The following is a 57,671-nucleotide window of genomic DNA, read 5'->3' on the forward strand; positions in this document are numbered from 1 at the left end:
AGCATTGGATAAAGCTGATGTTTGCGGGGGCTTCCGGTACTGGTGTGGCATTACGGGATTGGATTGTTTCTCAAAACTGCCATCATGTAGCTATGGAAAGCACTGGTATCTATTGGATGCCGATTTATGAAATATTGGAAGAGGCTTTCTCTGGAGATATTACCCTGTTCGTTGTAATGCGCGCCATATGAAAAATGTTCCTGAAAAAAAGACCGATATGCGGGCTTCTGAATGGATTTCTACCTTGCTTCGCGCCGGACTTCTGAACGGAAGTTTTATTCCCGAAAAAAGAATTCGGGAATTCCGCGATTTTTTAGGAAATGATAAGGCGATTCTAGAGGTGGCTAAACGATATATGGGGGAAAAAACTGCATTGCTCCAAATGAAAGTTGATAGAGAATTAGGAAGGTTATAGAAAAAACTGGCAAAAGGACGAAAGAGTGGGAAAAAATGAATATGTTGGTTATTCTGACTTTTAAATTATTAGGTTGAACTAGAAGATTAGAACAAGCTACTTTGCAATCTTTGATATATAACCCCAAATGGTAACAACGCATCTACTTATTCCTCATATCATACCCTCAAATTGGGCAGTATAATAGACACAGATGGGTAGGTGTTAGGGTGGATATACAAGGTAGAATACGTGAATTAATGGAAGAGCGCAGTTGGACGGAATACCGCTTAGCCAAAGAAGCAAATTTGTCGCATTCCACAGTGGCAAATATGTTTAACCGGAACAATGCGCCGACTTTTCCAACATTAGAAGCAATATGTAGCGCATTCCAAATGACGTTATCTCAATTTTTCTGCGAAGATGGAAATCTAATTGAATTAACAGACGAAGAGAAAGAACTGATTTCAAGGTGGAAACAGTTGAGCGCAGAACAGAGGAAAGTGTTATTGGAATTGATGGGTGTAATATAAAGCCTGCACGGTGTGAGTGTTAGGCTTTTTTTGTTGTATCAAAGATTAAAGTGGTGAGGAAATATGTTGAGGATAGGTATTTGTGATGACATAAGAGAAGAGGTTGAAAAACAGGAAAAACAGGTACGGCAAATTACATATCAGATAGGAATCCGGGCAGACATCAGAAAATGTTATTCAGGTATGAATCTTTTGATGGAAATAGAACTGAGCGGACAATTCGATATTATCCTGCTGGATATTGAACTTGGTGGGATGAATGGCATTGAGACGGCACGCCAGATCAGGGAGAGCGATGTAAATTGTAATATTATTTTCATCACGTCCTTTGAACAATACAGTAAGGAAGCAATCAGCGTACACCCCTTTGCATTTGTTGATAAACCTATTACATATGCACAAATGGAAAAGCTTATCAGTGATGTTTACGAAAAATTACAGATTGATGATAAATTTGCCTTTAAATCTAACAAAACATACTACAATATTAGTCTGAATAAAATTATGTATTTTATGAGTGAAAAAAGAATTACAAATGTATATTTTATAGATAAAATTTGTACATTTTATGGTAAAATGAATGATGTAGAAATAAATTTGAGGAAGAAGCAGGTGGACTTCTGGAGGATACATCATTCGTTTTGGTTAATCCGAGGTATATAGAAGAGTACCATTATGACAAAGTTGTTCTGCAGAATGGCATATCATTGGAAATCAGCAGGGCAAAGAGGGAGAATACACGTTTGATGTACATGAGGAAACTTGGAAAATAGGGAGAGAGAGGAAGGAAAATGACAATCGCATTAATATTGGTAGAAATATTTACAGTGATTATGCAGAGAAATGTATGTGAAAAAGCATTTGACCGAAAACCGGCAGGAACAGCGGTACAGTTCATGGTATGGGCAGCTTTTTATATCATTTCAAATGTGACTACATATTTTTTTGAATTGCCGTCATGGCTAAATATGGTAATTTTTTCAGTGTCCTTTTTTGGCGTTTTAACCTGGTTATATGAAGGTTCTATTAGAATCAAACTTGTGCTGGTTCTGTTTTTGTGTCTGATAGGAATGCTGTCAGAGGTGATGGTTTGCTTCATCGGAATTTTGTGCGGCATAGATATTATACATATGATGGGAAATACAGATGTCGCAATCATGTATACGATTTTATCAAAATTAGTCTGGTTTGTTGAAATCAAGATTGCGCTGCTGTTTTTGAAAAAGAATAAAAATATAGTAATCAGAAATATGGACTGGCTAGAGGTGTTTATTGTGCCGGTGAGCAGTATTTTTATTGTTATGGCGATGTTTGTACCATTGACAGATGAGTATGTATGGGCGAAATTGCTTGCATCCATATTGATATTGATTGTAAATCTTTTTACATTTTATAATTATAATGAATTACAGGAAAAAGCATTGTATCAGGCGGAAAGGCAGTTCTTGACGCAGCAGGTGGAAAATTATGCGGTTCAGCTTCAGGAAATGAGTAAAACATGGCAGCAGGCACGGGAGTACCGTCATGATATGAAGCAAAGGTATCTTTTGATTGAATCCTATTTAAATCGAAATGAATATGAAAAGATACGGGAACTATATCAGCAAAGTGTAGAGACTTTAACAGAAGAGGACAATCTTTCAAAGACAGGAAATGTAACTTTTGACACAATAGTCAATTACAAGGCGGCAGTTGCGCAGAAGAACCATATAAACGTAAAATTGGATACCATGATTCCGTATGATATGAAATTAGAGGACGTCGATTTATACAGTCTGTTGGGAAATCTGTTTGATAATGCGATTGAAGCAGCTAGTAAAGTAGACATAGAAGAGAGAGAGATAAAACTGCTGGCAAAAATGTCTGGAAATAATTTGTATTTGGAAATGGATAATCCCTATACTGGCAATCTGAGAAAACAGGGGCGGAATTATCTTACAACAAAAGGGGATAAGAATGAACATGGATTAGGGCTTAGAATTGTAGAAAATATTATCAACCGTCATAGCGGTCAAATGATTATAGATGATAAAGAGAATTATTTTAGAATAAAAGTGCTTCTTTATAATATTGGAAAATAGTATTAGAAATAAGAGCGACTGTCGTAATATGTGTGTTGCGGAACCCAGGTGTTGAAATCAAGCAGATTTTGGCACCTGTTTTTTTGCCTGAAAACAAAAAGTTACAAGTAACAATGAAGTTTTTTACAAAAATAGGGAGAAAAAAAGAAAGCCATATACTTTGGGATATACGCGGTAACCTACAGAAGAAAAATGGAGGAAAATGCAGCATATCCCAGTAAACATGAGAAGACTGATAAAAAGTACTGCTCAAAAAGCGGTGTATGAGATATGGAAGAAACAAGTAAAAAGGCAAATGTCAAAATGCTTGTTAATTTCATCATACACTGATTTTTTTGTTTGACATAAGAGTGGCTCGCGAAGCGTGTCACTCGTTGTTTTTCATGAAGTTCATGAGGTGTAATATCCGGGCGCCGCCCTTTTCGATTTTGAAAATTTACAAAATCGGAAAGGAGCAAGTCAAAGATGGCAGAAAGAGAAAAATATTATATCGGATTGAACGGACAAATCTTTGAAGTCAGTAAGGAACTTTACGAGACATATTACAAAGGGCAGCGCAAGGAGAAATACTTTACCCATGATCTGAAGCAGGAACATACAAAGGTGGATAAGGAAACCGGAGAGATGATTGTCATTCCCAGCAGGGAAGATTCTTATGAGCGGCTTCTGGAAGCAGAGAAGCAGTTTGCAGAGGAAACGGAGAAAGTAGAGGATGTGGCAGTTCGGGCGGTCATGCTGGAGTAATTGAACGATGCCTTACGTACACTTACAGACGAGGAGACAGCTATCATTCATGCCCTGTTCTACCAGGAGATCAGTGAGGTGGAACTGGCGAAAAAATTAGGAATAGCCAGAACTATTGCCTCTTCATTTATTGGCTAAGTAGATGAAGGGGCAATAATCAGTTATATAATAAATCAGCAGATTCTTGATGGTAATTCAATTATAAAGACAATTACCATGCTGAAAATATAAAGAATATGGCAACTAAAAATGTATGATTGCAGATATATATGCTAAATATTATTATATGTCTTATCTACAAAATAAAACAGGAGGTTTTTGCAATGCTTTTAAAAGAAGAAATCAATAAATATTTGAATTATTGTAAATTTCAAAAGGAACTTGATGATAAGACAATAAAGGCATATAAGGCGGATTTGGAACAGTTTATTACAGTAATAGGAGAAAATAATCCAGATAAAGAAATGCTGAATGCATATCTTGTATACCTTCACCGTATGTATAAGCAAAAAACAGTCAAGAGAAAAATTGCCAGCGTGAAGGCACTGTTTCATTATTTAGAGGAAGAAGAACTGATAGAGATAAATCCATTCCATAAAGTAAAGACAAAGTTTCGGGAGGAAGTGATTTTACCCAAAATTATTCCGAGAGATATTATAGAGCAGTTGCTGAATCATCTTTATAAGGAAAGAAGTATTAAAGAATATTCAGAGTGGCGTAAAAAAATCATTTTAAGAGATATCGCAGTAGTGGAGACGCTTTTTTCTACAGGGCTGCGCATCTCGGAATTGTGCAATTTGCAAAATAAATATGTAGACTTAAAAAACGGTGTGTTATGTATTCAGGGCAAGGGAGGAAAGGAGCGATATCTTCAAATAGGAAATAATGACGTACTGTCTATACTGAATGCCTACAAAAAGTCCTTTGAAGATGAGATAAAGAAGCAGGGATATTTTTTTGTCAATCGTTATGGAAATGCGCTGTCTGAGCAATCAGCCAGGAGCATGATACATAAATATGCCGGTGAAATTCAGGCAGATATAAATATTACACCGCATATGTTCCGGCATTCCTTTGCGACCTATCTGATGGAGGAGGACGTAAATATCAGATACATACAAAAAATGCTGGGACATGCTTCGATTACCACAACGCAGATATATACATATGTAACGACTGAGAAGGAAAAAGAGATACTGCAGACAAGACATCCGAGAAATAAGATAAATATAGGAGAAAAATTCGATAATTTGGTATATTAAGATTGCTAAATATTGGGAAAGTTTGTATAATTAATATAGTAACGATAATTAGGAATTATCGGGTGGATTTCAGCAATGAAGTAGATGGGATGAAAGACAATCTATCGTTATCTGTTGGAAATACAATAGAATTTGGATATAAGATAATACACAATTATTCGAAGTATGAAAGGCTTTAATTTTATGAATATAGATGATGCTATATTAAATAGATTCAGCTGTCGAGAATTCTCATCAAAACAACTAACAGACTCACAAATAACAGAAATTTTAAATGTTGCTCGTTATGCTCCATCTCCCAAAAATCGTCAGCCCTGGCGTTTTTTCATTGTTAGGAACGCGGAGAGAAAGACGTTTGTGAAAATTTTCGAGAAAAATGGAGATATATTTTGCTGCGCAGATAAGCTTAATGAATTTAACAGTGAAAATCAAACGTATAAAATTTTGAATGAAGCAGATACCATCATTTTAGTTTTCAACCTGTATTACAGCCGTACTATACTGGGAAAAGACGATCCGCTCTTTGATGTGACTAATATTCAGGCAATCGGTGCAGCCATTCAAAACATGCTCCTAAAGGCAACGTCCATGGGTATTGGAAGCCTGTGGGTATGTGATGTGTTTTCCCACAATCAACAACTTTGCAGTCAATATTGCCCCGATGGACAGTTAATTGCCGCTATCGCATTAGGATATCCGAAAAAAAACGGTTTAAAATCATTTCGAAAGCCTCTCGAAGACTTAATTATCACTAAACAGGAGTAGAACTATGGATAAATTCATTTGGATAGGACCAAGAGAATCAGATATATGGGATTGCCAAGAGCTATTTGATGGTTCTGTAACAATATTTGGTTCAAATAAAAATAATAATATTTCATATTGTGCGCAAAATAATGTCCGTATAGATCATAATGTTCCTGGCTGTGTTGAAAATGCTTTTTGGAATGAAAATATTCAAAAAGCGATGGATGCACATCCTAATTGTAAAATAATGTATTATAACAACGAATATAGTATTGAACTTCCTAAAGAACTTCGAGATAAAGTAGTCTGTTGTAACCAACTCAGCCTGCTGAAGACGCTTGCAGATAAGTCTGCTATGAGAATTTCCATTTCAAACTATATCCCGACAGTTCCATTTCAGCAAATATTATATAGCAAAAATATGGATATCGCGACAGTATTTCCTATGGCAAACAAACTTATATTTCAAGAAAATAATTCTTCAGGCGGATATGGTACGCATCTCATAGATATCCATAATTTAAACGAGCTGGATAAATTCGAGGGAAGGTCATTAATGCTGTCACCATATTTTCAAAACTCGATTTCGGTAAATGTACATATGGTTATTGGAAACGATGATATTTTATATTTCCCAGGTTCTGTCCAAATTATACAAGCTTTAAATAACAAACTTCTTTATTTAGGAGCTGATTATATTGTCTTTCAGACAATTTCTTTGGAAAATAAAATGCTATTGAAAGAATATTCTCATATTATAGGAGAGCATCTTCAAACTTTGGGTTATAGAGGTGTGATTGGCTTTGATTTTTTGATTACCGAAAAAGAAATTATGTTTTTAGAAATAAATGCACGTTTTCAAGCTTCGACTCCGTTACTCAACAAAGCGCTTAAGCATCAAAATTTACCTACAATACAGCAGATGCATCTTTATGCCTTTACAAATCAGCAATTGCCAAAACAATCGGAAATTGATAGCTTGGTAATTCCTTACAGCATGATTTCCTATATAGAAGGGACTTGGAAAAAATCATATTCTGTATTGAAGGAAAACTGCCCACCTGAAATAGACTCGATCTGTTGGGATGGATTTGATGTTAAAAATAGTATCAAAAAAAATGGATATCTGTTTAAATTAGTCTTTAACACTAATTGCACATCTATAAACGCTAACTATAAATTAGATATTTATGAAAACCTTTTGGATATCGAAGATGATTTTTTTCATTCGATTGCAGTTGAAAAAAATCCCCTCGAGACTAAAATTTCTCTTTTAAATCAAGGGGTACTGTTATCGGCAGAGGCAAAATTACATATTGAAAATATGGGGAAAATCCGTAAAGCTGTATTCAGTGCGGTTGACTTGAAAATTTTTGACTTTTTATATGTCAATTGTCCACGAAACCTCAAGTTTAGCAGCTTTACACCGTGGCGAGTTGACATCAGTGATCAAAAAGATCTGCTCTTATATTTTTATGATTATGAAATAAGTCCGGTAACTTTTGACTTAGAAGACAGGTATTGCAATTGTACTACGCCGTCCAATATTCCCTTTTCACGGATATGCTTTTGGGCAACTGACCGATTGCGTATTCATCACAATCTATCATGTTGCTTAAAGCAATGCGGAGAAGGGTGCAAATTTTGTGAAATTCAGCCGGAGCAAAATAAATTGGAACTTGATGAAGTGTTTCAGGTTATTGACTTTTATCTGGATAAAGCAAATACATTTAATCATTTTCTTATTGGTGGGGGGTCTGAGCCACGTTCTATAGAGCCCGAAAATATTTTGAAGATAGTAAAACATATCAGAGAAAAAAGTGAAAAAAATATTTATGTTATGAGCCTTCCTCCTCAAAATTTACAAGTGTTGAAAGATTATTATGAAGCAGGTGTAACAGAAATCGGCTTTAACATTGAAATATTTGATCCGCAAATGGCTACATTGTACATGCCTGGAAAAAGTAAGCTCTCTCGTCAGGAATATATCCAGGCATTAAAAGAAGCCACCCGATTTTGGAAAACCAAGGGAAAGGTTCGCAGTCTTATCATTGTAGGTTTAGAACCAGAAGCCAGCCTATTAAATGGTATTCAAACGTTATGTGAAATAGGAGTTATGCCCATTCTTTCTGTTTACCGTCCGATTCCAGGAACCGCTACAGAAAACATTGTACCGCCCTCAAATCGTTATCTTAGAGAATTATATAAAAAAGCCACAGATATATGTCATAGATATTCGTTGCATTTGGGACCAGATTGTCCAGCATGCCAAAATAATACGCTTAGTCTTCCGTTTTAACCGCTTGAAAACTCCGTTGATAGAGGCTGTCTAATACATCATCTTCGCCATTTAAAAATTGTATTTCCAATCCGGCAATTTCAATGCCGGATTGTTTTAAATTTTTACGAACATTTATTAACTCTTCCATAAATTCGTTTTCAACATTTGTACCAATATGCAATACCTTTTGGTTTTCCTGTCCATTTCCCATGTATAGACGTTTGAGTTCTTTGCGTAATTTGGTAATATATGAATAACTATTTTCTTTCTTTTTCTTTGCTTTTTTGTTTGGTGAATCCTTTCTTTCCTTCATATAGTTTCCAAACGTTACAGCTCCGGTTCCAATAGTAATAATGGTAGCAAAGTCCGTAAGGAATGGTTGAAGCAAATGGTATATGCTGGCAGCATTTGACAACAAACATTGAAATTCACCAGATGAGACATAATCTATGATGTTGGGAGAATTATGACGTATCTCAACATGCTTACTATCCAGCGAAACCCCACATAAAGCAGCGGCTTCATCTAGCGCTTTAAGTAATATTCCCAGATTCTTATAATCTTCTGGTTCAATATTGGTTTTGATCACCATTGTTAAAACCGGATTGTTATTAGGTACATCAAACAGTAATTTTTTAATCATTGGAAAATAGAGGCAAAATTGATGATACTCACCCCCTGTTAAATAAGTAACTGAAAGTTGCTTACTAATTTCAGAATATAAAAGCATTCTTTTTTTGCGCTCCATATTCAAGATTTGTGCCGCTTGAATACAGTAAAAGTATAGTGAACGGAAATCATGTTTTTCTATACTTGTTTTAATTCCGGTTTCATTACTTAGAAGAGCCAAATCCCATTTGTTTTGCACAATATAGCAATTAACCAATGGAAAATATTGTTTTTGATCGTTGAAAAAAACAACAAAATCATTGATCATTTCTCTATATTCTTTTACTGTCAATTCTGACCGCTCGCTGCTGTGAGAAGATACAGTAATATTATCTGAAGTGTTAAATACATATTGAAGCCCATTAAATGTATATGGAATCTGTAAAAAAGGAAGACAAACGTTATTCATAGTAACTTTATCAAAAAAAGTATAATTCAAAGTCACCTGACGTAAATCTAAATCTTCTAAAATTGTTTTGTGAAAACGGCAAAGTTCAAAAGTTGACGAATCAATTCTTGTATTTCTTATAATTCCAGAGTAAAATTCTGTACCTACATAAGAGCAACCATGGATGATACTATCTTGAATAGCACAATACACCAAGGTACTATTAGCAAAATTACTGCCCCTAAAGGAACAGGCATGAAAAACATCTTCTGCAAAACTGCAATATTGTAAAGAAACATTGTCCAATTTTGCTTTCAAAAAGTCATTGTCTCTAAAAATGGTACCATTTCCACTTGCATTTGTTAGATCTGTTTCTTCCCAAATACCAGACTGAAAAATCTCTTGATAAAAAACGGCACCACGCATATCTTTAGGCATCTCTGTGTTATCCGAGCTTCCAATTTGTCCCCGAATATTATAGTCGCTTTTTATATGCTTAAAGATATTATCTGTTGCTTTTTTTACAATTTCATCATTAAATTCTTCAATCATAATGTTTTTCTCCGATATTGATAATTGTGTATTATCTTATATCCAAATTCTATTGTATTTCCAACAGATAACGATAGATTATCTTCCATCTCATCTACTTGAATGCTGAAATCCACCCCATAATTCCTAATTATCGTTACCATATTAAAATAAAATGAAAATTTTTTCGGCAGCCCACTTTACCTAGCGGCGAATTAGGTGAAGGGGTTTTCTTTTGTCTAAAATATTCCCCTTTTACTGCACTTTGACAACTTCATATCTGTGCATCAGGCACACATCCGACCGGCCGGAGAGCCGGAAAGCACAAGTCAGGGTACGCCATGACGGATCAGTGTGAAAAGAACCGCACTATCCTGAGCGGGAACTACCTGTGGCTTTACTGCCCGTGGTGGGGTAGGATGCGATGATACCGGTCGGAGATAATGATACTTCCACGCCAGTGGCCCGCATAAGTGACGGGAAAATGCACACCCACGTTTGAGAAAGAATGTGGGCGGTTTTTATGATGCCTGCTTACTGGCAGGATGGCTGATGCACCTTTTTATAAAGCAGTAGAAATCATGGGCTGGATGGAAGCTCATTTTTGTTAGTAAAAAGCCAAACCGATACCTTCCAGCCTATTCCTGTGCTGCTTTATGGCACTAAGAAATTTTAGGAGGCGTAACGATGGCAAAGAGTGCAGAAGAATTATTAATTTATTTATTTGATGAGATTTTACCGAAACATGGAATGAATCTGAGGGTAAAACAGAAAGAACTTTCTCTTGAAATGCTCCGGGCATTGCAGGAAAACAAACTGGCTTTATGTGAGGCGGAAGTGGGGACAGGAAAAACTCACGCATATATCCTTGCACTGACAGTACATAACATTTATTCAGATAAGAAGATTCCGGCAGTCATATCAACATCCACCATAGCCCTGCAGAAAGCATTGACAGAGGAATACATACCGCAGATATCCGGCATCCTTTTAGAGCACCATGTAATTGACAAACCATTATCTTTTGTGGTGCGGAAAGGAAAACGGCATTATGTCTGTGACTCCAGATTGAAGATATATGAGACATCCATAAAAAATTTGCAGAGAGAAGCGGATGCCAATCTGATACTGGAACTGGCAAGGCTTGGGGAGCAGGAATTTGACAGGATTGATTTGGATGATGCCGTGCTGACACCCTATGTAAAAGGCAGAATCAACGTGTTTCACTGCAATAAGTCATGTCTTTATTCGCTTTTATGCAGATTTATGAATTTTAAGAAAAAGTGCATGACGGATAATTTTGATTTTCAGATTACGAACCATAATTATATCCTTGCCGATCTGATTGGACAGAAGCAGGGCAGAAAACCTCTTTTTCCGGGATATGGGGCAATGGTGTTTGATGAGTCCCACAAGCTGATAGATGCCGCAAGACAGATGTACAGCACAGTCTGGGACGAGCAGGATGCGGAATTTATCGTGGGTTTGAGTGAAGTGAACAGAAGAACCACAGGCATGGATGAACTTACTGTATTGCGGAGTCAGCTTGTGGAATATAACAGACAGATATTTGACAGACTGGCGGGAGATTTAGCAGGAAACCACACCAGAGAGGGAAGCAGGATTGAAATAGTGATAGGTTCCATGGAAAAAATTTACATAAGGCACATGGCAAAGGCTTTAGAGCAGCTTCCCTTATCCTATCAGGAAAACAGCGGACAAAAAATGCGGATGCAGGGCCTGAAAAAGCGTTGTCAGGAGCTGACGGACAAGCTGACCGTATTTCTAAACAGCGGAAATGCAATCTGCTGGATGGAAAAGAGGGAGAACGGCAGGCTTGCCCTGTGTGCGGTTCCAATGGAACTGGAACAGGTTTTATTCCGTGACATCTGGAGCAGACCGATACCGGTTATTATTACGTCCGGCACAATGTCAGTCCGGGGGGATTTTGGGCACTTTAAGAGAATGACAGGGCTTTCCTTTGCAGCTTTATCAAGAATCATGGAAACCAGCAAGCCCTCACCCTTTGATTTTCAGAGTAACGGTCTGCTCTATATACCGGAGCGTATGCCGTTTCCGAATATCCGGGATGACAGATACATACAGGCGGTCATGGCGGAAATATTGCAGATAGTGTCTGCCACTCATGGGCATACCCTGATCCTTTTTACATCCTATTGGCTCATGGAGAGGGTGTTTTATGGTCTGAAGGAGCAGCTTTCTGATTATCCGCTGTTTCTCATGGGCAGAGGTAGACTGGATGTAATAAGTAGCTTTAGAAGAAGCGGAAACGGAGTGCTGTTTGCCAGTGACAGCGCCGGAGAGGGAATTGACCTTGCAGGGGATATCCTTTCCAGTCTGATCGTGGTAAAACTGCCGTTTCCCGTGCCGGATCCGGTCATGGAATACCAGAGAAACCAGTATGAGGGCTTTGATTTATACCGCAGGGACATCATTATCCCGGAAATGCTGATTAAACTCAGACAGTGGTTCGGGCATGGCATCCGCAGGGAACAGGACACGGCGGTATTTTCTATCTTAGACAGCAGAGCATCCTTGCGTGGCAGATACCGGGCAGAAATTCTGAATACCCTGCCAACCATGCCGGTCACGGACAGGCTCATGGATGTGGCAGACTTTATTATAAGGAAGAAAACAGACAGTTATTTTATGGATAAAGACCGGGAAGAAGAATGAAAATCATAGGAATCGTAGTGAGTACTGTAACAGGTGCTCTGCTTCTTATGGCCTTGGCAGCTTGCATTGCAGTTGTCAGGGCTGGGGAATGTATGAGAGCGTTGGAAGAAATGAAAGAAATGAAAAGATTATAGAGGAATATCGAACAAGCTGGCTGTCATATAGTGAGATAAGCCAGCTTGCTGCTTCGTGGAGAGAAAAAATGGAAGAATGGGAAAAACTGAAGTCGGTTGATATACGAACAGTTAATCGAGATGGACTCATAGATGTAACAAGAATCCCGGAAGATGATTCAGACGATGTGGATAAAGAAATGCAGATGAAAACTTTTTTAAGAAATGTTAAAAATCCGTATTGCTTTATGGTAGGAGATGTAATAGTAAAATCTTCTTTTACAGAAGGAGTCAGCCTGAAACAAAGATTACGGGAGTTGGCAGATGGAATATAGAATGAAAATTGCTATAAAGGTCTGGAAAAAAGGAAAGTTCTGTGCTAATATATGCATAGGACTAAATGAATAGAAACCACTTCTTATTTTTATAGCAGATTGTTCTGGCTAATATGAATAAGGAGTGTTTTTTTATGCTATCAAACAACTTATCTAAAACATATCTATGCGGAGGTTATCTGCGTTTATCCAAAGAGGATGGGGATTTTGCCGGGAGTGAAACGCTGCAAAGCAACAGTATTGAAAATCAAAAAGAATATATTGAAGATTATATACATAGTAAACCGGAAATAGAGATTGTTGACTTCTATATTGATGACGGTTATAGTGGCGTGAATTTTGACAGACCTGATTTTCAAAGAATGCTACAGGATATCAAAAACAAGAAGATAGATTGCGTCATTGTAAAAGACCTGTCACGACTAGGAAGAAACTATATTGAAGTTGGAAAGTATATTGAGAGACTTTTTCCTTTACTGGGTGTACGTTTTATCGCAATTAATGATAATTTTGACAGTGCTGATGATACAGCGGTATCCAATAATATCATTATTCCTTTTAAGAATTTAATCAATGATGCGTATTGCAGGGATATTTCAATTAAAATCAGAAGCCATTTAGAAGTAAAGAGGAAACGTGGAGAATTTATTGGTGCCTTTGCGGTCTACGGATATATGCGAGGGAAAGATAAAAATAAACTGATTGTTGATCCTTATGCAGCAGAAATTGTAAAAGAGATATTTGGTATGAAGATGGACGGAATGAGCCAGCAGGCGATTGCGGATGAATTGAATAGTCTAGGGATTCTTTCTCCGGCAGAATACAAGAAGGAGCAGGGGAGCGGGTATAAGACGGTGTTCCAGACACACAGTAAGGCGAAGTGGACCGCAATGGCAGTTATGCGTGTTTTGACAAATGAGATCTATGTGGGAACTCTGATACAGGGAAAGGAGAGTACCCCTAATTATAAAGTCAAAGTGCGGGAAAAGAAGCCACGGGAAGAATGGATCCGGATTGAAAATGCACATGAGGCAATCATAAGCAGAGCTGATTTTGAAATTATTTCAGATATTATACAGAAAGATACAAGGGTAACAGCAGGAAAAAGAGCGGTCTCCATATATTCCGGTTATCTGGTTTGTGCGGATTGTGGATGCAGTATGGTAAGAAAGAAGGCATATAGTGGTTCTTTTGAATATGTATATTATGTCTGCTCTGGAAATAAGAAGAACAAAGATACATGTAGCAGTCATAGAATCAGTGAAAATGCCTTAAATCTTGCCGTAACAAAAACATTGCAGCTTCATTTGAAGCATTTGGCTGATTTACAGGAGAGTATCCTGTACATACGGAAAACATCTTGTAATTCAGACAAGATAAAAATGATGGTACTGCAATCCGAAAAAATAAAGGGAGATATTGAAAAGTATAATCGCTTAAAATTGGAATGTTATGAGGACTATAAAAATGAACTAATTACTCAGGACGAGTATCTGCTGTTTAAGAAGGAATTAGATAACAGAATAGAAGATACTAAGAAGGCTGCTACGGAATTGAGCAAGAAAAAAAGAATGCTATTAGATGGCAGATATGAAAAAGAAAGTTTCATGGAGAAATTTTTGACAAGCAAAGATATAGAGTTAAAGCGTTCCTTATTCGTTCGGTTTATCAGTCAGATATATGTGTATGAAGATCGTCGGATAGAGATTATCTTTCGCTATCAGGATGAAATCGAGCAATTAGCTGGACTGGTAGGTGAGATCAAGCAGGAAACGGCTGTTCGGGAGGTGATTTGATGGCACGAAAAGTCAGAAATCATCCGGTTCCGAGAGATAAGATGAGTGAGAACAAATTATCGGAACAGACCCCAAAAGTTAAAACACATGATTTTTCCGTTGCACTTTACATTCGGCTGTCTAAAGAAGATAGCGGAAAAAACAATCAAAATACAGTGGAAAATCAAAAGGCGCTTTTGGAAGATTTTGTAAAAGATAAGCCGGATATGAAAGTGGTTGATATTTATATCGACAATGGATTTAGTGGAACAAATTTTGAACGCCCTGCTTTTCAGAAAATGATGGAAGATGCGAAACAAGGTAAGATTAACTGCATTATCGTAAAAGATCTTTCTCGTTTTGGACGTAGTTACTTAGAAGCAGGAAATTATTTGGAAAAAATATTCCCTTTCTTAAACATTCGGTTCATTTCTGTTACAGACCACTTTGATACTTTTGCCGTAATTTCTTCTGAAGATGGCAGGGGAGTAGCGAATGGGATAGAAATTCCGCTGAAAAATATTATCAATGAGGTGTATGCAAAGGACATTTCCAGAAAAGTAGGCTCTGCTATAGAAATTCAGAAAAGAGAAGGAAGATATGGCGGTGGAGTTGCTCCATACGGTTATAAGAAATCAAGTACAGTTAAGGGTAAATATGAAGTGGATGAGGAAGCCGCCGAGGTGGTGCGTTATATCTTTAGATTGAGATCTGAGGGCTATGGATATTGCAGTATTGTAAAGATTTTGAACGAAAAAGGAATAAAGTCACCCAGTGCATACCGCTATGAAAAAGGGATTGTAAGGAACGAGAAGGGGAGTAATGTTCTTTGGAAAATCTATGCCATAGAGGATATGCTTCGTGATGAAGTGTACTTGGGAAACATGGTAAGAGGCAAGACACATTCAGCTATGCACAAGGGAGAAAAGAGACATTATGTTCCAAGGTCGGAATGGGTGATTGTTCCGGGAACCCATGAGCCTATTGTATCCAAAGAACTCTTTGAAGCAGTACAAGCGGTTAATGAAAAGAAAGCGCAGGAGTATAAAGATAATCTGGAAAAAGCAAAAGAAAATCCGAAACGTGACAATTTGTTTAAAGGCAAAATATTTTGTGGGGATTGTGGCATCACGATGGGAGGTGCTGTTGGTAATTACAATTCTATGAGCTACTATTGCCCCAATTACAGAGAAAATGGAGCAATGGGATGTGTTAAAAAGCATATCAGTGCAAGAAAACTGGAAAAAGCAGTATTAGAAGCGGTTCAGATACATCTGAAAATATTCTTAGAAGGCAGAGAAGAAATTCGGTCAAGAAATGGCAGTGCTGAAATCGGAAAGAGGCGAATGGTGCTTGAAAGTGAGACAAGAGACTTAAGACAAAAAGAGGCACAGTATCAGCAGAAATTAAGCAGCACCTATCTTGACTATAAAGATAAATTACTTACGGTTCAGGAATATTTCATGTTGAAAAATAAATATCAAGCTGCACTTGCAGAACTTGAGGTGGCTCGTAAAGAGAAAGAACTGCTTTTGAATAAAATGCGGGAGACTTATGGAGAGGATCTGGAACTATCTCACGCCGCAGAACAGTATTTCGGGCAGATGGTGGTTACAAAAGATATGGTGGATGCCCTAATAGAACGAATAGAAGTATTTGAAAAAGGGCGTATTCATATTATATTTCGATTCGAGGATGAATATCGGAGTTTACTGGAAAAGAGAGCTGATATGGAGCAGGAGGGAGCAAATTGAAAGAGAATTTTAATCTCTCTGATTTGAGTGTCCACTGTAGCGGACAGACGGGAGCAAGGATGAAGAAATATATGGTTGCAAAATATATCCGGCTTTCCATGGAAGATTTAGATTTATGCAATTCTGAAGAAAAGGCAGAGAGTGTAAGTATCAGTAACCAGAGAAATTTCATAGATACCTTTATAGAGCAAGGAGAAGAATTTCAGGGAGCAGAAATCAAGGAATTTGTGGATGACGGATATTCCGGCACTAATTTTGACAGACCGGCGATAAAGGAGCTGCTCCGGTCATGCAGGCAGGGAGAAATAGATTGCATTATCGTAAAGGATTTGTCACGTTTTGGACGAAATTATCTGGAAGTTGGAGATTATTTGGAACAGATTTTCCCGTTTTTGGGTGTTCGTTTTATCAGCATCAATGATGGGTTTGACAGTAAAGATTTTTTCGGACAGATGGGTGGAATGGATGTCGCTTTTAAGAATTTTATCTATGAGATGTATAGCAGAGATTTGTCTGAAAAGGTAAAAAGCGGAGTTACAACCTGCATGAAAAGGGGTGAATATTACGCAGGTTGCATGGTGTATGGCTACCAAAAGTCATCAGATGGTAAAAGAATGGAAGTTGACGAGGGTGCAGCAGTTACCATACGGCGTATTTTTCAGGAGTTGGCAGATGGAAAAGATGCAAAAACTTTGGCAATCGAACTAAATGCAGAGGGAGTGCCGACCAGGCTGACTTATAAGCAGGCAAAGGGAGAGCAGCTTAACCGGCATTATAAAGCAGATATATGGAATCGTAACAAGATACATTCTATTATCCATAACCGGGTATATCAGGGAGATATGGTGTATCGAAAGGCGGTCCGTACCCAAATTGGCTGTAAACAGAAGGTAAGACAGCCGGAAGAAAAATGGCTTGTGATACCGGATCATCACGAGGCGATTGTCAGTCGGGAACTTTTCAAAAAGGCGAATGACAGTATCAGAAAAGGGAAAATAGCGGTTTATGACCGTTCTGCTGTCCGCCGAGGAATTGTCTTTTGCGGATGCTGTGGAAATCGGTTAGAACTGCGGAAAACAAAGATACCTTATTATCTGTGTAAACGCAGAAATTTGCTGGACAATGCAAAGTGCAATGAGATTCGTATGGAAAAAGAACAGATTGAGCAGACGATATGGACTATCTGGCAGGAACATTGTAGATTGTTTGCGATAATCCCTGTTTCCAAGCTCTTTGAAAAACAGCAGGCGAAGTCGAAACAGCAGGAAAATAGACTAAAACAAAGCTTAGAGCGTTTTCCTGCTGAAAAAATCAAGCTGTACGAACGGTTCCGTTCTGGTATGGTAAAGCAGGATGTATTCTTAAAAGAAAAGGAACAGTTAAGCAGGCAGGAGGAAGTAGTACGGGGAGAAATAGAGAAAGTCTCTGAACAGATTGATATGCAGGAGGAAAGGGAAAAAAGCTATCGATGTGTTGCAGATCTTGTGAAAAGGTATGGAACGAGCGAAACATTGACAGAAGAGTTTATGAGGGAGATGGTGGAGAAAGTCATAGTATATGAAGATAAGCGGATAGAGATTGTCTGGAAGTATCGGGAGGAATTTGAAGAACTATTGTAAGATTAAAAAGAAGAAGTCTAAAGTGACAAAAGGGCTTCTTCTTTTTTCATCTAAAAATGCCATAGTTAATATTTTAGATGTCAATAGTAGGAAAATATTGTATAATATATTTATATTTTCTTGACGATGGAGGTATTAATCTATGGCGCAGATGACATATATCGAGAAAGATTACTTTGAGAGACTGTTTGACATGGAGAGGGGCTATGTATTAGACTTTACAAACTATACATATCAAAGGTTTGTTGCTGATACCATTAACATAGACGTTTATAAAAAGCTAAAGATTTGTGTGAGTATTTAATTGTGGGGGTTGGAACGGATGATTTTATGATTAGAAGAAAAAATAGAACGTCTATTTTGAGCTATGAACAGAGAGTGGAAATTGTAAAAGCAATACGCTATGTTGATGAAGTGGTTCCTGAAAATGATTTAGATAAAATAGCAGCCTATTACAAGTATGGTTTTGATGTTATGATTGCAGGAGAAGATCATCGTATGGAAAGTGTATATATAGATGCGGAAAGGGAATTAAAAAAAATGGGAGTGGCTGTAGTTTATATTGAGAGAAAAAAGCAGTGTTCTTCTACATACATCAGAAATAGAATTATTGAAATGTATAGTAAATTGTGATGAATTAGTAACAGAGGCAAGGTGTAAAACAAACTATAATTTTAGCATGAAGCAGCTAGGCATTTTAAATAAAAAGTATTATATACAAACAATGATTTATGAAATGCTCATGTTGTAGTTTGTCAACCCCAAAATCAAAATTTCTTCAAAAAAATTTGGTCCTTACTTGACATCAGCAGATGATGGACCAAATCCGGATTATACAGAAGAACTTCTTTCGGGGTTAAAAGAACGTGGTGTCAATGCCACGTTTTTTTTGCTGGGAAAAGAGGTTGAAAAATATCCTGATATCGTCAAAGATATTTCTGATTCCGGGCACTTGATCGGCACGCATTCTTACGAGCATGTCAATTTAAGCAATCTTTCCGATGCAGCGGCGATCGAGCAGGTGGATAAGACAAATGCCGCCATCCATGATATCACCGGAAAATATCCGGAGTACATAAGACCTCCGTATGGCTGCTGGAAATGTAATCTGGATTATGAGACAAAAATGATTGAGGTACTGTGGGACGTTGATCCGAAAGACTGGGCGACAGACAATTCCGGAGTGATCGCCAAAAGAGTGATCGATAAGGTAGAGGAGAATGATATCATTCTGCTGCATGATGCGTCGGAATCCTCGGTGAAAGCGGCATTTGCGATCATTGATGAACTGGAAAAAGAGGGGTATACGTTTGTGACGGTGGAGGAGATTTTGATGGAGTGAGCGGGGAAATATTTGACGAACGAAAAAAAGTCTAATAAAATACGAAAAGGAAATGTTTGGAAAAATATGTGGGATTAAGCAAAAAACTCCAAAACATGCATGTCAAATGTTATAATTGTCACAGATATAAAATAGCAAACGAAAGCGAAGGTATCAAAAAATGTCAGGCATTGTTTTAAAAATCATGATCATGGATACTCACCCACCGGTATGGCGGAGAGTTGTAGTACCTGAAAAAATGTCTTTTGCAGATCTGCATTGTGTGATTCAGGAGATTTTCGGGTGGGAGGATATGCATCTGCATATTTTCGAAAGCCCCGGAAATAGTTTTGAAATTGTAAAAAGTAAAAAAGATGCAGTGAAAAGTATGTTCATGATCGAGAAAAAAACACCGGTGGGACCGGTTTTAGAGCATGAAAAATGGGTTCGTTATACCTATGATTTTGGCGATGACTGGCAGCACAAGGTGATATTTGAAAAAAAGATGCCGGAATATACAGCAGATCATGCCGCAATTTTGAAGGTAAAAGGAGACAATTTTATTGAAGATTTCTGTGGTGACTGGGATGAAGATATGCAGCCGGAAAAATACGATATGGAAGCAGTCAATCATAATCTTGAAAAAATGCATTTTAAGGAAACAGATATGCCGGACGATTATGAGCAGATGATGAAAGGTATCGAAGCCTTTAAAGAGAACAAAAAAGAATTTTATGAATATTTCAGGGAGCAGGCAGAAAAATTTTTGAAAAATCTGGACGATGCCGCGAAAAAACAGTCCGTCATACGAAAAGAAGTAACTGCATGGAAAGAATTCTGCAATAAAGAGGCGAAAGGAAATATCTGTAAAATGCCGCCTCATCGGACATGTAAGGAATTAATTCACAGGCTGAGTGAGCAGCAAACAAGGGATTACAGCAAGTATCTCCAGCTTTCATATGATTATGAAAAGGAAGATCCGGGTATATTAGCGGATGCCATCAATGAAGAACTGACAAAGCACCCGGAGTATTATCTTTATATTCTGACAGAAAATAATATACGGGAATTTGAGAAAATAAGCGGGTTTGTGGAAAATAAAAAATACACAGCAGACTATGATACAATTATGAAAGGTATCGTATTGGGACTTTTACATGTGCAGGTTCCGCCAAAAACAGAGGCAGCATATGTGTTTCCTGCTATTGATTTCAAAGAAAGGTTTGCTTTGATAACGTCATTAGACCGGAAAAGGTATCGGAAAGAGATTGATGATATTACCGGAAAAATAATGAAACTTCTGCTTACGTATATATTGTTAGAACTCAAGGATTTTCATGAAATTTTTGAAAATGTATGGAATATGAACCTTTCAGAGAGGGATTTCCTTCGGTATGTGTACTGGTATGGCAGTTTTGGAAAGCAGTTTCAGACTTTACGAAGAAGTGATACCGGGAAAAGTTATGCGGCACTTATAAATGTAGATAATGAACGGATTATTGAGGGACTGGAAAAGTTTGCCACAGATCTTCCTTATAAGAAGTTTTCACAAAAAGAAGTTCTTTCTGTCTCCACGAATATTGCTGATCTTGGACAATGCTGGCAGATTTTGGCACAGGAGCTTGATGAAACACTGGATATGTCACAGGATGATGTTTCGGATATGATAGAACTGATTTTTAATGAAACAGTCAGTGGATGCAGTGCAGATGAAATATTTGATACAATCTTACTGCATGAGGAACAGGCTGGAAAAACAGTTCTTTTATACGACCGGATGAATATCTGGCAGGTTGTACTTGAAGGTATCATGACACTTGGACTCCCAATGCTTCATGGATATTCCAGGATGGAGTATGAGAAAATCACCGGGAAAAATGCATTTGAAACAGACGTTTTTGCGGCAGATATAGAACGAGAGGAGATCACACAGGACACATCATTAAAAGATATGCCTGTAAAAATACAGGAAGAGATATACAGGGCTTTTTATGAAAACAGAGAGTCGGACAGACCAAAAGCATTAGAAAGGATCCGGAAGGGACTTTCCGTAGAAAATGCTGAATTAGATTGTCTTACGGCTTTGTCCTATATGGGTACTGGAAAATATAATAAAGCGAACACCATGTTTGCTGCAATTGCGGACCGGACAGAGGACGAGAGCGTAGAAGCACTGATCGATATGGTCGGAGAACAGGTAGCAGGAATCAGTGATTATTATATGAATCGGGTAGAAGAATGGGATCCGTTTGCCGGTATTGAAATGGATATGCCATATCAGCGGGAAGGTAAGAAAATAGGCCGGAATGATCCGTGCCCATGTGGAAGTGGGAAAAAATATAAAAAGTGCTGTGGAAAATAAAAATCATTTTTTCTCCTGCAGATCAAGCAGCGTCTCGGCGAGTTCCTTTAAACGAGCCTGATTCAGGTCGGTTAATTTACGGTAATAACTTAAGAGACGCTGTTCATCGGCAGTGAGTTCTGATTTGCGCTTTCTGGCATCTGCTGGTTTCTCGTAAATATCGGTAAGTCCGATCAGAAAGTCAGAAGTGGTATCAAGGGCTTTTGCGAGCCGGTTTAAAATTTCAGCCTTTGGTTCATAAAGGTTGTTTTCATATCGGGATAGGGTAGTCGGAGCGATACCGATCGTGTAAGCAAGATGTTTCTGGCTCATGTCGCGTTCTTCACGTAAAAATACAATACGTTCCCCGATACTGTTCATAGATGTTCTCCGTTTCTGTTTCTTTTATCTTAATATGCATTTCCTGACGCACATCTGCCGGAAAAAGCATTTTATCCATTTGCCGAATAATTCATGTTCATAAAAATAATGAGGAAACGGGAATAAAAATTTTTTTTTAATGAAACTTTTTTTGTTATTATTTTATCTAAATAAATGAAACTTACAAATGATAAGTAATAAAAACACGCAGGAGGATATTCAGAATGAGAAAAAAAACAATTTATGTATTAGCAACGGTAATGTGTATGTCCATATTTACAGCATGTGGAAGCACGAGTCGTGCTGATGCCGGAAATGAAGTGCAGCAGGAAGTACAGGCAGAGGATAATATGCAGAAGGAACAGCAGGCTGGTGCAGAGGGTAACGCTGAAACAGAGTTACAGACTGAAGCTGTACCGGAAAATACAGCTGAAGCGGTAACAGGCGAAGAGAAAACACTGAATGGAACGGTGGACGAGATCAAAGATTTTATGTTTATTGTGACAGATGATAGTGGTGCTTCCTATGAATTAAGTTTTGATGCAAAACCACAGGGATTGGAAAATGTTTCTGTTGGAGATAAAGTAAAAGTAACATATACCGGGGAACTTTCAGAAGTGGATGCATTTTCGGGAACAATTATTTCAGTTGAAAAGCAATAAGTAAAGTAATAAGTAAAGCCATGTGATACATATAGAAAATGTATCATATGGTTTTTTACTTTTTTACGGTTATGTGGAAAACGACTGGTGAAATATGATATACTTATCGCAAATGATGTTGAGACCGAAAGAGCTGGAAAAGATCAGGAAGAAGATTTCAGTAGAAAATGACGAATTAGATTGTCTTACAGCGATGTGTTACATGGGGACTGGAAAATATAGTAAGGCAAATTCTATGCTGGAAAAAATTGGAAAAAGACGCAACGGGCAGTTACCCATTTGCGTCTTTTTATATAGAAGAGCAATGAAACAACAGGAAACAAATACAATGGAGGAAGAGAAGATGAAAAAAAGAGCAAAAAAGATAGTAGCATTATTTTTAACAGCTGGTATTCTGTTATCAGGGACAGTTGCGTGTTCTAATGTAGAAGGCATGCATCTTTCAGGATCGACAAGGGAATTGAATGTAACGAAAGAAGATACTGGAAAATCCGGAGATAATGTTCAGATGCTGCCATCGGATGAAAAATCAGACAAAATATTTGCGGACAGTTATGCTGATTTTGCAATAAAGGCTTTTCAAAATAGCTATGAAGCTGGAAAAAATACAATGATATCACCATATTCCGTGATAAATGCGCTTGCCATGACTGCAAACGGAGCATCAGGCGAGACTTTGGAACAGATGGAGAGTGTACTTTGCGGTACGGCAGACTGCTCGCTTGATCTTCTCAATCGGGAGCTGCAGCGTCTGCAAAGTTCCATGCCAAAGGAAAAAAATAATCATTTATATACAGCGAATTCTATCTGGTACAAAGATTCTGATGAGAACTTTGTACCGGCAGATGATTTTCTGAAGTTAAACGCTGAATTTTATCAGGCAGATATCTTTGCCTCGGCTTTTGATAAAAAAACGACAAAGGATATCAATCGCTGGATCGACCGGCGCACGGATGGAATGATCAAAGATATCATGGATCAGATACCGCCATATGCTATTATGTATCTTGTAAATGCAGTGGCATTTGAGGGGGAGTGGCAGGACCCGTATGAAAAGGAACAGGTGCATGATGCTGATTTTTATGATATTGATGGTAATCATTCAACAGTATCAATGATGTATTCGGAGGAACATTCTTTTCTGAAGGAAGAGCATGCCGTTGGATTTATCAAGCCGTATAAAGAAGGCTTTGACTTTGTTGCACTGCTTCCGGATGAGAATATGGATATCAGAGATTATATCAGTCAGATGAATGGAGAAACTTTTCTAAAGACAATTGCTCAGGCAAATGATACAATAGTGGAAACAGGTATGCCAAAGTTTAAGGCGGAGACGCAGAAAGAATTAGCGGAAGTTTTAGACAGAATGGGAATGCATGATGCATTTGATGAGAAATTAGCAGATTTTTCACAGATGGGGAATTGTAAAAATGGGGATAATCTGTATATCAGCCAGGTATTGCACCGGACAAAGATTGAAGTGAATGAACTTGGTACAAAGGCCGGGGCGGCAACAGTTGTGGAAGTGGAAACAATGGGGTGTCTGGAGGCAGTGGAAAATGTTGTGCTGGACAGGCCATTTGTCTATGCGATCATAGACAGGGAGAATGGGATACCTGTTTTTATTGGTGCGGCAGATGCTCTGTAAAATCATAACAGAACAGGATAAACATTACAGGAGGATATAATTCGGATCGTGGGGCAGTTTTTAGAGGATGAAAAGATTATTGAGTTATACTGGGTCAGAGATCAGAGGGCAATTACATGCTCACAGCAGAAATACGGAGCATATTGTCACAAGATAGCACAGAATGTACTGCACAATGAAAGTGATTGTGAAGAGTGTATGAATGATACATGGTTCCGGGCGTGGAATTCCATGCCGACAGAGCGGCCGGGGATATTGCAGGCGTTTTTAGGAGCGATTACAAGAAATCTATCCTTAGACCGCTACCGGAAAAATCATTCGAAAAAGCGTGGAGAGGGAGAAATTTCTTACATATATGAAGAGATGCAGGACTGTATTTCCGGTGAAAATATGGAGTTACATGTGGAAAATATGGAACTTGCGGAGATGATTAACCGTTTTCTGGCTGGGATGAAGACAGAAAACCGCAGGATCTTTGTGCGGAGGTACTGGTATTTTGACAGTATAGCTGAAATTGCAAAGAGATTCTCCATCAGTGAGAGCAAGGTAAAATCGTCTCTGATGCGTTCAAGGGAAAGTTTACGGAAATGTCTTGCTCAGGAAGGAATCGAGGTGTGAGCAGTGAAAGCAGATGATCTGATTGATGCATTCGGGCATATTGATCCAAAGTATGTTTCAGATGCGGAAGTTGAGATAAAATCAAAATCACGGATGAAGCGGATGTTTTATGTTATAAGAGAAAAAATCCCTTTAGAGAAGGAACAGCCTGCGCATATCACTATTTCGGCGGCGATGTGTATGACAGCATTTGTGCTGATCATCGGTGCAGGAATGTTTTATGGAAGGATCAGGGATGGATATTCAGGAAACAAAAATAACTCTGTGGACACGGTTTTCAATGATTATGATGGTATGTATGGAAGTACAGCAGCCGGATCAGCGGATGAGGCAGGGGTGGAAAAAGCAGAAGAGGATACCGGTCTGATCTTTAATGAGATTCGCGAAATGGAAAGTATAGCCTATGATGTAGCAGAACCGGACCAGATTGTTTCTTATGACGCAGCGGGGCTGGAAGAATATTTTGGAACAAAGATCTGTCCGACTTCCATTCCAGATGGATTCATCCTGTCGGATGGTGTTTATCATGTTGGATATGATAAAGCAGGAGAAGCAGTGGATGATAATAATAGTCTGATCTATTCGGATGAAAGTGGAGAACGTACATTGAAAATCGGAGTTCGTACAACGGAATCCGGGATCGTGACAAGATTTACAGATACACATTTAGCCACGTCTCTGGTGCATGGGATTACGGTCACAGCGGGATGTTATCCGATCGGGCAGACTGGCGGGTATAGTTATGTCGCTGTTTTTGAAAAAGATGGAGTTATATTTACCATAGAAAGTTCCGGTCTTACAGAGCAAAGATTTATCACAGTGATAGGAGAACTGACGGAATAGACAGATATGTTATGAAACAGAAGATTTAAAATAGGGTCTTGTCTGATAAAAATTCTAATGTCTTTTCTACAGGTTAAAAAATGAAGTTAAAAGAGATTGAGATTCCAAGACACTTATGATAGTATAAAAATAATTGTGAAGACACGAGAGAATCAGGTGCAAACAATCGATATTAAGGAAGTTAAACAGGAGGTCGTAGATAAAATGGAACAGTACAAGCAGGAATTTATCGAGTTTATGGTTGAGAGTGATGTGCTCAAATTTGGAGAGTTTACATTAAAGAGTGGACGTAAATCCCCATTTTTTATGAATGCAGGAGCTTATGTGACAGGTTCACAGTTAATGCGTCTTGGTGAGTATTACGCAAAGGCGATCCATGAGAAGTATGGAGATGATTTTGATGTATTATTCGGACCGGCATACAAGGGAATCCCGATCAGTGTTGTAACAGCAGTTGCATTCAGCAAATTGTATGGAAAAGAAGTCCGTTACTGTTCGGATAGAAAAGAAGAAAAAGACCACGGAGCAGATAAGGGAAGTTTCCTTGGAAGCAGTTTAAAAGACGGTGACCGTGTTGTCATGATCGAGGATGTTACAACATCCGGTAAATCCATGGAGGAGACAGTTCCGAAAGTAAGAGGAGCTGCAAATGTTGAGATCGTTGGCCTGATGGTTTCTTTAAACCGTATGGAAATGGGACTTGGCGGTAAAATGAGTGCACTTGATGAAATCCGAGAGACTTATGGTTTTCCGACAAATGCGATTGTAACGATGGAAGAGGTCGTAGAACATCTTTACAATAAGGAGTGTCAGGGCAAAATTGTCATTAATGATGAGATAAAAAAAGCAATTGATGCATACTATGAACAGTATGGATGTAAATAATGCGATGGATGACAGAAAAAAAAGACGCCGGCTGATTGCCGGCGTATTGTTCACTGTTTACTTTGCAGTGTTATTTTATTTTTTATTTTTTTCAGAAGAAATGGGACGAACTTATAGTGAAAGAGCATATCACTATAACCTTGTTCCATTCAAAGAAATTATGCGATTTATCCGTTATCGTAAAGCTCTTGGCACTTATGCAGTAGTTTTGAACCTTGCCGGCAATATTATTGCGTTTATGCCATTTGGAACATTTTTGCCGATCTATTATGAACGGTGCAGAAAAATGTGGTATACGGTTCTTTACAGTTTTGAATTAAGTCTTGTCGTGGAAATACTGCAACTGGTATTTAAGGTTGGAAGTCTGGATGTAGACGACCTGATCTTAAATACGATCGGGGGATTGTTTGGATTTCTTATCTATGATCTGGTGAAAAAGTTGACGCGAAAGATCACAGGGCGAAAGATGCATGATAATTAAAGTTCCAGATAGGTACCGCTTTTTACTTCTATCACAGAATCGCCATCAACTTCGAGCCATACACTGAGGGCACTTGGATTGTAAACTCTCCTGCAGTCTGCAGAAAAGAGGATACGTTTTGCAGCGTCCATATAGTCAATGATCTCGATGTTGGTTGCGTACCAGATATCATCCCTGCCACCCATATATGCGCAGAAATCTTCAATTACATTCCAGTTATCATGATTGTCAAATTCATAACTGTGACCCCATACATACATTAATTTTAAATATTGTTTTTTCTTAAATTCTGCAAAAAATTCAGCTTTTTCCATCAGATCCGGGGCGTCATGATGACAGGTCGGGTGCCATTCAAGCGGATCGGTTGGAAGTGCAAAATCAGCTGCCGGTTCTACGACACGGGCATAGGCAATTCCAAGCTGGCGGAATAATTGTTTGATGTCTTCATTGTAGGAACCATTTGGATAAGCATGTCCGCGGATAATGCGGCCGGTGATCTGTTCTAAACCTTTCCGGTCAGCTAAAATTTCTTCGGCAACTTCCGTCATCGGACAGCGTGCAATGGTCGGGTGAGTCATGGTATGGGTTGCAATTTCATGTCCGGTATAAAGTTCGTTGATACGTGAACTTTTAATCCGTGGTGGAGTAAGCCCTTCTTTATCGATCATTCCATAATTTAAATTAAAAGTTCCCCGTATGCCGTAACGGTTAAAAATAGAAACAAGACGCTCATCCTGGATTTTGCCGTCATCGTAGCTCATAGTCAGTGCTTTCGCCTTTCCTTTAGGGAAACATACATAAACTTTCATTGATAAAATCCTCCTGCAGGTTACATGGTAATATCTTTAAAATCTATTGTTATAGTAAACGCTTTTTACTTGGAGTGCAAGAACAATATGACTGCCGGACAGGTTGCATAAAAAGATATGTTTTTGTATAATAAAAGAATGTCGGCAGGAAAATGATATTTGAGAACGGCATGGAAGATTTAGGATAAAAATATGTGCCTGTCAGACACATGGATAAAAAGTGTGAAAATGAGGATAAATAGGATGCATAAAAAGCATAAAAGAGGATATAAATTCACAGACAAAAAGCAGTCAAAAAGGGGAGTTATTGCATGGATGCTGTCAGTTATTTCTTTAGCAGTTCTTGTTGCTGTTATTGTCTGTTCTTTTCAAAACAGAGGAAACGGCAGTATGTATCTTGGAAGTGCAGGAGTATCGTCCATGTTAGTCGGTGTGGTCGCATTATTTAATGCTGTCTTAAGTTTAAGAGAGGAAAATTCTTATCGTTTTTTTCCTTACCTTGCGACGATATGTTCTTTCCTTGCAGTTGGTGCATGGGTGGCATTATATGTGGTTGGATTTTTGCTGTAAATCACAATGTGTTAGATTACAACGTGATATATTTTGATAATTTATAATGACTCAGAATAGAGACATTCATTTATAAAAGAAATGGAGATTCAAATGACAGATTTTGAAAAACAGATTTCATTTATTATGGAACTGGATAAAATAAAAAAGATTACAAGGCAGACGTATTTAAGCGATGGGAGCAGAAAAGAAAATGATGCGGAACATTCCTGGCATCTGGCACTGATGGCGTTTGTGCTTGCTGATTACGCGAATGAGCCGATTGATGTATTAAAAACCATGAAAATGGTACTTCTTCATGATGTCATAGAAATCGATGCCGGAGATACCTACGCATATGATACGGAGGGCAATAAGACAAAGCGGGAGCGCGAATTAAAAGCGGCAGACAGGATCTTTGGATTACTCCCGGAAACACAGAAGAAGGAATACCGCGGTCTGTGGGATGAGTTTGAGGCTATGGAGACACCGGAATCAAAGTTTGCCAATATGTTAGATAAGGTGCAGCCATTATTTTTAAATGATGCATCGGGTGGTATCTCATGGGAAGAACATGGTGTGAAAAAGTCTCAGGTACTTAAAAGAGATGAGAGAGTGCATGAGGGCTCTGAGCGTATCTGGGAGTATGCAAAGTCATTGATCGAAAAAAATGCGAAGTATGGAAAACTGATTGATGAGTGATAGAATTTTGTTGTGGAGGTTTTGACTTAATGTTGTATAAAGAATTATATAAAGAATCCAACGAACTTGCGGAGGAGCGTTTTGCGTTGGTGCGTGAACGGATCGCAGAGATCGAAGAAAAGCCGGAGACCAAAGAAAAATATAAAGAATATTTCAGACAGACGGCACAGTTACTGCAGAAACAGGCGGCTGTTTACGATCTGTGGGCAGATGATGCGATTCAAAAGCGGAGTTTAAAGGAAGCAGAAGAATGTAATCTGGGATTCTATGAGGATATACTTGGAGCTGCATATCAGACAAGCTATGCGAATCCGGACTATGCTGTGAAAATATTAGGAGAAGAGTTTGGGCAGTTGCTCTGTGCTTATTTTGCTTACGTAAGAAGGGAGATTGGTGCAGCGTTTCGTGGAGATCTGATGCAGCTTACGATCCAGATGGAATTATTTGTGGAAATCTATAACCGTTTTGAGAATGGAGAAGAAAAAGATGCTCCGGAGAAGTCGGCAGTGCAGCAGGATCTGTACTGGTTTTTCCATGATTACAGCGAGATCTTTTATGAGAAAAGCCTTCGCAGGCTGATTGATCCGTCGGAAGATTTTGAGACGGATATTGTGATGAATGCAGATCTTACGGATCTGCGCTATCTGTATCGATACGGTGTATATATTGGAGAAAATGAAAAACAGATTGCAGCATTTTTAAATAAAATGACTGATGAAGAGATCCAGGCGATGGCAGACACCTATACAGAAGGGTACCGGATCGGTTTTGAAGTGACAGGCAAGGATCTTAGTAAAAAGCAGACAGTACAGCTTCGTTATCCGATCGGTTTTGAACGTATGGTCCGTGCAGCGGTGCATAATTTTGAAAAAATGAATTTAAAGCCGACCATGCTTGCAACGGTAACTTCACCAAACAAACAGTTTGACTATGACCACAGGGAAGACCGTGCGCTTTATCTGGATAAAGCATATGTGGAACGCTGTTTGGAGGCAAGAAAAAATTATTTCGAGGAAGAGAAAAAACTTGCAGCAGGTCATGCAGGCCCGGCAGTTATTGAAGTATTCGGGGAAGAACCGTTTTCACCGGAAAATAAAGAGTGTGCAGTGAAATATAACGAAAAACAGCAGAAACTGTGCGTTTATGAGATGAATATGGCAGGGCAGATGATCAATGAATATATCAAGGGCGAAGAACGCAGTTTTACGATCATCGCATACCCGATACCGGAGATTGGAGAGCGTTTCGAAGAAATCTTTGCTGAGACTGTGAAATTAAATACGTTAGATTACAAATTATACCAGACAATTCAGCAGAAGATCATTGATGTTTTAGATACAGCAGATCAGGTACACATCACAGGAAAAGGAAAAAACAAAACAGATTTATATGTAAATATCTGGAAATTAAAAGATCCGTCAAAGGAGACTGCATTTGAAAACTGTGTGGCAGATGTCAATATTCCGGTGGGAGAGGTATTTACTTCACCGGTACTAGAAAAGACCACGGGAACATTATTTGTCGGACAGGTATATTTAAACGGACTTAATTATGAGAATTTAGAGATACGGTTTAAGGATGGTATGGTAGAATCCTATACCTGCACGAATTTTAAGGATGAGGCGGAAAATAAAAAATATATCCGTGATAATGTCCTGAAACATCATGATACATTGCCGATGGGGGAATTTGCGATTGGGACGAATACGACAGCATACCGAATGGCGAGAGATTATCAGATCGCAGATAAGCTGCCGATTCTGATCGCGGAGAAAACAGGACCACATTTTGCAGTGGGAGATACCTGTTACAGTCATGAGGAGGACAACATTTCCTATAACCCGGATGGAAAAGCGATCGTTGCAAGGGAAAATAGTGTATCTGCACAGAGAAAAGAGTCCGTAGAAAAAGCGTATTTAAATTGTCATACAGATATTACGATCCCATATGATGAGCTTGACAAGATCACAGTGATAAGAAAAGATGGCAGTACAGAAGATATCATTGCAGATGGCAAATTTGTCTTAGCCGGAACAGAGCAGCTGAATGAGCCGCTTTTATAAAAACAGGATTGTTAAAAATAAGCTGGAGTCCTGCTTCAGAAATAAATAAGATAATATATAAGATTATTTAATAAATAAAATAATAAATATTAATTGGACTTCTAAAAGAATGACAGTTACAATACACATAGATAACAGTGGAGATTTGATACTGTAGGAATCTGGAAGGAGCACGATTATGGCAAAAGTTGGTATTGTAATGGGCAGCGATTCAGATATGCCGGTTATGGCAAAAGCTGCAGATATTTTAGATAAGCTTGGAATTGATTATGAGATGACGATCATCTCTGCGCACAGAGAGCCGGATGTATTTTTTGAATATGCAAAAAGTGCGGAAGCAAAAGGTTTTAAGGTGATCATTGCAGGTGCAGGAATGGCAGCACATTTACCGGGTATGTGTGCAGCGATTTTTCCGATGCCGGTCATTGGTATCCCAATGCATACCACATCGCTTGGTGGAAGAGATTCTTTATACTCGATCGTTCAGATGCCGTCCGGTATTCCGGTTGCAACCGTAGCAATCAACGGTGGAGCAAATGCAGGTCTGCTTGCAGCAAAGATCCTTGCTACATCAGATGAGGCACTGCTTGCGAAATTAAAAGAATATTCGAAAGAGTTAAAAGAGCAGGTTCAGGCGAAAGATGCCAGATTACAGGAAGTCGGCTATAAGAATTACTAAAAGAAGCAGATAATGATAAATGTATTATTCTGAATAAAACACATGACAGCAGAGACGGACAGACGATACAAAAAATGAACATGTAAACAACAGATTCAGGAGGAAAAGTAAATGGATTACAAAAATTCCGGTGTTGATATCGAAGCAGGATACAAATCAGTGGAACTGATGAAAAAATATGTACAGGGAACCATGAGACCAGAGGTTCTGACAGGTCTTGGCGGATTTTCCGGTGCATTTTCCATGGAAAAATTCAAAAACATGGAGAAACCTACCTTAGTATCCGGAACAGACGGTGTAGGTACCAAAATAAAACTTGCGTTTCTTATGGACAAACATGATACGATCGGAATTGACTGTGTTGCAATGTGTGTCAACGATATCGCATGTGCAGGCGGCGAACCTTTATTTTTCCTTGATTATATTGCATGTGGAAAGAACTATCCGGAAAAGATCGCATCTATCGTAAGTGGTGTGGCAGAGGGATGCAAACAGTCTGATGCAGCCTTGATCGGTGGGGAGACAGCAGAGCATCCGGGACTGATGCCTGAAGATGAATATGATCTTGCAGGATTTGCAGTTGGTGTTGTAGATGAAAAGGACATTATCACAGGTGCCGACTTAAAGGCAGGAGACGTACTGATCGGTATGGCATCCTCCGGTGTACATTCCAATGGTTTTTCACTTGTCAGAAAAATCTTTGAAATGACAAAAGAGAGTCTCGATACATATTATGATGAATTAGGAAAAACGCTTGGAGAGGCATTACTTGTACCTACAAGAATTTATGTAAAAGCACTGCGCAGCGTCAAAGAAGCGGGAGTACGTGTCAAAGCATGCAGCCATATTACAGGTGGCGGTTTCTATGAGAATGTTCCGAGAATGCTGCCGGAGGGAAAACATGCCATGATCCGCAAAGACAGCTATGAGGTTCCGGCTATCTTTAAACTGATGGCAGAAAAAGGACAGGTCGAAGAAAAAATGATGTACAATACCTACAATATGGGACTTGGTATGGTACTTGCAGTAGATCCTGCTGATGTGGATAAGACTATGGAAGCAATCAAAGCAGCAGGCGAGACACCATATGTGGTTGGCGAGATCAAAGATGGTGAAAAAGGAGTAACCTTATGCTAAAACTGGCAGTCTTAGTATCCGGTGGAGGAACAAATCTTCAGGCGATCATAGATGCAATCAGTGCAGGAAAAATAACAAATGCATGTATTTCGGTTGTCATCAGCAATAATGTAAATGCCTATGCATTAGAACGTGCGAGGGCACATGGAATCGAAGCATTGTGTATCTCACCGAAAGATTTTGAAAGCAGGGAGGCTTTTAATCAGGCATTCCTTGAAAAATTAAATTCTTACAATGTGGATCTCGTCGTGCTCGCAGGATTTCTTGTAGTATTGCCGGAAATGATGATAAAAGAATACGAAAACCGCATTGTGAATATTCATCCATCCCTGATTCCGTCTTTTTGTGGAAAAGGGTTTTATGGATTAAAAGTGCATGAAGGTGTGCTTGCCCGTGGCGTAAAAGTAACCGGTGCAACGGTACATTTCGTGGATGAGGGGACAGATACAGGACCTATCATTTTACAGAAGGCAGTTGAGGTAAAGCAGGGTGATACCCCGGAAGTATTGCAGCGTCGTGTCATGGAACAGGCAGAGTGGGTGATCCTTCCGAAAGCGATCGATCTGATCGCAAACGGGAAGGTATCCGTGAAAGATGGTCATGTGATCATTGCAGAGTAAATAATGGAATATCAGACCGATAAAATGTATTCATGAAGTGGCAGTGAGATAAATGAAACAAAGTGTATCATAAAAGAGTAAGGAGCGACGGAGAATGAAAGTATTAGTAGTTGGAAGCGGTGGACGTGAACATGCAATCGTGACAAGTGTGGCAAAAAGCCCGCGTGTCGATAAAATTTACTGCGCTCCGGGAAATGCCGGAATTGCGGCCCTTGCAGAGTGTGTACCGATCGGTGCCATGGAGTTTGATAAACTTGTGGCTTTTGCAAAAGAGCATGCCATTGATTTTACGATCGTTGGAATGGATGATCCACTGGTTGGTGGTATTGTGGATGTTTTTGAAGCAGAGGGATTAAAGGTATTTGGACCTCGTAAGAATGCAGCTATTTTAGAGGGCTCTAAGGCATTCTCAAAAGATCTCATGAAAAAATATAATATTCCGACAGCGGCTTATGAAAACTTTACTTCAGCAGAGGAGGCACTTGCTTATTTAGAGACAGCAAAGATGCCGATCGTATTAAAAGCTGACGGGTTGGCGCTTGGTAAAGGTGTTTTGATTTGTAATACCTTAGAGGAAGCAAAAGCTGGTGTTAAAGAGATCATGGAGGATAAAAAGTTCGGAACTGCCGGAAATACCATGGTCGTGGAAGAATTTATGACAGGACGTGAAGTGTCTGTTTTATCTTTTGTGGATGGAAAGACGATAAAGATCATGTCTTCTGCACAGGATCACAAACGCGCAAAAGACGGTGATCAGGGATTAAATACCGGAGGAATGGGAAACTTTTCACCAAGTCCTTTTTACACGAAAGAAGTGGATGATTTCTGTCAGAAATACATTTATCAGGCAACCGTGGATGCCATGGCCGCAGAGGGAAGACCGTTTACCGGCGTTATTTTCTTTGGATTGATGCTGACAGAGGATGGACCGAAAGTGTTAGAGTATAATGCGAGATTCGGTGATCCGGAAGCACAGGTCGTACTTCCACGTATGAAAAATGATATCATTGATGTAATGGAAGCCTGTGTAGATGGTAAGTTAGATACCATTGACCTGCGGTTTGAGGATAATGCAGCAGTCTGCGTGGTTTTAGCATCGGATGGATACCCGGTATCTTATGAAAAAGGATTTAAGATCAGTGGTCTTGAAAAATTTGATGGAAAAGATGACTATTTCTGCTTCCATGCCGGAACGAAATTTGATGAGAATGGCGATATCGTCACAAACGGCGGACGTGTGCTCGGTATCACGGCAACCGGAGCCGATCTGAAAGAGGCAAGAAAGAAAGCCTATGAGGCAACCGAGTGGGTCAGCTTTGCCAATAAATATATGCGTCATGATATCGGAAAAGCGATTGATGAGGCAGAATAAAAGTGGAGGACACATCAGATGACCAGAAAAGAAAAAGCGATCGAATTACATAATAAAGGATTTAATTGTGCACAGGCAGTTGCCTGTGCATTTGCTGACGAAACCGGAATACCGGAGGAAACGTTATTTGCAGCCTGTGAGGGATTTGGACTTGGCATGGGTGGCATGGCAGCAACCTGCGGAGCAGTATCCGGTGCTGTTATGCTTGCAGGATTAAAAAATAGCTGCAAAAACCTAGAGCAGCCGGCAAGCAAGGCAGATACTTACAAACTGACCAGGGAGATCACGAAGGAATTTCTTGATAAAAACGGATCACTGACCTGTGGGGAATTAAAAGGCGTTACAACTGGAAAGGTACTAAGAAGCTGTCCGGATTGTATCCGTGATGCTGTGGAGATCGCCGAGAAGATCTTAGAATTATAAAAAAATATGGAATGATACTATGTTATATCAGAAGGAAGATGCGGGAAAATCCTGCATCTTTTTTTCTTTACCTAGAATCATATTTTTGCACTTTAAAGTGGCAGAATGACGTGAAAAAAATACGAAATAATTTATTGTTATGTCAAAATATACAACGAAATAAAACGAAAAATAAAGAAAATTGATAAAGTGCACAAATAAAAAAGAAGAATTTTCAAGAAAGACAGAAGAATATTGTATGTTTATCTAATCCTCCTGTTGATATAATGCACTTGTAACAAACAAAGAGTTACAAATACATTAAATCAAATGGGAGGATTTTTCTATGAAAAGAAAGGTAGTTAGTGTAATCTTAGCAACAGCAATGGTAGCATCTATGGTAGCAGGATGTGGCGGAAGCAATAATGCATCCACAAACAATGCCGGAACAACAACCGATGCAGCAGCAAGCGATGCAGCAGCAAGCGATACATCAAATGATGCAGCAGCTACAGAGGCAGCCGACGCAGGGGACGCAGCAGCCGATGCAGCAACAGACGCAGATGCAAGTCTTGCAGACAAAAAAGTTGGTGTATGTATTTACCAGTTCTCCGATAACTTCATGACACTGTTCCGTACAGAGCTTGAAAATTATCTGGTAGAAAAAGGATTTTCAAAAGACAATATCACAATCGTTGATGGTGCAAACGATCAGGCTACACAGACAGGTCAGATCGATAACTTCATCACAGAGGGTGTAGATGTTCTTATTATCAACCCGGTTAACTCTTCTTCCGCAGCAACCATCACAGATAAAGTAGTTGCAGCAGGAATCCCGCTTGTATACATCAACCGTGAGCCGGATGAAGAAGAGCAGAAGAGATGGTCAGATAACAACTGGGATGTTACATACGTTGGATGTGATGCCCGTCAGTCCGGTACTTTCCAGGGTGAAATGATCAGTGATCTTGGCCTTGATACCGTTGATTTAAATGGAAATGGAAAGATCGACTACGTTATGGTAGAAGGTGATCCGGAGAACGTTGATGCACAGTACCGTACAGAGTATTCTGTAAAAGCTCTTGAGGATGCAGGACTTGAAGTTAACTGCTTATCTGATCAGGTTGGTAACTGGCAGCAGGATCAGGCACAGCAGATCGTAGCAAATGCCCTTGGACAGTACGGTAACGATGTAGAAGTTGTATTCTGTAACAACGATGCAATGGCACTTGGTGCTTTACAGGCAATCCAGAGTGCAGGACGTACCGTAGGTACTGATATTTATCTGGTAGGTGTTGATGCATTATCAGAGGCATTAGAGGATGTTCTTGCAGGAACCATGACAGGTACCGTATTTAACGATCACTTCTCACAGTCCCACAGTGCAGCAGATGCAGCTATCAACTACATCACAGGCGCTGGCAATGATCACTACATCGGATGTGATTATGTAAAAGTAACAAAAGACAATGCACAGGATGTTCTTGACATGGTTAAATAATCTGTAAATAGAACAGGGTATAAAAGTGGTGCGGGTGCATATGGCACCCGCTGCCACTATTCATAAGAATTATGATCAGACTGCAGAAATGCAGAAATGAATGTATGAAATAAAAACAGGCAGATATATATTCTATGAAAAATGAAGTGTGCTAAATAGCACAGATATGAAATAGGAACATAATTGGCAGAGAAGTAAGCCAAATGATATAAAGGAGGAGAAACATGGCTGAGTATAAACTGGAGCTTAGGGGCGTGTGCAAATCTTTCCCCGGTGTCAAAGCACTTGACAATGTACAGTTATCACTCCGTCCGGGAACAGTCCATGCACTGATGGGGGAAAACGGTGCAGGAAAATCAACCCTGATGAAATGTTTGTTTGGTATCTATAAAATGGATGCCGGAGAAATTATTTTGGACGGAGAAAAAGTCGAGATCAATAATCCGGATGAGGCAATGAAAAAAGGAATTGCCATGGTACATCAGGAATTGCAGCCGGTACCGGCAAGAAGCGTTGCAGAAAATATGTATCTGGGAAGATTCCCGACAAAGTATGGACCATTAAAAGTCATCGATCATAAGAAAATGTATGAGGAGACTGCAAAATGGTTAAAAGAAGTAAAAATGGATTTTGATCCGAAAGCACAGCTTGGATCTTTATCCATAGGTCAGATGCAGTCTGTTGAGATTGCAAAGGCTGTTTCACAGCAGGCGAAAGTTATCATCTTTGATGAGCCGACATCTTCTCTTTCCGATAACGAAGTAGAAGCATTGTTCCGCATCATGAATGATCTAAGAGACAAAGGTGTGGCAATGGTTTACATTTCACATAAGATGGATGAGATCAAACGGATCGCTGATGATATCACGGTCATGCGGGATGGTACATATGTTGGAACCTGGCCGGCAGCAGAGATGACAACAGACCAGATCATCACAAAGATGGTTGGACGTGAGCTGACCAATGTATATCCACCGAGAGAAAACAAACCGAGTGATGAAGTAGTTATGGAAGTAAAGAATCTTTGCTCCATTCATGCGAAATCATTCCAGAATGTAAGTTTTCAGCTCCACAAAGGCGAGATCCTTGGATTTGGCGGTCTGGTAGGTGCACAGAGAACAGAGCTTATGGAAGGAATCTTCGGTATCCGTGGTATTGCATCCGGTGAGATCTATATGCATGACAAAAAGGTAAAGATCAAACATCCGATCGATGCGATGAATGCAGGAATTGGTCTGATCACTGAGGATCGAAGAGGAAACGGTATTTTCGGATGCCTGTCCATAAAGGATAATGTAGGTGTATCTATTTATAACAAATATCTCAATGCAGGATTTGTTTTAAATCACAAAAAGATCAATGAGATCGTAACAAGCAGTATTAAAAAATTAAGCATTAAGACTCCGAGCATGAAAGAACATATTTCCAATCTGTCCGGAGGTAACCAGCAGAAAGTAATCGTTGCAAGATGGTTAGCCAACGATCCGGATGTTCTGATCATGGATGAGCCTACCCGTGGTATTGATGTAGGTGCAAAACATGAGATTTATGAGATTATGTGTGACTTAGCAAAACAGGGAAAAGCAATCATCATGATTTCTTCAGAGATGTCAGAGCTTCTTGGAATGTCAGACAGAATTTGTGTTATGTGTAACGGTAAACTGACCGGTGAGGTTGAGAAACCGGAAGATATGACACAGGCAAAAATTATGGAATACGCAACAAGATTCTGATGCGATAGGAGGAGACGAAAATGGGAAAGACAAAACAGCAGAAAGTAAAAGATTTTTTGATCAACAACGGGGTTATTATTGTAATGTTCATTCTGGTAATCTATACCGGTTTAACATCCAATAACTTCTTTACAAGCAACAACTTAATGAATATTCTTATGAATATGAGTGCACGACTTGTCATTGCACTTGGTATTGCAGGATGTGTTATCACCGCAGGATGTGACCTTTCCGCAGGACGTATGATCGGTTTTGGTGCATGTGTCTCAGGTATGTTGTTACAGCGTCTGGATTACTCCGGTAAATTCTTCCCGGATATGAAACCTATGAACGTATTTTTAGTAGCGATCATCGCAATGCTCATCTGTGCAGCATTTGGTACTGTAACCGGTATCTTTATTGCATACTTAAATGTACCACCTTTCATTGCAACCTTAGCAATGATGGAAATCGTTTATGGTATTGGACTTATCGTAACAAACGCAACACCACTTGGTGGTTACGTAGAAGCATACACAAATGTAGCAAATGGTAAATTCCTTGGTATTAACTACCTGATCTGGATCGCAATTGTTGTGGCAGCAATCACATGGTTCATTTTCAACATGACTCGTCATGGAAAATATATGTATGCGATCGGTGGCAACCCACAGGCAGCAGAAGTTGCAGGTGTTCCTGTAAAGAAAACATTGATCTTAATCTACATGAAAGCAGCAGCTATGTATGGTCTTGCAGGATTCATGCTCGGCGCAAAAGCAGGTGGTGCATCTGTTCAGACCGGATATGGTTACGAGATGGAAGCAATCGCAGCATGTACGATTGGTGGTGTATCCGTAACAGGTGGTCGTGGTAAAGTTTCATCCGCTATCATCGGTGTTGCAGTATTCGAGTTATTAAAGGTTGCACTCCAGTACTTAGGAATGAATGCGAACGCACAGTACATCGCAATCGGTGTTGTAATCTTCGTAGCAATTTCTCTGGATATCAGAAAATATATAGCAAGAAAATAAAAGATACGGTATAATTTCTATATCGGACTGTAAAATAACGGCTGGGTGTTACAGACCAGCCGTTATTTTTTCTCTATGAAAAAGAAAGGAAAACAAGGATTATATGACTACAGAACAGATTTTAGAGACAGCAGGAATCCCATTACTTTTATTTGTGATTTTGATCTATTATGGAATGCGTTTATGGTTTATGAAAGATATTTCAGCCATCCGCGGAAAAAATAAGCCGCCAGTGAAAGACGAAGAAAATTATGCAAAGGCTGCAGGAAAGCTGATGTTCTTTTTTGCAGTTGCAACGCTTGTCATGATGTTTTTATTATTCTGGAACACCTATATTGCAGTGGCAGAGATCATTATCTGCACTGTGATCCTTGGAATTTTATGGCATAATATGAATGCAAAATATGGAGACTAGCAGGAGAAAGTTACAATGAATTTATATTCGGTATTATTGGTAGATGATGAGGAAGAAGTATATTCTGTTATCATGAAAAAACTTGACTGGGAAGCGATGGGATTTCGTATTGCCGGATATGCAAGAAATGGTGTGGAAGCATTAGAACTGGCGGAAGAAATTCAGCCGGATGTTGTAATGACAGATATAAAAATGCCTTACATGGACGGACTGACTTTAAGCAAAAAGTTAAAAGAGCTTTACCAGAAAATTAAAATCATTATTTTTTCCGGATTTGATGAATTTGAGTATGCAAAAGAAGCTATAAAGATCGAGGCTGAGGAGTATATTTTAAAACCAATCAATTCAAACGAACTGCGGGAAGTGTTTGAGCGGATCAAGACAAACTTAGACAGAGAACTTGATGAGAAGCGCAATATCGAAAAACTGCGTGCATATTATATGGAAAGTCTTCCGGTATTGCAGGAAAACTTTTATACCTCACTGATAGAGGGACGTATCCCGGCATCTGAGATTGACAAATATTTAAAACAATACCAGATACCGTGGAGCGGTCCATATTATGTAGCGACGATCTTACATATCAGCACACAAGATCCACAGCTTGAACTCGATCCGTTTTTGCTTGGAATGTCAGTAAAACAGCTTGCGGAAGAACAGTTTGTGGACAAGTGGAGATCTAATACATTCTTTTATTTGGGAGACATTCTTGTGATCACGCAGCTGAAAGATACCGCAGAGATCACAGTTTATACCAATGCAATGGATAAGTTCTGTAAACTGGCGAAGCGTGTCTGCGGTGCAAAGGTCACCGCTGGAATTGGAGCAATCTGTGATGAGATCGCAGAGCTTCCGGCTTCCTATCAGGGAGCGCGCAATGCGGTTTCCTACCGTGTGATTTATGGAAATACAAGAGCCATTAATATTGCAGAGATCGATCCACAGGGCAGTGCAGAAGAACCGTGGGAAGAACAGTCGATCGGGAATATCTTAAAAAAGATAAAGACCGGGGATGAGAGAACCTTAAAAGAGGCAGTGAAAGAGAGCGTTACACAGTTATCCGGACGGGGGGCATCACTGCAGAAATACCAGATATTTATCACGGAACTTATTGCTGAGATTTTCCGGTTTGGTACGCTCAATGGACTGAATCTGGATGAAATCTTTGGTGGCACCGGTGATATTTACCGGGAAGTTATGCAGATGGAATCACCAGAAGCACTGGAAAGCTGGCTGTTAAAGACCGGATGCCAGATGCAGGAGATGATCCAGAATGGCAGACAGGATACGACGAAATCATTTGTGACAAAAGCGATCGAGTATGTCAGGGAACATTATGCAGATTCGAGTCTTAATGTGGAGAGTGTATGCAAAAATCTTTCTGTGAGTACAGCATATTTTTCCACGGTGTTTAAAAAAGAAACCGGAAAAACTTTTATCAATTATCTGACGGAGTACCGGATGGAACAGGCACTGGATCTGCTATTAAATCAGGATGAGAAAACATATGTTATTGCAGAAAAAGTAGGATACTCAGACCCAAATTATTTCAGCTATGCATTTAAGAAACAGTTTGGAATGTCACCTTCAAAATACAAAGCAGAAAAAAGGAAATAAATTTGTCAAACATCAGGGAAAAAATAAAAGAGATAACTGCATATATAAGACATTTGGTAAAACCACACAGTATTCAGGTGACGATCTCTATTTCGTTTACGATCCTTTCCATCTGCAGTATGTCATTTCTTGGCGTCACGCTCTACCGGCAGTTTTCAAACAGGGCGGAGACGATGACGATCGAGAGCACAGGGCAGCTTTTAAATCAGACCGCCATCAATCTGGAGGATTATCTCAGAAATATGCGTCGTATTTCGGATACCATGTATTACAGTGTCATCAAGAATAAAGATCTTGCCAGTGACACGATGGATGAAGAAATGAATCTTTTGTACGAAGCAAATAAAGATAATCTGATCAGTATTGCCTGCTATACAGGAGATGGGCAGCTTGTGGCAGCGGTACCTGTTGCAAATGAAAAAGAGCAGGTGAATATCATAACACAGCAATGGTTTACCGATGCGGTCGGTCAGATGGAGAATCTGCATTTTTCCACGCCGCATGTGCAGAATCTGTTTGATGATCCGACCTACCGCTATTACTGGGTCGTCTCCTTAAGCCGGGCTGTAGAGCTGACAAGCAATGGAACGTCGACGCTTGGAGTCCTTTTGGTTGATATGAATTACAGCAGTATTGAACAGATCTTAAAGAAAGCAAATGTTGGAAATTCATCGGAATATGTTTACCTGATCGATGGTAAGGGTGAGATCATTTATCATCCGAGACAGAAACTGATCTATACGGATCTTTATCAGGAAAATAACATCGAAGCTGCAGGATATGAGGATGGAAGTACAGAAGAGACTTTTCTGGGTGAAAAACGTCTTGTTACAGTAAAGACAGTCAGTTATACCGGATGGAAGATCGTCAGTGTTGTACCGATGAGTTCTTTTGATATGGGTATGACCGGTACAAAATATTTTGTGATCATGTTAGTGACGGTGTGCATGCTTGCTGTGATTCTTTTAAATCAGCTGGTGTCAGCAAGTATTGCAATGCCTTTGAAGAAGCTGAATAATTCGGTCAAGGAATGGGAGTCAGGAAACCTGAATCCGTCTATTTATATCGGCGGAACGATGGAGGTCGAACATTTAGGACGCACGCTTAAGTCTACTGTGGAACAGATAAGGCAGCTGATGCAGGATATTGTGGTTGAACAGGAAGAAAAGAGGAAAAGTGAACTCGATGCACTTCAGTCACAGATCAATCCTCATTTCCTGTATAATACATTAGATTCGATCGTATGGATGATCGAGGGCGAGCGGTATGAGGATGCAGTGTTTATGATCACACAGTTAGCGAGTCTTTTCCGCATCAGTTTAAGCAGGGGAAAGACGGTCATAAGTGTGGAAGATGAGTTAAAGCATGCCAGAAACTATATGAATATCCAGAAAGTCCGATATAAAAATATTTTTGAAGTGCGGTTTGACATAGATGAAGAGATCCTGCAGTGCTGTACGGTAAAACTGGTGGTGCAGCCGTTGCTTGAAAATGCAATCTATTATGGCGTGGAATGTATGGACGGAGACGGTGAGATCGAAGTCCGGGGATACCGGCGTAATGATGATGTCTATATTGAAGTAACGGATAATGGACTTGGAATACCGGAAAATGAGGTCGAACAGCTTCTGAGGGAAAATAATCGTGTACACAAACGTGGATCGGGTGTAGGACTTTTAAATGTGCATAACCGGATCAGACTGCGCTTTGGTGAAAAATATGGTCTTGAAATAGAGAGTGTGCCGGATGAGGGCACAACGGTAAGAATTCATCTGCCATATATTATATATACACCCGAAGAGCAGGAACGGTTAGAAGCAGGGAGAAAACAGCTATGAAGCAGGCCGGAAAAAATAATTTAATGTATTTAATGGCAGTGATTATAGTGATTATTGCATTTATTGCTTTTGCGACATATGGGATGCTTGATGACAATAAAGATGAGGAATGGTATCCGGTATCCGTGATCGTAGAAAACAGCAGCAGCGACAGGTATACTTCTTTCCGGGAGGGACTTGAACGTGGCGCAGAGGATTATCACATCCGGTTGAATGTTGTATCAACGGGGAACTTTCTCAATCTCGAAGAAGAATACCAGATCATCCACAGGGAGCTTGACAATGGGGCAAAGGGTGTGATCGTTGAAATGTGTGACAGCAGAAATTACACAGACGACGCAGCAGTGGAAATCGGTTCTGATAAGATGATCCTGGCAGAGACAGATGTGGATGCAGAGGGAATGTATGCGGCAATACTGCCTCAGTCTTATGAGATGGGGGCAGCAGTTGCAGAGGCTGTCATTGCGGATTATGGTGAAAATTTAGCGGAAGTTAATATTGGAATCCTTGCCGGAAATCAGAAACAGACTGCCGGAGTGCAGTGTCTGAAAGGTTTCATGGATAAAATCCAGACCGCCGGTGCATCCATTGCATGGAACTTGTCCGATGAAGATAACGTAAATAATACATTTGAATGGTGCCTGCAGAAAAAGAAAGTGGATATTGTGGTGTCTTTGGACAATGATACTACAGAGCAGGCGGTAGACTACCTTCAGGCACAGAAACAGATAAAATTCCAGCTTTACGGAATCGGATGTTCGGAAAAAAATGTCTATTACCTTGACAAAGGAGAAATCAGGGCGTTGATCGTTCCGAATGAATTTAATATCGGGTATTTAAGCGTGGCAGCGATCGCAGGACAACTGCGGGAGCCGTTATCTTCTGCAAAAACAGAAGAAATCGGTTTTCTTACAATTACAAAAGAAAATCTGTATGATGAGGAGAATCAAAAGATTTTATTCCCTATTGTACAGTGATATAAATGGGCAGAGATATCAGGTTGAGGGGCGAAGTGTCTGCCGCATATCAAATGGGGGAAATATCCTTGAAGAAAATAAAAAGATATAAAAAAATAACAGTTATTATTGGTGGAATTTTAGCAGGAAGCATGGTCATTTGTGGTTGTGGTGGTAGAGAAGATGCCAAAAAGAGCATTAAGATCGGGATTTCTGTTTATGATCAATATGATACATTTGTGTCAGAAATGATGAAAGATTTTAATGATTATGCAACGAAAAAGGAAGAGGAGACGGGCATCTCGATTAACATAGATACTTATAATGCCGCAGCCAGCCAGTCAACACAAAACAGTCAGGTAGAAAACATGGTTACAGAAGGATGTGATGTGATATGTGTCAACCTGGTGGACAGAACAGATCCGACAGCGATCATTGATCTTGCAGAAAAAAATGATATTCCGGTCATTTTTTTCAACCGTGAGCTGGTAGAGGAGGACTTAGAACGCTGGTCAAGACTATATTATGTCGGAGCGCAGGCGTTTGAATCCGGGATCATACAGGGAGAACTTGCGGCAGCGGCATTCCTGACAGATGATTCATTTGATAAAAATGGAGACGGAATCTTTCAATATGTCGTGTTAGAGGGGGAAGCAGGTCACCAGGATGCGATCGTCCGTACGGAGTATTCAGTCAGTACGATGATTGACAGTGGTGTGGAAGTGGAAAAATTAGGATATGCGATCGCAAACTGGAACCGTGCACAGGCGCAGACAAAGATGGCACAGCTTATGTCACAGTTCGGGGATAGCATAGAACTTGTCATTGCCAATAATGACGATATGGCGTTAGGTGCGATCGATGCACTGAAAGCATCTGATCTTACAAAGGATGAATGGCCGGCGGTTATTGGAATCGATGGAACAGATGTAGGACTTGAGGCAGTCAAAAATAAAGAGATGATCGGAACAGTCTATAATGATAAGGAAGGTCAGGCAAGTGCGATGTTAAACCTTGCTTACGGGCTTTCAACCGGAGGGGATCTGTCGGATCTTGATCTGATCGACGGAAAATATATACGTCTGCCTTATGCGAGAGTGACATATGATGATGTGGATCTGTACATGGAAGGAGATACGGAATAAATGACGATGCAGAATGAAAAAACAGATTATCTTTCGGAGTGGCCTGCGCATTATTATGAGATCGAAGACATTAATGAGCGTGAGCGGATCTTAAAACTTGCAATAGAGCAGAAGTTAGATCCTGCCGGAGATGAAAAACGTCTTCTGGTTTTAAAAAAACGTTTTGGTGAGAAGCAGGCGGAAAAACGTGCGGATCATTTTTTGCACGCATGGATGATGATCCAGGCGACGGGGGCAGGAGGTGTATCCTTTTTTCAGAAAAAAAGACAGAAAAAAGAACTCTGCAGGTATTTTTCGCAGTTGGGTATCCAGATGGAGAAAACAAAAAATGTGGAGAAGGAACCCGACAGAGAGGATGCCTGTGGATATGTACTTGAGGAAGAGTGGAAAAATTTTGCATATACTTATCTTGCTTCCTGTACCGGGAGCAGGGCATATTGTTCGACTTTGTTTGGGATCGTTCCGATAAAAGATGCTGCAGTGGCGGAAAAGATCGCGAAAGATATCGATCTTGTGACGAAAGATTACCCGGCAGCATTTGGACTGGAGGAGGCAGTGCGTCCATTCCGCAGTATTATGGTGGATTCATTCTGCCAGTATGTTCCAAATGGAGAAGCGGTCTGGAAATCGATGCACGGATGAAAATGGACATAGTGTCGTCTTTGGATGGAAACACTAGACATTTTTTTCATATCATAGTATAGTAAAGCATGTTGAACCTTGAAAATTGAATAAAAATTGTTTTATGTTCAGATACGCGGTCTTTGCACCCGTATACCGGACACATAAATAGAACAACAGATTTTACACGGCAAGTGTGTAGACTGTTGTTTTCCCAGAAGCGCCATGTACCTGCAGAAAAATGTTTGAAATCTGATAAAAGCATCTGAGATTGATAAGGGCAGGTTAACGAGGAGGAGAGTGATCGAAGATTCGGCGGATGCTCTCCCGTACATTCCCAGTGCGAGATATACCGGCAAATATGCAGGTGACTGCAAAACAAATACGGTATAAGGGAGGAAATAACAAATAACACGGATGTGTTTATAATAGAAAAGAGGAAAATTTATGTGTGGAATTATTGGTTATACAGGCAGTGAAGATGTAAAAGGCGTATTACTTGATGCGTTAGAGCTCCTTGAGTACCGTGGCTATGACAGTGCGGGAATCGCAGTGGCAGATACTGACGCAAAACAGACGAAAGTTTATAAATGTGCAGGAAGAGTGAAAGATTTAAGAGCCATCTGTGAGTCGGAGAAAATTATCACAGAGTGTGGAATCGGTCACACCAGATGGGCAACACACGGAGGTGTTAATGACACCAATGCACATCCGCATCAGGTTGGAAAAGTAACTTTAGTACACAATGGTATTATTGAAAATTACAGAGAACTGATTGCGGACTATGAGTTAGAAAGTATTTTAAAATCAGAGACAGACAGTGAAGTTGTGGCAGCACTTTTAAATAAGTTTTATACCGGTGATCCGGACGAAGCAATCAAAAAGACAGTATCCAAGTTAAAAGGAACATTTGCTCTGGTTATCTTATTTGAAGATCATCAGGGTGAGATTTATTCTACCAGAAATGTCAGTCCGATCGTTGCAACATTCTGTAAAGAGGGAGCTATGCTTGCTTCTGATCTGACAGCACTCTGCCGTTTTACAAACCGTTATTTTGTAGTTCCAGAGTATCATATTTTAAAACTTACAAAGGATGCGGTCAGTCTGAAAGATTTTAATGGAAATCCGGTTGAGCCGGACTATCTTGAAGTCGACTGGGAACTTAACAATGCCGGAAAGAACGGCTATCCGTTTTATATGGAAAAAGAGATCATGGAACAGCCGGATGCGATCGAGCGTACGATCGCAAACCGTATTACAAGCGGAATGCCGGATTTTACGGCAGACGGTGTGCCGGATGAGATCTTTACACAGTGTGAGCGTGTTAATATCATTGCGTGCGGTACAGCAATGCATGCAGGTCTTGTGGCTCAGGCACTTGTAAAATCGATTCTTCATATGCACATTGATGTGGATATGGCCTCCGAGTTTATGTATTCTGATCCTGTCATCGACGAAAAATCATTGGTCATCGCAGTTTCACAGTCCGGTGAGACGATCGATACGTTAGAGGCAGTCAAATATGCAAAAAAACGTGGAGCAAAATGTTTATCCATTATTAATGTAAAAGGATCTTCCATTGCCCGTGAGAGCGACTATGTGCTCTATACAAATGCAGGACCGGAGATCGCTGTTGCAAGTACGAAAGCATATACGACACAGCTTGCTGTATTTTATCTGATCGTGGCAAAAATGGCAGTGCTTCGTGGTGTTTTTTCACAGGAAGAGACACAGAGCTTTGTACGTGAACTGCAGCGTACACCGGATGTCATGAAAAAGGTATTAGAGGGACGTCAGGATATCCATAAACTTGCCAATAAAGTATTAGAAGCAAAAGATCTGTTTATGATCGGTCGTGGACTTGATTACTCTATTTTACTGGAAGGATCCTTAAAGTTAAAAGAGGTATCTTATATTCACTCTGAGGCATATGCTTCCGGCGAGCTGAAACATGGACCGATCGCGCTTATCACGCAGGATACGCCGGTCGTTGCAGCAGTGACACAGGAAAAACTGATGTCAAAGGAATTGTCAAATATCAAAGAGGTCAGATCAAGAGGTGCGGATATCGTGCTTTTTATCAAAGAAAGTCTTGCAAAAGATATTGATCGTGCATATGATACCTTCCATCTGCCGGATATGCAGGACGAATTTATGGTAATGCCTGCATCTGTGGCATTGCAGTTACTTGCTTATTATGTTTCTTCCGACAAGGGATTTGATGTTGATAAGCCAAGAAACTTAGCGAAAGTAGTAACTGTGGAATAAGAGAAGAAAAATAAAAAGATATGTGGAAAAGTGTCCGGGAAAGGGAAAAAGACCGCGTATCTGAGCATAAAAATAAGACCGGGGCAGCCTCACAAAGTATTTGGTGTGGCTGCCCCATTTACATTTAAACCAGTTCTGCAATCCGTGATACTGCCACGTAAATTTCGGAAATCTTATACCACGTACGGTAGTCGATGACACCAGTGACAGGCAGACCAAAGACACGCTGAAAAATTTCCACAGCTTCCCTTGTGGCAGGACCATAGATCCCATCTGGTGTTACAGTTGGAATAGCCGGATAAGATCTTGAAATCCGTGCGAGTTCTTCCTGAATCTGGCGTACTTTTTCACCAGTAGAACCGATCGTAAGGTCTACCCTTGGCCAGGAAGCCGGAATACCGGATACTTCTTCTGCGGTGTTGATGTACATGTTGTTACCATAATAATAGCGCAGTATCTCAATCGTTTCATAGTTCTGGTCACCTAAGAATTTGCTGCCCCACTGACTCAGCCAGTTGCTGCAGGTTACACGTTCCCCGTCACAGTACTGCGTTAAGATCGGCTGTCTGACATTTGGTCTGGACAAAAAATTCTGGAACATCTCATCAACGATATCGGAAATACTCTGGAAAATGTTCCTGCCGTAAGTGAATTTCTGGTCGTAGGCGGTAGAGGAGGTGATCGTGAAACTGTAGCCTTTGTTTCGGTACCACTCCGTATATACACGGTTTAAGGTAAAGGACATGATCGCAAGGATATTTGCGCGAAGAGTCGCATCCGGCCAGGTAGAATAAATTTCACTGGATGCCACATTTTTAATGTAATCCTTATAACGTACATAGTAATCACGGGCGGTCGTATCATTTGGAGGACCGTCATGTACTACAACATATTCCGGTACCACGACTCTGCTAAGAACGATCTCGCCAGTCTCGGAGATGGGCTTGATCTCGGATTCTGCAATTTTCGGAGGAAAATCGCCCCAGAGAGTATTGACAGGGATCACGATCGTGTCTATCGGGTTCCCCGGTGTATCCGCCTCATCCATTCGTACTTCCTGAAGCGACAACTGCTCCGAAAACAGTTCAATTCCCGACACAGTAAATGGGCGGAATCCTTCAGCATTGACCTGAATACTATACTGCGAGAATGGCTGGTTTTCGCCTGGCTCCATTGAGTATTCAAGCGGAGGCGTACGAAGCGTAATTTGTTCGGACATACCGGATGCATCTGTATTCACCTCCTCAACGACACTGTCCGGATCACCGGAATAGGAGATCGACACGCGGGCATCCGGGATGGGACGGTTACTTCCTCTTGCCGTAACATGGATTTTTAATTCACCTGCATCAATATTATTTTGTGTATAGGCAATATCTGACATGAAAAACCTCACAGATTCATTCTTTCTATTATATGATACAGCCGGCTGAAAGTGAATTGAAATTCTGGTATGATAAATAGAACAACATTGTATATGGAAAATACAGTTTTATAGTTTGTCAATTCACGGAAACGGATGTATAATAAAGTTCATTAGGAAGCAAACTTAAATGAAGTTGTGGAAGGTGCAAAAGTTTCAACAGACAAGATGATCCAGATGGCAGAGGCGCTTCAGATGGAAGCAGAGAGTGTGAGAAAGATCGATGAGAGCATTTCAGGGGTAGCGCAGATCGTAGATAATAACTCAGCTTCTTCCGAAGAAACAGCAGCAGTCAGTGAGGAACAGTCAGCACAGGTACAGACCATGGTGCAGTTGATGGAACAATTCGAAATTTAAAAATAATAAGAACTGCCACAGGAAGAATATCTGTGGCAGTATTTTTTTCGGGAGTACATCTTAAGAAAAATATAAGGTAATAAAAATATATGGCAAATTATAAAATGATCTTACAGTATGACGGAACACGCTACCGTGGGTGGCAGGTGCTGCCGTCAGAGCTTACGATACAGGGAAAACTACAGGATGTTTTAAGTAAAATGGCAGGATATCAGGTGGAAGTTACCGGTTCAGGAAGGACAGATGCGGGTGTGCATGCAAAAGGCCAGACGGCGAACTTTCATCTGAAAGAAGAATGGGACGAGGAGAAGATTTTATCATATCTGAATCAGTACCTGCCGGAAGATATTGCAGTCTGCGAGGTAAAGAGGGTGGATGAACGTTTCCACAGCAGATACCAGGCACTGGAAAAGACTTATCTTTACCGGATTCATACAGGGAAAATACCGGAGATATTTGAACGCAGATATGTGTATGATTATAAGGAACCGCTTGATGTAAACCGGATGAGAAAGGCAGCAGAATATCTGTGTGGAACACATGATTTTAAGTCTTTCTGCGGTAACAAAAAAATGAAAAAATCAACGGTACGGACGATCTTTCAGATACAGATCAAAGAATTGCCGGGAGAAATACAGATTTATTATACCGGAAATGGATTTTTACAGAATATGGTGCGTATCTTGACAGGCACACTGATCGAGATCGGGGATGGCAGAAGAGAGCCGGAAGATATATCAGAGATTTTAGAGGCAAAGAACAGGGAAGCTGCCGGATATACGGTACCGGCATGCGGACTGACACTGATTGAAGTTGTCTATCAAGAAAAGGAGTTGTCGCAGTGCAGATAATGTGCTGTAAAATAGTATGGAAAAATGGTTTGTAATTAATAAAGGCGCTGATTTTGCAGGGATCGCAAAGCGTTTTGAAATAAGTCCGGTCACAGCGAGACTGATCCGCAATCGTGAGGTTATGGGGGATGAGGCAATCGCAAGATATTTAAAAGGCGGGATCGGGGAACTGTACGATCCGCATTTACTTTTCGATTCAGACAGACTGACGGATATACTTATGCAGAAGATCCGGGAAGGAAAAAAGATCAGGATCATAGGTGACTATGATATTGACGGGGTAATGTCTACCTATATTTTGTACAAAGGGATCACGCACTGTGGAGGTAAGGCAGATTTTCAGATACCGGACCGGATGAAAGATGGTTATGGAATCAATGATCATCTGATCGGGCAGGCATATGATGCAGAGGTCGATACGATCATTACCTGCGATAATGGGATTGCTGCGATAGATGAGATCGCACATGCAAAAAGTCTTGGAATGACGGTGCTTGTCACAGATCATCATGAAATACCGTACACAGAGGAAAATGGAGAACGCCATTATAAAAGAAGCAAGGCAGATGCCATTGTAAATCCCAAGCAGAAAGAATGTAACTATCCGTACAAAAATCTCTGCGGTGCCGCAGTTGCGTGGAAAGTGATACAGATTCTCTATGAAAAATGTGGTCTTGCAGCGGAAGAAGCATATGTTTTCCTGGAAAATGTGGCATTTGCGACAGTCGGAGATGTTATGGATCTGACGGATGAAAACCGTATTCTGGTAAGGGAAGGATTAAAGCGGATCCATACGACCACAAATCCGGGAATGCGTGCATTGATCTTACAGAATAAACTAGAGCCGGAACAGATCAGTTCTTATCATTTTGGATTTGTATTAGGACCGTGCATCAATGCCAGTGGACGATTAGAAACTGCAAAAATTGCATTAAATCTCTTTTTACAGGAAGATGTGAAAAAAGCATCTGAGATCGCGGCGGAGCTGGTAGACCTGAATGCACAGAGAAAAGATATGACGGCAGAGGGGGTAGAACTTGCCGTGCAGCAGGTGGAAGAGGGCAATACAGGTAAGAAAGTCGTAGTTGTCTATCTGCCGGACGTGCATGAAAGCCTTGCAGGTATCATTGCGGGAAGAATCCGGGAGGCATACCATAAACCAACCTTTGTTCTGACAAAGAGTGAAGATGGTGTCAAAGGTTCCGGGCGTTCGATCGAAGCGTATTCCATGTATGAGGAGTTGTGTAAATGCCAGGAACTATTTACGAAGTTTGGCGGACATCCGATGGCGGCGGGACTTTCCCTGCCGGAAGCAAATGTAGAGATTTTCCGGGAAAAAATAAACGCATGCTGTGGGTTGACAGAAGAAGATTTTATTCCTAAGATAAAAATAGATATTCCAATGCCCGTCGATTATCCTGATATTCCACTGGTCAATGAACTTTCATTGTTAGAGCCATTTGGGAAAGCAAATGTAAAACCACAGTTTGCAGATAAAAATCTTGGCATTGACCGTGCAGTGGTAGTCGGAAAAAATCAGAATGTATTAAAACTTACACTCAGAACGGAACGGGGAATTTCCATATCTGCTGTTTATTTCGGAGATGTGGATGGATTCCGGGAATATTATAGTGAAAAATATGGAGAAAGCGAAGTGCAGCAGGCATTTTCGGGTAGGACAAATGCGATCCGGATGTCTGTGGTATATTATCCGGAGGTAAACCGGTATCAGGGAAATGAAAGTATACAGATCGTGATAAAGAATTATCAGTAAATGGAGAACATGTATGTTTGGTGGAAAGAAAGAGAAGGCACTGCAGGATGAACTTTATACCATAAAGAAAGGTATCTCAGAATACAGTGAAGAACTAAAAGAACATTCTGTGCAGATGACGGCATCCCGCGTGCAGATGGAAGAAAATATCGATGTCCTTGGGGAAAAGATTGAATGTGTGGAAGAGCTGGCACAGGAAAGCCACAAGATGGGAAAGGAACTGTACAGTACATTTGTTGAAGTACATAATGCGGTGGAATCTTTTGAGGCAAATCATTCTATTTTTCTTGGGCAGGTTGCGGAGCAGAATGAAAAGATCAAAGAAGTATTTGAACAGCATAAGGCATTAAAAGAACCGTGTGCGCAGTTAGAAGAAAATCTCTACCGTGCAGAGAAAGCGCAGGATGGACTTGGCAATGTGACGACAGAACTGGAGAATGACGCTAAAAATATGAGTGTGCTTGCGTTAAATGCGGCGATCGAAGCAGCGAGAATGGGGGAAGATGGAGAGAAGTTTCTTCATGCGGCAGAGGAGATCAAAAATGTGGCACTGCGCTATGAAACGGAATTACAGACATTAACGGAACAGATCAGTGCTGTAACTGAGGCACAGAAAGAGATCAAAGAACAGGCTGCACAGATCAATGAGATGCAGGGAAGTATTGCGTCGATGGTAATGAAACTGTACAGTGACAGTGCACAGAAGCTTTCCATATACGAAAATGGACAGACATCATTAAGGGAACATATGTCAGGCAATGCAATGCCGGCAGCGGATTTTATAAAACAGGCAGGAGAAGATTTCTTAAAACTTGGGGATGAGGCGAAAACACAGATTGCAGCATTGCGTGAAGAAATCAATGCAAAGAAATCTGTTGAGGATGAACTGGAAAAGATCTGTGATGAATACAAGGAACTTTTGGATACGAAGTAATTTGTAAAGGATGGGAAATTTATATGGCAAAAGAAGAACAGATGACATATTTATCTGCGAATGGAACGACAAAGATCCATGCAGTAAAATGGATGCCGGAGGATGGAAAGTATAAGGCAATTTTACAGATCACACACGGTATGATCGAATATATTGAAAGATATCATGAGTTTGCAGAGTATCTGACAGAACGTGGGTTTATGGTTGTAGGTCATGATCATTTAGGGCATGGTGCGTCGGTAAAAGATGAGACGGAATGGGGATATTTTGCAGAAAATCCGAGTGATACATTAGTTGCGGATATGCATAGACTCCGTATGGCAGTTCAGGGCGAAAATCCGGGTGTGCCATATTTTATGATGGGACACAGTATGGGATCTTATATGCTGCGGAAATACCTGTGTCTGCATGGTGAAAATTTAAGCGGTGCGATCATTATGGGAACCGGGTGTGTGCCGGATGGCACAACGAAGTTTGGCATGACACTGTGCAGGGTTATGGCTCGTTTCCGTGGATGGAATTATAGAAGCAGACTGATGCAGAAACTTTCCTACAGCAAACCATACCACAAATTTGACCTTTATGGAAAAGATTATACCAACAGCTGGCTGACAAAGGACACAGAGCATGTAAAAAAATATTACAGCGATCCGCGCTGTACATTTGTCTTTACTTTAAATGGTTATCTGGGTCTGATGGAAGCGGTATATTTTGACAATCAGATGGAAAATATAAAAAAAGTGCCAAAAGATCTGCCGGTTTTCATGGTTTCCGGGGCAGATGATCCGGTTGGAGATCTCGGTGAAGGGGTAAAAAAGGTTTACCATATGTTTAAAGAGGCAGGTGTGGATGACCTGACATACCGTTTGTATGAGACAGACCGCCATGAGATATTAAATGAGACAGACCGCGATCAGGTCTATGCGGATATCTGTGCATGGATGAGTGTCAGACTTGAGTAGTAGTGTGGATATTTTCACATGCAGAAATGGAGATTTTTATTATGAGAAACAAAAAAGCAGTTAAAATGTTATGTATGATACTTGCAGCAACAATGCCAGTTTCTTCCGGTGTGGCAGTGCAGGCGTCACAGACAGAAGTTTTAGTGGCAGCGGAGCAGAGTGATACGGAAAGTCCTGCTGAAACGTCGGAGAAAAATACAGACAGCAGTAATATTGAAGGCACGATTCAATATGTAGATGATGATACAGATTCAGGTGCCAAGCAGGATGGAAACAGCACATCGGATCAGGCGCCACAGCAGGATGGAAACAGTACACCAGATCAGGCGTCACAGACAGATAATTCTCAGAATATCAGCGGAACGATCGTCCAGAACGAAGACAGCGATAATGTCACGATCAAAGCCAGTGATAAACCATACCTTGCATTAGGGGCAGATCTTAATGATTCACAGAGAGCGACGATCCTTTCCATTATGGGAATTGATGCGGCAAATCTGTCAGATTATGATGTGGTTTATGTGACAAATGCAGAGGAACATCAGTACTTAGATTCCTATATCTCATCCTCACAGATTGGAACAAGATCGTTATCTTCCGTTGTGATCGTGCAGAGAGATAAGGGGAGCGGACTTAACATTTCTACGACAAATATTAACTATTGTACGGTTGGTATGTATAAAAATGCACTGACTACGGCAGGAGTGACCGATGCAGATATCATTGTTGCAGGACCGACTCCGATCTCAGGAACGGCAGCATTAGTAGGCGTTTTAAAAGCATATCAGGAGATGACAGGAAAAGAGATCAGTGATTCGGTAGTTGATACAGCACTCAATGAACTTGTGCTTACCGGACAGTTAGAAGAGTCCTTAAAAGGTGTTTCGGATGCAGAAGTAGAAGAATTTATTGCATATATCAAGGCATTGATCGCTAAAGATGATCTGACAGATGATGAGGGAATCAATGGAGCAATCGATGAGGCCTGTGAAAAATATGGTGTGACTTTATCGGATGATGAACGTCAGCAGATCGTAGATCTGGTAAAGAAGATCAATTCACTGGGGATCGATCTGAATGGACTGGTGGATTATGCAGAATCCTTGTACAATTCGTTTAAAAATGGGGACAGTAGTTCTTCTGGTGGTATAGCAGCGGTTGTCGGTGGATTTTTTAAGTCGGTATTTTCTTCAGTAGGGGATTTCTTTAAAAAGTTGTTTTCATAATTATTATCAATATATAACGAAAAGAGGAAGCGTATGTTAGAGAGAAAAAGAAAGCTGGACTGTGCAAATGGACGCCAAAAAGCTGATCTCGTATTAAAAAACGGAAATGTGCTGAATGTTTTTACGGAGGAAGTGTTAAAGGCGGATGTTGCAATCTGTGGTGACACGATCGTAGGCGTTGGTGAATACGAGGGAGAAAAAGAAATCGACTGCACTGGCAGATATCTGGTGCCGGGATTTATTGATGCACATATGCATATTGAATCCTGTATGGCAGCGCCGGGAGAACTTGCAAAGGTTCTTGCAAAGGCAGGCACAACAACGATCATTGCTGATCCGCATGAAATTGTGAATGTCAGCGGAACAAAGGGAATGGATTATTTCCTGAAATGTGCCGCAAAACTTCTGGTGAATGTATTTTTCATGGTACCTTCCGCAGTTCCTGCAACGGATGTGGAGACCAACGGCTGCGGTGAATTTCTTGCCTCTGATATGATGAAATATGTGGATAACGCAAGGGTGCTCGGACTTGGCGAGACAATGCGCTTTTTGGAGTGCTGTGAAGGCGAAAAGAGAATGGCAGATAAGCTGGAGCTTTTTGCCAAGAAACATATTGATGGACATGCGCCTGGAATCCATGGAAAAGAAGTTCAGGCATACCGTCTTGCCGGCGTGGAAAATGATCATGAATGTTCGACTGCTGAGGAAGTACTTGATAAACTTCGTGCCGGACTGCATATCTATGTGCGCGAGGGAAGTGGAGCAAAGAATTTAGAAACACTGATAAAAACAATGCTGGATGCTGGGGTATGTTTAGACCGTTGTGCATTCTGTACGGATGACAAACATGTTGAGGAAATCCGCAAAGAAGGACACATCAGTACCTGCATCCGTAAAGCAATCGCACTTGGAGTGCCAGTCGCAAAGGCATATAAGATGGGAAGTTACCAGGCAGCAGAGTTTTATGGATTGAAAAACTATGGTGCGATCGGTGCCGGTTATCGTGCAGATATCGTATTTTTAGATGATTTAGAGCAGGTCAGACCGCTTGATGTCATGAAAGACGGGCGTATTTTAACAGAGGAAGATTATGCAAAAGATTATTCCGTGCCTGTTCCGGATGAGCTGCTTCATACGGTTCATGTGGGAGAAGTCACCAAAGACAAGATCAGACTTTCCTGTGATGGAAAAACAGATGTGATACAGATGAACCCGCATCAGATTGTGACGACACATCTTATAGAGGAAGTTCCAACGGAAAACGGTTATTTCAAACCGGATGGAGTTTACAATAAGATCTGTGTAGTGGAACGTCACGGTAAGACCGGTGAGATCGGTGTTGCTCCACTCAAAGGATTTGGCGTCAAGGGCGGTGCAGTGGCAACATCCGTTGCACACGATTCCCACAATCTGATCGTTGCAGGTGATAATGATGATGATATCCTTGCAGCCATCAAAGGTGTGGAAGAAAATCAGGGTGGCTATGTCATTGCCTCCGGCGGAAAAGTAGTAGATGTGCTTCCGCTTTCAATCTGTGGTCTGATGAGTGAGAAGTCCTGTGATGAGATTACCGAAAAAGTGGCAGATATGTTAGAGGAAGCGAA

51 protein-coding genes and 1 pseudogene (1 of these 52 running past the window's edge) are annotated in these 57,671 nt (G+C 40.2%); 48 read left to right on the forward strand and 4 right to left on the reverse strand.

The features are described 5' to 3' along the window. From DXA60_RS14005 to DXA60_RS14045, 8 genes and pseudogenes are all read left to right on the forward strand, one after another. A pseudogene (locus tag DXA60_RS14005) lies at nucleotides 1–340 on the forward strand (IS110 family transposase); the annotation flags it as partial. A gap of 284 nt (nucleotides 341–624) precedes the next feature. Beyond that, complete coding sequence (locus DXA60_RS14015) at nucleotides 625–927, forward strand: helix-turn-helix domain-containing protein (protein ID WP_227970749.1); 303 nt, start codon at nucleotides 625–627, stop codon at nucleotides 925–927. Nucleotides 928–990: 63 nt separating this feature from the next. After that, a complete protein-coding gene (locus DXA60_RS14020; protein ID WP_243006899.1) occupies nucleotides 991–1,590 on the forward strand; it encodes a LytR/AlgR family response regulator transcription factor in 600 nt (199 codons plus the stop codon). A 128-nt stretch (nucleotides 1,591–1,718) separates the two neighbouring features. Continuing rightward, entirely contained in the window at nucleotides 1,719–3,008 is a 1,290-nt protein-coding gene (locus DXA60_RS14025; protein ID WP_117921994.1) for a sensor histidine kinase, read from the forward strand. A 465-nt stretch (nucleotides 3,009–3,473) separates the two neighbouring features. After that, a complete protein-coding gene (locus tag DXA60_RS19290) occupies nucleotides 3,474–3,752 on the forward strand; it encodes a hypothetical protein (RefSeq protein WP_241070739.1) in 279 nt (92 codons plus the stop codon). 323 nt (nucleotides 3,753–4,075) lie between these two features. After that, entirely contained in the window at nucleotides 4,076–5,014 is a 939-nt protein-coding gene (locus tag DXA60_RS14035) for a tyrosine-type recombinase/integrase (RefSeq protein WP_117922035.1), read from the forward strand. 183 nt (nucleotides 5,015–5,197) lie between these two features. Further along, entirely contained in the window at nucleotides 5,198–5,779 is a 582-nt protein-coding gene (locus tag DXA60_RS14040; RefSeq protein ID WP_158570880.1) for a nitroreductase family protein, read from the forward strand. A gap of 4 nt (nucleotides 5,780–5,783) precedes the next feature. Continuing rightward, nucleotides 5,784–8,060, forward strand: coding sequence for a radical SAM protein (locus DXA60_RS14045; protein WP_117921996.1), 2,277 nt, complete (start codon nucleotides 5,784–5,786; stop codon nucleotides 8,058–8,060). Here the strand turns inward: DXA60_RS14045 and DXA60_RS14050 are convergent. Further along, nucleotides 8,044–9,651: a pentapeptide repeat-containing protein gene (locus DXA60_RS14050; protein ID WP_117921997.1), complete on the reverse strand. Its 1,608-nt coding sequence runs from the start codon at nucleotides 9,649–9,651 to the stop codon at nucleotides 8,044–8,046. The two genes, DXA60_RS14045 and DXA60_RS14050, sit on opposite strands and share 17 nt — an antisense overlap. 666 nt (nucleotides 9,652–10,317) lie before the next feature. On the opposite strand from DXA60_RS14050, the gene DXA60_RS14055 reads away from it, so the two are divergent. The 9 genes from DXA60_RS14055 to DXA60_RS19295 all read left to right on the forward strand — a co-directional run bounded on the left by DXA60_RS14055 (nucleotide 10,318) and on the right by DXA60_RS19295 (nucleotide 21,606). Next, nucleotides 10,318–12,327: an ATP-dependent DNA helicase gene (locus DXA60_RS14055; RefSeq protein WP_117921998.1), complete on the forward strand. Its 2,010-nt coding sequence runs from the start codon at nucleotides 10,318–10,320 to the stop codon at nucleotides 12,325–12,327. 202 nt (nucleotides 12,328–12,529) lie between these two features. Continuing rightward, nucleotides 12,530–12,775, forward strand: a complete 246-nt coding sequence (locus DXA60_RS14060; RefSeq protein ID WP_117921999.1) for a DUF6870 family protein — start codon at nucleotides 12,530–12,532, stop codon at nucleotides 12,773–12,775. A 134-nt stretch (nucleotides 12,776–12,909) separates the two neighbouring features. Further along, complete coding sequence (locus DXA60_RS14065) at nucleotides 12,910–14,571, forward strand: recombinase family protein (protein WP_158570881.1); 1,662 nt, start codon at nucleotides 12,910–12,912, stop codon at nucleotides 14,569–14,571. Next, nucleotides 14,571–16,304: a recombinase family protein gene (locus tag DXA60_RS14070; protein WP_117922001.1), complete on the forward strand. Its 1,734-nt coding sequence runs from the start codon at nucleotides 14,571–14,573 to the stop codon at nucleotides 16,302–16,304. Before DXA60_RS14065 ends, DXA60_RS14070 begins: the two co-directional genes overlap by 1 nt. Continuing rightward, nucleotides 16,301–17,923: a recombinase family protein gene (locus DXA60_RS14075; RefSeq protein WP_117922002.1), complete on the forward strand. Its 1,623-nt coding sequence runs from the start codon at nucleotides 16,301–16,303 to the stop codon at nucleotides 17,921–17,923. Before DXA60_RS14070 ends, DXA60_RS14075 begins: the two co-directional genes overlap by 4 nt. A 142-nt stretch (nucleotides 17,924–18,065) precedes the next feature. Next, a complete protein-coding gene (locus DXA60_RS18700; RefSeq protein ID WP_158570882.1) occupies nucleotides 18,066–18,227 on the forward strand; it encodes a hypothetical protein in 162 nt (53 codons plus the stop codon). A 2-nt stretch (nucleotides 18,228–18,229) separates the two neighbouring features. Beyond that, the gene (locus tag DXA60_RS14080) at nucleotides 18,230–18,556 is read left to right on the forward strand and encodes a glycerol-3-phosphate cytidylyltransferase (RefSeq protein ID WP_158570883.1); all 327 of its coding nucleotides are present in this window, start codon (nucleotides 18,230–18,232) and stop codon (nucleotides 18,554–18,556) included. Between the two features lie 166 nt (nucleotides 18,557–18,722). After that, a complete protein-coding gene (locus DXA60_RS14085; protein WP_243006900.1) occupies nucleotides 18,723–19,265 on the forward strand; it encodes a polysaccharide deacetylase family protein in 543 nt (180 codons plus the stop codon). A 160-nt stretch (nucleotides 19,266–19,425) separates the two neighbouring features. Then, nucleotides 19,426–21,606 carry an IS1096 element passenger TnpR family protein gene (locus tag DXA60_RS19295; protein ID WP_243006901.1) on the forward strand — a complete coding sequence of 727 codons (2,181 nt, stop codon included), beginning with the start codon at nucleotides 19,426–19,428 and terminating at the stop codon, nucleotides 21,604–21,606. Between the two features lie 3 nt (nucleotides 21,607–21,609). On the opposite strand, the gene DXA60_RS14095 is transcribed toward DXA60_RS19295, so the two are convergent. Then, complete coding sequence (locus DXA60_RS14095) at nucleotides 21,610–21,966, reverse strand: helix-turn-helix domain-containing protein (RefSeq protein WP_117922004.1); 357 nt, start codon at nucleotides 21,964–21,966, stop codon at nucleotides 21,610–21,612. Nucleotides 21,967–22,190: 224 nt separating this feature from the next. On the opposite strand from DXA60_RS14095, the gene DXA60_RS14100 reads away from it, so the two are divergent. The 6 genes from DXA60_RS14100 to DXA60_RS14125 all read left to right on the forward strand — a co-directional run bounded on the left by DXA60_RS14100 (nucleotide 22,191) and on the right by DXA60_RS14125 (nucleotide 27,103). Beyond that, nucleotides 22,191–22,628 carry a hypothetical protein gene (locus tag DXA60_RS14100; RefSeq protein WP_117922005.1) on the forward strand — a complete coding sequence of 146 codons (438 nt, stop codon included), beginning with the start codon at nucleotides 22,191–22,193 and terminating at the stop codon, nucleotides 22,626–22,628. A 343-nt stretch (nucleotides 22,629–22,971) separates the two neighbouring features. Beyond that, nucleotides 22,972–24,276, forward strand: a complete 1,305-nt coding sequence (locus DXA60_RS14105; RefSeq protein WP_243006902.1) for a serpin family protein — start codon at nucleotides 22,972–22,974, stop codon at nucleotides 24,274–24,276. A 48-nt stretch (nucleotides 24,277–24,324) separates the two neighbouring features. Next, complete coding sequence (locus DXA60_RS14110; protein WP_022111972.1) at nucleotides 24,325–24,894, forward strand: RNA polymerase sigma factor; 570 nt, start codon at nucleotides 24,325–24,327, stop codon at nucleotides 24,892–24,894. Nucleotides 24,895–24,897: 3 nt separating this feature from the next. Continuing rightward, nucleotides 24,898–25,737 (forward strand): hypothetical protein, encoded by an 840-nt coding sequence (locus DXA60_RS14115; RefSeq protein WP_117922007.1) that lies wholly within the window; start codon nucleotides 24,898–24,900, stop codon nucleotides 25,735–25,737. A gap of 204 nt (nucleotides 25,738–25,941) precedes the next feature. Then, nucleotides 25,942–26,622, forward strand: coding sequence for an orotate phosphoribosyltransferase (gene pyrE, locus DXA60_RS14120; RefSeq protein WP_015559808.1), 681 nt, complete (start codon nucleotides 25,942–25,944; stop codon nucleotides 26,620–26,622). Beyond that, nucleotides 26,600–27,103, forward strand: coding sequence for a VanZ family protein (locus DXA60_RS14125; RefSeq protein WP_117922008.1), 504 nt, complete (start codon nucleotides 26,600–26,602; stop codon nucleotides 27,101–27,103). The genes pyrE and DXA60_RS14125 overlap by 23 nt, the downstream gene beginning before the upstream one ends. Here DXA60_RS14125 and DXA60_RS14130 read toward each other — a convergent pair. Next, entirely contained in the window at nucleotides 27,100–27,912 is an 813-nt protein-coding gene (locus tag DXA60_RS14130) for a polysaccharide deacetylase family protein (RefSeq protein ID WP_117922009.1), read from the reverse strand. The two genes, DXA60_RS14125 and DXA60_RS14130, sit on opposite strands and share 4 nt — an antisense overlap. A gap of 243 nt (nucleotides 27,913–28,155) precedes the next feature. On the opposite strand from DXA60_RS14130, the gene DXA60_RS14135 reads away from it, so the two are divergent. The 18 genes from DXA60_RS14135 to glmS all read left to right on the forward strand — a co-directional run bounded on the left by DXA60_RS14135 (nucleotide 28,156) and on the right by glmS (nucleotide 48,540). Beyond that, the gene (locus DXA60_RS14135) at nucleotides 28,156–28,482 is read left to right on the forward strand and encodes a DUF6142 family protein (RefSeq protein WP_241070731.1); all 327 of its coding nucleotides are present in this window, start codon (nucleotides 28,156–28,158) and stop codon (nucleotides 28,480–28,482) included. A 93-nt stretch (nucleotides 28,483–28,575) separates the two neighbouring features. Next, nucleotides 28,576–29,163: an HD domain-containing protein gene (locus DXA60_RS14140; RefSeq protein ID WP_117922011.1), complete on the forward strand. Its 588-nt coding sequence runs from the start codon at nucleotides 28,576–28,578 to the stop codon at nucleotides 29,161–29,163. A 29-nt stretch (nucleotides 29,164–29,192) separates the two neighbouring features. After that, on the forward strand, nucleotides 29,193–31,226 hold the full coding sequence (locus DXA60_RS14145) for an aminopeptidase (RefSeq protein ID WP_117922012.1): 2,034 nt from the start codon (nucleotides 29,193–29,195) through the stop codon (nucleotides 31,224–31,226). Nucleotides 31,227–31,404: 178 nt separating this feature from the next. Further along, nucleotides 31,405–31,905 carry a 5-(carboxyamino)imidazole ribonucleotide mutase gene (purE, locus tag DXA60_RS14150; RefSeq protein ID WP_006855648.1) on the forward strand — a complete coding sequence of 167 codons (501 nt, stop codon included), beginning with the start codon at nucleotides 31,405–31,407 and terminating at the stop codon, nucleotides 31,903–31,905. Nucleotides 31,906–32,016: 111 nt separating this feature from the next. Next, nucleotides 32,017–33,042 (forward strand): phosphoribosylformylglycinamidine cyclo-ligase, encoded by a 1,026-nt coding sequence (gene purM, locus DXA60_RS14155; protein ID WP_117922013.1) that lies wholly within the window; start codon nucleotides 32,017–32,019, stop codon nucleotides 33,040–33,042. Further along, nucleotides 33,036–33,662: a phosphoribosylglycinamide formyltransferase gene (purN, locus tag DXA60_RS14160; RefSeq protein ID WP_117922014.1), complete on the forward strand. Its 627-nt coding sequence runs from the start codon at nucleotides 33,036–33,038 to the stop codon at nucleotides 33,660–33,662. The genes purM and purN overlap by 7 nt, the downstream gene beginning before the upstream one ends. 94 nt (nucleotides 33,663–33,756) lie before the next feature. Next, nucleotides 33,757–35,034 carry a phosphoribosylamine--glycine ligase gene (purD, locus tag DXA60_RS14165; protein WP_117922015.1) on the forward strand — a complete coding sequence of 426 codons (1,278 nt, stop codon included), beginning with the start codon at nucleotides 33,757–33,759 and terminating at the stop codon, nucleotides 35,032–35,034. Nucleotides 35,035–35,052: 18 nt separating this feature from the next. Next, nucleotides 35,053–35,457, forward strand: a complete 405-nt coding sequence (locus tag DXA60_RS14170) for a C-GCAxxG-C-C family protein (RefSeq protein ID WP_117922016.1) — start codon at nucleotides 35,053–35,055, stop codon at nucleotides 35,455–35,457. A 325-nt stretch (nucleotides 35,458–35,782) separates the two neighbouring features. Continuing rightward, nucleotides 35,783–36,937 (forward strand): galactose ABC transporter substrate-binding protein, encoded by a 1,155-nt coding sequence (locus DXA60_RS14175; protein ID WP_117922017.1) that lies wholly within the window; start codon nucleotides 35,783–35,785, stop codon nucleotides 36,935–36,937. Between the two features lie 224 nt (nucleotides 36,938–37,161). Further along, complete coding sequence (locus DXA60_RS14180) at nucleotides 37,162–38,670, forward strand: sugar ABC transporter ATP-binding protein (protein ID WP_117922018.1); 1,509 nt, start codon at nucleotides 37,162–37,164, stop codon at nucleotides 38,668–38,670. A gap of 20 nt (nucleotides 38,671–38,690) precedes the next feature. After that, the gene (locus DXA60_RS14185; RefSeq protein ID WP_117922019.1) at nucleotides 38,691–39,680 is read left to right on the forward strand and encodes a galactose/methyl galactoside ABC transporter permease MglC; all 990 of its coding nucleotides are present in this window, start codon (nucleotides 38,691–38,693) and stop codon (nucleotides 39,678–39,680) included. A 103-nt stretch (nucleotides 39,681–39,783) separates the two neighbouring features. After that, on the forward strand, nucleotides 39,784–40,095 hold the full coding sequence (locus tag DXA60_RS14190) for a hypothetical protein (RefSeq protein WP_117922020.1): 312 nt from the start codon (nucleotides 39,784–39,786) through the stop codon (nucleotides 40,093–40,095). Nucleotides 40,096–40,110: 15 nt separating this feature from the next. After that, nucleotides 40,111–41,712, forward strand: a complete 1,602-nt coding sequence (locus DXA60_RS14195; protein ID WP_117922021.1) for a response regulator — start codon at nucleotides 40,111–40,113, stop codon at nucleotides 41,710–41,712. Further along, a complete protein-coding gene (locus tag DXA60_RS14200; RefSeq protein ID WP_117922022.1) occupies nucleotides 41,709–43,550 on the forward strand; it encodes a sensor histidine kinase in 1,842 nt (613 codons plus the stop codon). Before DXA60_RS14195 ends, DXA60_RS14200 begins: the two co-directional genes overlap by 4 nt. After that, the gene (locus DXA60_RS14205; RefSeq protein ID WP_117922023.1) at nucleotides 43,547–44,527 is read left to right on the forward strand and encodes a substrate-binding domain-containing protein; all 981 of its coding nucleotides are present in this window, start codon (nucleotides 43,547–43,549) and stop codon (nucleotides 44,525–44,527) included. The genes DXA60_RS14200 and DXA60_RS14205 overlap by 4 nt, the downstream gene beginning before the upstream one ends. 68 nt (nucleotides 44,528–44,595) lie before the next feature. Then, nucleotides 44,596–45,651 carry a galactose ABC transporter substrate-binding protein gene (locus DXA60_RS14210; protein ID WP_330418434.1) on the forward strand — a complete coding sequence of 352 codons (1,056 nt, stop codon included), beginning with the start codon at nucleotides 44,596–44,598 and terminating at the stop codon, nucleotides 45,649–45,651. Then, nucleotides 45,652–46,293 carry a DUF6553 family protein gene (locus DXA60_RS14215; protein ID WP_117922025.1) on the forward strand — a complete coding sequence of 214 codons (642 nt, stop codon included), beginning with the start codon at nucleotides 45,652–45,654 and terminating at the stop codon, nucleotides 46,291–46,293. It abuts the gene before it with no gap. 426 nt (nucleotides 46,294–46,719) lie between these two features. Then, on the forward strand, nucleotides 46,720–48,540 hold the full coding sequence (gene glmS, locus DXA60_RS14220) for a glutamine--fructose-6-phosphate transaminase (isomerizing) (protein WP_117922026.1): 1,821 nt from the start codon (nucleotides 46,720–46,722) through the stop codon (nucleotides 48,538–48,540). 124 nt (nucleotides 48,541–48,664) lie between these two features. On the opposite strand, the gene DXA60_RS14225 is transcribed toward glmS, so the two are convergent. Continuing rightward, nucleotides 48,665–49,924 (reverse strand): peptidoglycan-binding protein, encoded by a 1,260-nt coding sequence (locus DXA60_RS14225; RefSeq protein WP_117922027.1) that lies wholly within the window; start codon nucleotides 49,922–49,924, stop codon nucleotides 48,665–48,667. 177 nt (nucleotides 49,925–50,101) lie between these two features. Between DXA60_RS14225 and DXA60_RS14230 the strand changes: the two genes are divergently transcribed. The 7 genes from DXA60_RS14230 to ade form a co-directional block, all read left to right on the forward strand. Next, nucleotides 50,102–50,320, forward strand: a complete 219-nt coding sequence (locus DXA60_RS14230; RefSeq protein WP_117922028.1) for a hypothetical protein — start codon at nucleotides 50,102–50,104, stop codon at nucleotides 50,318–50,320. 89 nt (nucleotides 50,321–50,409) lie between these two features. Then, a complete protein-coding gene (gene truA, locus DXA60_RS14235) occupies nucleotides 50,410–51,171 on the forward strand; it encodes a tRNA pseudouridine(38-40) synthase TruA (RefSeq protein WP_117922029.1) in 762 nt (253 codons plus the stop codon). A gap of 16 nt (nucleotides 51,172–51,187) precedes the next feature. After that, a complete protein-coding gene (recJ, locus tag DXA60_RS14240; protein WP_117922030.1) occupies nucleotides 51,188–52,945 on the forward strand; it encodes a single-stranded-DNA-specific exonuclease RecJ in 1,758 nt (585 codons plus the stop codon). A 13-nt stretch (nucleotides 52,946–52,958) separates the two neighbouring features. Next, the gene (locus DXA60_RS14245; protein WP_117922031.1) at nucleotides 52,959–53,879 is read left to right on the forward strand and encodes a methyl-accepting chemotaxis protein; all 921 of its coding nucleotides are present in this window, start codon (nucleotides 52,959–52,961) and stop codon (nucleotides 53,877–53,879) included. A 23-nt stretch (nucleotides 53,880–53,902) separates the two neighbouring features. Beyond that, a complete protein-coding gene (locus tag DXA60_RS14250; protein ID WP_117922032.1) occupies nucleotides 53,903–54,841 on the forward strand; it encodes an alpha/beta fold hydrolase in 939 nt (312 codons plus the stop codon). Between the two features lie 41 nt (nucleotides 54,842–54,882). Further along, on the forward strand, nucleotides 54,883–56,067 hold the full coding sequence (locus DXA60_RS14255; protein ID WP_117922033.1) for a DUF1002 domain-containing protein: 1,185 nt from the start codon (nucleotides 54,883–54,885) through the stop codon (nucleotides 56,065–56,067). 33 nt (nucleotides 56,068–56,100) lie between these two features. After that, a protein-coding gene (gene ade, locus DXA60_RS14260; RefSeq protein WP_117922034.1) for an adenine deaminase crosses the window boundary here: on the forward strand, nucleotides 56,101–57,671 show its 5' portion. 118 nt of this gene lie beyond the right edge of the window; the window shows 1,571 of its 1,689 coding nt (coding positions 1–1,571); it begins with the start codon at nucleotides 56,101–56,103; the stop codon falls past the right edge of the window.

This window comes from Roseburia sp. OF03-24 (assembly GCF_003463035.1).
In the GTDB taxonomy this organism is placed as follows: domain Bacteria; phylum Bacillota; class Clostridia; order Lachnospirales; family Lachnospiraceae; genus Roseburia; species Roseburia rectibacter.

What these genes read in the sequence shown, in the direction of transcription:
- DXA60_RS14020 (WP_243006899.1), top strand. Translation starts at nt 991, where the DNA reads ATGTTGAGGATAGGTATTTGTGATGACATAAGAGAAGAGGTTGAAAAA.
- DXA60_RS14025 (WP_117921994.1), top strand. Translation starts at nt 1,719, where the DNA reads ATGACAATCGCATTAATATTGGTAGAAATATTTACAGTGATTATGCAG.
- DXA60_RS19290 (WP_241070739.1), top strand. Translation starts at nt 3,474, where the DNA reads ATGGCAGAAAGAGAAAAATATTATATCGGATTGAACGGACAAATCTTT.
- DXA60_RS14035 (WP_117922035.1), top strand. Translation starts at nt 4,076, where the DNA reads ATGCTTTTAAAAGAAGAAATCAATAAATATTTGAATTATTGTAAATTT.
- DXA60_RS14040 (WP_158570880.1), top strand. Translation starts at nt 5,198, where the DNA reads ATGAATATAGATGATGCTATATTAAATAGATTCAGCTGTCGAGAATTC.
- DXA60_RS14045 (WP_117921996.1), top strand. Translation starts at nt 5,784, where the DNA reads ATGGATAAATTCATTTGGATAGGACCAAGAGAATCAGATATATGGGAT.
- DXA60_RS14050 (WP_117921997.1), bottom strand. Translation starts at nt 9,651, where the DNA reads ATGATTGAAGAATTTAATGATGAAATTGTAAAAAAAGCAACAGATAAT.
- DXA60_RS14055 (WP_117921998.1), top strand. Translation starts at nt 10,318, where the DNA reads ATGGCAAAGAGTGCAGAAGAATTATTAATTTATTTATTTGATGAGATT.
- DXA60_RS14060 (WP_117921999.1), top strand. Translation starts at nt 12,530, where the DNA reads ATGGAAGAATGGGAAAAACTGAAGTCGGTTGATATACGAACAGTTAAT.
- DXA60_RS14065 (WP_158570881.1), top strand. Translation starts at nt 12,910, where the DNA reads ATGCTATCAAACAACTTATCTAAAACATATCTATGCGGAGGTTATCTG.
- DXA60_RS14070 (WP_117922001.1), top strand. Translation starts at nt 14,571, where the DNA reads ATGGCACGAAAAGTCAGAAATCATCCGGTTCCGAGAGATAAGATGAGT.
- DXA60_RS18700 (WP_158570882.1), top strand. Translation starts at nt 18,066, where the DNA reads ATGGCGCAGATGACATATATCGAGAAAGATTACTTTGAGAGACTGTTT.
- DXA60_RS19295 (WP_243006901.1), top strand. Translation starts at nt 19,426, where the DNA reads ATGTCAGGCATTGTTTTAAAAATCATGATCATGGATACTCACCCACCG.
- DXA60_RS14095 (WP_117922004.1), bottom strand. Translation starts at nt 21,966, where the DNA reads ATGAACAGTATCGGGGAACGTATTGTATTTTTACGTGAAGAACGCGAC.
- DXA60_RS14100 (WP_117922005.1), top strand. Translation starts at nt 22,191, where the DNA reads ATGAGAAAAAAAACAATTTATGTATTAGCAACGGTAATGTGTATGTCC.
- DXA60_RS14105 (WP_243006902.1), top strand. Translation starts at nt 22,972, where the DNA reads ATGAAAAAAAGAGCAAAAAAGATAGTAGCATTATTTTTAACAGCTGGT.
- pyrE (WP_015559808.1), top strand. Translation starts at nt 25,942, where the DNA reads ATGGAACAGTACAAGCAGGAATTTATCGAGTTTATGGTTGAGAGTGAT.
- DXA60_RS14125 (WP_117922008.1), top strand. Translation starts at nt 26,600, where the DNA reads ATGAACAGTATGGATGTAAATAATGCGATGGATGACAGAAAAAAAAGA.
- DXA60_RS14130 (WP_117922009.1), bottom strand. Translation starts at nt 27,912, where the DNA reads ATGAAAGTTTATGTATGTTTCCCTAAAGGAAAGGCGAAAGCACTGACT.
- DXA60_RS14135 (WP_241070731.1), top strand. Translation starts at nt 28,156, where the DNA reads ATGCATAAAAAGCATAAAAGAGGATATAAATTCACAGACAAAAAGCAG.
- DXA60_RS14140 (WP_117922011.1), top strand. Translation starts at nt 28,576, where the DNA reads ATGACAGATTTTGAAAAACAGATTTCATTTATTATGGAACTGGATAAA.
- DXA60_RS14145 (WP_117922012.1), top strand. Translation starts at nt 29,193, where the DNA reads ATGTTGTATAAAGAATTATATAAAGAATCCAACGAACTTGCGGAGGAG.
- purE (WP_006855648.1), top strand. Translation starts at nt 31,405, where the DNA reads ATGGCAAAAGTTGGTATTGTAATGGGCAGCGATTCAGATATGCCGGTT.
- purM (WP_117922013.1), top strand. Translation starts at nt 32,017, where the DNA reads ATGGATTACAAAAATTCCGGTGTTGATATCGAAGCAGGATACAAATCA.
- purN (WP_117922014.1), top strand. Translation starts at nt 33,036, where the DNA reads ATGCTAAAACTGGCAGTCTTAGTATCCGGTGGAGGAACAAATCTTCAG.
- purD (WP_117922015.1), top strand. Translation starts at nt 33,757, where the DNA reads ATGAAAGTATTAGTAGTTGGAAGCGGTGGACGTGAACATGCAATCGTG.
- DXA60_RS14170 (WP_117922016.1), top strand. Translation starts at nt 35,053, where the DNA reads ATGACCAGAAAAGAAAAAGCGATCGAATTACATAATAAAGGATTTAAT.
- DXA60_RS14175 (WP_117922017.1), top strand. Translation starts at nt 35,783, where the DNA reads ATGAAAAGAAAGGTAGTTAGTGTAATCTTAGCAACAGCAATGGTAGCA.
- DXA60_RS14180 (WP_117922018.1), top strand. Translation starts at nt 37,162, where the DNA reads ATGGCTGAGTATAAACTGGAGCTTAGGGGCGTGTGCAAATCTTTCCCC.
- DXA60_RS14185 (WP_117922019.1), top strand. Translation starts at nt 38,691, where the DNA reads ATGGGAAAGACAAAACAGCAGAAAGTAAAAGATTTTTTGATCAACAAC.
- DXA60_RS14190 (WP_117922020.1), top strand. Translation starts at nt 39,784, where the DNA reads ATGACTACAGAACAGATTTTAGAGACAGCAGGAATCCCATTACTTTTA.
- DXA60_RS14195 (WP_117922021.1), top strand. Translation starts at nt 40,111, where the DNA reads ATGAATTTATATTCGGTATTATTGGTAGATGATGAGGAAGAAGTATAT.
- DXA60_RS14205 (WP_117922023.1), top strand. Translation starts at nt 43,547, where the DNA reads ATGAAGCAGGCCGGAAAAAATAATTTAATGTATTTAATGGCAGTGATT.
- DXA60_RS14215 (WP_117922025.1), top strand. Translation starts at nt 45,652, where the DNA reads ATGACGATGCAGAATGAAAAAACAGATTATCTTTCGGAGTGGCCTGCG.
- glmS (WP_117922026.1), top strand. Translation starts at nt 46,720, where the DNA reads ATGTGTGGAATTATTGGTTATACAGGCAGTGAAGATGTAAAAGGCGTA.
- DXA60_RS14225 (WP_117922027.1), bottom strand. Translation starts at nt 49,924, where the DNA reads ATGTCAGATATTGCCTATACACAAAATAATATTGATGCAGGTGAATTA.
- truA (WP_117922029.1), top strand. Translation starts at nt 50,410, where the DNA reads ATGGCAAATTATAAAATGATCTTACAGTATGACGGAACACGCTACCGT.
- recJ (WP_117922030.1), top strand. Translation starts at nt 51,188, where the DNA reads ATGGAAAAATGGTTTGTAATTAATAAAGGCGCTGATTTTGCAGGGATC.
- DXA60_RS14245 (WP_117922031.1), top strand. Translation starts at nt 52,959, where the DNA reads ATGTTTGGTGGAAAGAAAGAGAAGGCACTGCAGGATGAACTTTATACC.
- DXA60_RS14250 (WP_117922032.1), top strand. Translation starts at nt 53,903, where the DNA reads ATGGCAAAAGAAGAACAGATGACATATTTATCTGCGAATGGAACGACA.
- DXA60_RS14255 (WP_117922033.1), top strand. Translation starts at nt 54,883, where the DNA reads ATGAGAAACAAAAAAGCAGTTAAAATGTTATGTATGATACTTGCAGCA.